Source organism: Telluria sp. GW821-FHT07G12, assembly GCF_059418525.1.
This window is the reverse complement of record NZ_JBWKQA010000006.1, coordinates 1-53,779: the sequence shown is the minus strand read 5'-3', so window position 1 is coordinate 53,779 and position 53,779 is coordinate 1. Positions and strand designations below refer to the sequence as shown.

Annotated in this window: 55 protein-coding genes; 32 read left to right on the top strand and 23 right to left on the bottom strand. The window is 65.2% G+C overall.

Features of this window, described 5'->3' with window-relative positions:
• Positions 1–33: 33 nt before the first annotated feature.
• The 10 genes from AC07PE_RS21065 (at position 34) to AC07PE_RS21020 (ending at position 10,779) form a co-directional block, all read left to right on the top strand.
• The gene (locus AC07PE_RS21065; protein WP_498768103.1) at positions 34–5,007 is read left to right on the top strand and encodes a DUF4214 domain-containing protein; all 4,974 of its coding nucleotides are present in this window, start codon (positions 34–36) and stop codon (positions 5,005–5,007) included.
• A 98-nt stretch (positions 5,008–5,105) separates the two neighbouring features.
• On the top strand, positions 5,106–6,551 hold the full coding sequence (locus AC07PE_RS21060; protein ID WP_498768101.1) for a phage head spike fiber domain-containing protein: 1,446 nt from the start codon (positions 5,106–5,108) through the stop codon (positions 6,549–6,551).
• Positions 6,548–7,594 carry a hypothetical protein gene (locus AC07PE_RS21055; protein ID WP_498768099.1) on the top strand — a complete coding sequence of 349 codons (1,047 nt, stop codon included), beginning with the start codon at positions 6,548–6,550 and terminating at the stop codon, positions 7,592–7,594. Before AC07PE_RS21060 ends, AC07PE_RS21055 begins: the two co-directional genes overlap by 4 nt.
• Before the next feature lie 9 nt (positions 7,595–7,603).
• Complete coding sequence (locus AC07PE_RS21050) at positions 7,604–8,044, top strand: hypothetical protein (protein ID WP_498768097.1); 441 nt, start codon at positions 7,604–7,606, stop codon at positions 8,042–8,044.
• On the top strand, positions 8,044–8,214 hold the full coding sequence (locus AC07PE_RS21045; RefSeq protein WP_498768095.1) for a hypothetical protein: 171 nt from the start codon (positions 8,044–8,046) through the stop codon (positions 8,212–8,214). The genes AC07PE_RS21050 and AC07PE_RS21045 overlap by 1 nt, the downstream gene beginning before the upstream one ends.
• The gene (locus AC07PE_RS21040) at positions 8,211–8,768 is read left to right on the top strand and encodes a hypothetical protein (protein WP_498768093.1); all 558 of its coding nucleotides are present in this window, start codon (positions 8,211–8,213) and stop codon (positions 8,766–8,768) included. The genes AC07PE_RS21045 and AC07PE_RS21040 overlap by 4 nt, the downstream gene beginning before the upstream one ends.
• Positions 8,765–9,115: a phage holin family protein gene (locus AC07PE_RS21035; RefSeq protein ID WP_498768091.1), complete on the top strand. Its 351-nt coding sequence runs from the start codon at positions 8,765–8,767 to the stop codon at positions 9,113–9,115. The genes AC07PE_RS21040 and AC07PE_RS21035 overlap by 4 nt, the downstream gene beginning before the upstream one ends.
• Positions 9,112–9,579: a hypothetical protein gene (locus AC07PE_RS21030; protein ID WP_498768089.1), complete on the top strand. Its 468-nt coding sequence runs from the start codon at positions 9,112–9,114 to the stop codon at positions 9,577–9,579. Before AC07PE_RS21035 ends, AC07PE_RS21030 begins: the two co-directional genes overlap by 4 nt.
• On the top strand, positions 9,579–10,040 hold the full coding sequence (locus tag AC07PE_RS21025) for a lysozyme (RefSeq protein ID WP_498768087.1): 462 nt from the start codon (positions 9,579–9,581) through the stop codon (positions 10,038–10,040). Before AC07PE_RS21030 ends, AC07PE_RS21025 begins: the two co-directional genes overlap by 1 nt.
• Positions 10,041–10,482: 442 nt before the next feature.
• Positions 10,483–10,779, top strand: a complete 297-nt coding sequence (locus AC07PE_RS21020; protein WP_498768085.1) for a hypothetical protein — start codon at positions 10,483–10,485, stop codon at positions 10,777–10,779.
• A 25-nt stretch (positions 10,780–10,804) separates the two neighbouring features.
• Here AC07PE_RS21020 and AC07PE_RS21015 read toward each other — a convergent pair whose 3' ends face one another.
• Positions 10,805–11,164 carry a hypothetical protein gene (locus AC07PE_RS21015; RefSeq protein WP_498768083.1) on the bottom strand — a complete coding sequence of 120 codons (360 nt, stop codon included), beginning with the start codon at positions 11,162–11,164 and terminating at the stop codon, positions 10,805–10,807.
• 186 nt (positions 11,165–11,350) lie between these two features.
• Here AC07PE_RS21015 and AC07PE_RS21010 point away from each other — a divergent pair, with 186 nt between their 5' ends.
• Positions 11,351–11,725 carry a hypothetical protein gene (locus AC07PE_RS21010; protein ID WP_498768081.1) on the top strand — a complete coding sequence of 125 codons (375 nt, stop codon included), beginning with the start codon at positions 11,351–11,353 and terminating at the stop codon, positions 11,723–11,725.
• Here AC07PE_RS21010 and AC07PE_RS21005 read toward each other — a convergent pair.
• A complete protein-coding gene (locus AC07PE_RS21005; RefSeq protein ID WP_498768079.1) occupies positions 11,722–12,960 on the bottom strand; it encodes a tyrosine-type recombinase/integrase in 1,239 nt (412 codons plus the stop codon). The two genes, AC07PE_RS21010 and AC07PE_RS21005, sit on opposite strands and share 4 nt — an antisense overlap.
• A 387-nt stretch (positions 12,961–13,347) precedes the next feature.
• Between AC07PE_RS21005 and AC07PE_RS21000 the strand changes: the two genes are divergently transcribed.
• Complete coding sequence (locus tag AC07PE_RS21000; RefSeq protein WP_498768581.1) at positions 13,348–13,689, top strand: DUF6979 family protein; 342 nt, start codon at positions 13,348–13,350, stop codon at positions 13,687–13,689.
• 155 nt (positions 13,690–13,844) lie between these two features.
• On the opposite strand, the gene AC07PE_RS20995 is transcribed toward AC07PE_RS21000, so the two are convergent.
• Positions 13,845–14,696, bottom strand: a complete 852-nt coding sequence (locus AC07PE_RS20995; RefSeq protein WP_498768077.1) for a LysR substrate-binding domain-containing protein — start codon at positions 14,694–14,696, stop codon at positions 13,845–13,847.
• An 88-nt stretch (positions 14,697–14,784) separates the two neighbouring features.
• On the opposite strand from AC07PE_RS20995, the gene AC07PE_RS20990 reads away from it, so the two are divergent.
• From AC07PE_RS20990 to AC07PE_RS20975, 4 genes are all read left to right on the top strand, one after another.
• Positions 14,785–15,636 carry an alpha/beta fold hydrolase gene (locus AC07PE_RS20990; protein ID WP_498768075.1) on the top strand — a complete coding sequence of 284 codons (852 nt, stop codon included), beginning with the start codon at positions 14,785–14,787 and terminating at the stop codon, positions 15,634–15,636.
• A gap of 57 nt (positions 15,637–15,693) precedes the next feature.
• Positions 15,694–16,593, top strand: a complete 900-nt coding sequence (locus AC07PE_RS20985; protein ID WP_498768073.1) for a LysR family transcriptional regulator — start codon at positions 15,694–15,696, stop codon at positions 16,591–16,593.
• Between the two features lie 104 nt (positions 16,594–16,697).
• On the top strand, positions 16,698–17,483 hold the full coding sequence (locus tag AC07PE_RS20980) for a dioxygenase family protein (RefSeq protein ID WP_498768071.1): 786 nt from the start codon (positions 16,698–16,700) through the stop codon (positions 17,481–17,483).
• Positions 17,484–17,494: 11 nt separating this feature from the next.
• Positions 17,495–17,929 carry a DoxX family protein gene (locus tag AC07PE_RS20975; protein WP_498768068.1) on the top strand — a complete coding sequence of 145 codons (435 nt, stop codon included), beginning with the start codon at positions 17,495–17,497 and terminating at the stop codon, positions 17,927–17,929.
• Here AC07PE_RS20975 and AC07PE_RS20970 read toward each other — a convergent pair.
• Positions 17,926–18,750: a sterol desaturase family protein gene (locus AC07PE_RS20970; protein WP_498768066.1), complete on the bottom strand. Its 825-nt coding sequence runs from the start codon at positions 18,748–18,750 to the stop codon at positions 17,926–17,928. The two genes, AC07PE_RS20975 and AC07PE_RS20970, sit on opposite strands and share 4 nt — an antisense overlap.
• A gap of 27 nt (positions 18,751–18,777) precedes the next feature.
• Positions 18,778–19,500 (bottom strand): PEP-CTERM sorting domain-containing protein, encoded by a 723-nt coding sequence (locus AC07PE_RS20965; protein ID WP_498768064.1) that lies wholly within the window; start codon positions 19,498–19,500, stop codon positions 18,778–18,780.
• 355 nt (positions 19,501–19,855) lie between these two features.
• On the opposite strand from AC07PE_RS20965, the gene AC07PE_RS20960 reads away from it, so the two are divergent.
• Entirely contained in the window at positions 19,856–20,257 is a 402-nt protein-coding gene (locus AC07PE_RS20960; protein ID WP_498768062.1) for a response regulator, read from the top strand.
• A gap of 18 nt (positions 20,258–20,275) precedes the next feature.
• Here the strand turns inward: AC07PE_RS20960 and AC07PE_RS20955 are convergent, their stop codons facing one another.
• From AC07PE_RS20955 to AC07PE_RS20925, 7 genes are all read right to left on the bottom strand, one after another.
• Positions 20,276–20,944 (bottom strand): hypothetical protein, encoded by a 669-nt coding sequence (locus AC07PE_RS20955; protein WP_498768060.1) that lies wholly within the window; start codon positions 20,942–20,944, stop codon positions 20,276–20,278.
• A complete protein-coding gene (locus AC07PE_RS20950; RefSeq protein ID WP_498768058.1) occupies positions 20,944–22,056 on the bottom strand; it encodes a hypothetical protein in 1,113 nt (370 codons plus the stop codon). Before AC07PE_RS20950 ends, AC07PE_RS20955 begins: the two co-directional genes overlap by 1 nt.
• A 22-nt stretch (positions 22,057–22,078) precedes the next feature.
• Positions 22,079–22,768 (bottom strand): toll/interleukin-1 receptor domain-containing protein, encoded by a 690-nt coding sequence (locus AC07PE_RS20945; RefSeq protein WP_498768056.1) that lies wholly within the window; start codon positions 22,766–22,768, stop codon positions 22,079–22,081.
• Positions 22,769–22,787: 19 nt separating this feature from the next.
• The gene (locus AC07PE_RS20940; RefSeq protein WP_498768054.1) at positions 22,788–23,657 is read right to left on the bottom strand and encodes a Tll0287-like domain-containing protein; all 870 of its coding nucleotides are present in this window, start codon (positions 23,655–23,657) and stop codon (positions 22,788–22,790) included.
• 158 nt (positions 23,658–23,815) lie between these two features.
• On the bottom strand, positions 23,816–24,346 hold the full coding sequence (locus AC07PE_RS20935) for a GNAT family N-acetyltransferase (protein ID WP_498768052.1): 531 nt from the start codon (positions 24,344–24,346) through the stop codon (positions 23,816–23,818).
• Positions 24,347–24,480: 134 nt separating this feature from the next.
• On the bottom strand, positions 24,481–25,275 hold the full coding sequence (locus AC07PE_RS20930; RefSeq protein WP_498768050.1) for a LytR/AlgR family response regulator transcription factor: 795 nt from the start codon (positions 25,273–25,275) through the stop codon (positions 24,481–24,483).
• On the bottom strand, positions 25,272–26,375 hold the full coding sequence (locus tag AC07PE_RS20925; RefSeq protein ID WP_498768048.1) for a sensor histidine kinase: 1,104 nt from the start codon (positions 26,373–26,375) through the stop codon (positions 25,272–25,274). Before AC07PE_RS20925 ends, AC07PE_RS20930 begins: the two co-directional genes overlap by 4 nt.
• 117 nt (positions 26,376–26,492) lie before the next feature.
• Here AC07PE_RS20925 and AC07PE_RS20920 point away from each other — a divergent pair, with 117 nt between their 5' ends.
• Positions 26,493–27,518, top strand: a complete 1,026-nt coding sequence (locus AC07PE_RS20920; protein ID WP_498768046.1) for a ribonuclease Z — start codon at positions 26,493–26,495, stop codon at positions 27,516–27,518.
• A gap of 31 nt (positions 27,519–27,549) precedes the next feature.
• On the opposite strand, the gene ligK is transcribed toward AC07PE_RS20920, so the two are convergent.
• From ligK to AC07PE_RS20905, 3 genes are read right to left on the bottom strand one after another with little or no spacing between them, the layout of a single operon-like run.
• Entirely contained in the window at positions 27,550–28,233 is a 684-nt protein-coding gene (gene ligK / locus AC07PE_RS20915; RefSeq protein WP_498768579.1) for a 4-carboxy-4-hydroxy-2-oxoadipate aldolase/oxaloacetate decarboxylase, read from the bottom strand.
• 16 nt (positions 28,234–28,249) lie between these two features.
• Positions 28,250–29,275 carry an amidohydrolase family protein gene (locus tag AC07PE_RS20910; RefSeq protein ID WP_498768577.1) on the bottom strand — a complete coding sequence of 342 codons (1,026 nt, stop codon included), beginning with the start codon at positions 29,273–29,275 and terminating at the stop codon, positions 28,250–28,252.
• Between the two features lie 13 nt (positions 29,276–29,288).
• On the bottom strand, positions 29,289–30,416 hold the full coding sequence (locus tag AC07PE_RS20905; RefSeq protein WP_498768044.1) for a 4-oxalomesaconate tautomerase: 1,128 nt from the start codon (positions 30,414–30,416) through the stop codon (positions 29,289–29,291).
• Between the two features lie 129 nt (positions 30,417–30,545).
• Between AC07PE_RS20905 and AC07PE_RS20900 the strand changes: the two genes are divergently transcribed.
• From AC07PE_RS20900 to AC07PE_RS20885, 4 genes are all read left to right on the top strand, one after another.
• Positions 30,546–31,739, top strand: coding sequence for a LysR family transcriptional regulator (locus AC07PE_RS20900; RefSeq protein WP_498768042.1), 1,194 nt, complete (start codon positions 30,546–30,548; stop codon positions 31,737–31,739).
• A gap of 221 nt (positions 31,740–31,960) precedes the next feature.
• Positions 31,961–33,295, top strand: coding sequence for an MFS transporter (locus AC07PE_RS20895; RefSeq protein WP_498768041.1), 1,335 nt, complete (start codon positions 31,961–31,963; stop codon positions 33,293–33,295).
• Between the two features lie 30 nt (positions 33,296–33,325).
• On the top strand, positions 33,326–34,642 hold the full coding sequence (locus tag AC07PE_RS20890; protein WP_498768039.1) for a gallate dioxygenase: 1,317 nt from the start codon (positions 33,326–33,328) through the stop codon (positions 34,640–34,642).
• Positions 34,643–34,768: 126 nt separating this feature from the next.
• The gene (locus AC07PE_RS20885; protein WP_498768037.1) at positions 34,769–35,869 is read left to right on the top strand and encodes a porin; all 1,101 of its coding nucleotides are present in this window, start codon (positions 34,769–34,771) and stop codon (positions 35,867–35,869) included.
• A gap of 537 nt (positions 35,870–36,406) precedes the next feature.
• Here AC07PE_RS20885 and AC07PE_RS20880 read toward each other — a convergent pair.
• A complete protein-coding gene (locus AC07PE_RS20880; protein ID WP_498768035.1) occupies positions 36,407–37,153 on the bottom strand; it encodes a siderophore-interacting protein in 747 nt (248 codons plus the stop codon).
• A gap of 115 nt (positions 37,154–37,268) precedes the next feature.
• Here AC07PE_RS20880 and AC07PE_RS20875 point away from each other — a divergent pair, with 115 nt between their 5' ends.
• Positions 37,269–37,664 (top strand): MarR family winged helix-turn-helix transcriptional regulator, encoded by a 396-nt coding sequence (locus tag AC07PE_RS20875; RefSeq protein WP_498768033.1) that lies wholly within the window; start codon positions 37,269–37,271, stop codon positions 37,662–37,664.
• A 26-nt stretch (positions 37,665–37,690) separates the two neighbouring features.
• Here AC07PE_RS20875 and AC07PE_RS20870 read toward each other — a convergent pair whose 3' ends face one another.
• Positions 37,691–37,834 carry a hypothetical protein gene (locus tag AC07PE_RS20870; RefSeq protein WP_498768031.1) on the bottom strand — a complete coding sequence of 48 codons (144 nt, stop codon included), beginning with the start codon at positions 37,832–37,834 and terminating at the stop codon, positions 37,691–37,693.
• A 37-nt stretch (positions 37,835–37,871) separates the two neighbouring features.
• On the opposite strand from AC07PE_RS20870, the gene AC07PE_RS20865 reads away from it, so the two are divergent.
• Complete coding sequence (locus tag AC07PE_RS20865) at positions 37,872–38,447, top strand: M23 family metallopeptidase (protein ID WP_498768029.1); 576 nt, start codon at positions 37,872–37,874, stop codon at positions 38,445–38,447.
• Here the strand turns inward: AC07PE_RS20865 and AC07PE_RS20860 are convergent.
• The 3 genes from AC07PE_RS20860 to AC07PE_RS20850 are packed head-to-tail and all read right to left on the bottom strand — an operon-like array spanning position 38,401 to position 42,120.
• Entirely contained in the window at positions 38,401–39,771 is a 1,371-nt protein-coding gene (locus tag AC07PE_RS20860) for an MFS transporter (protein ID WP_498768027.1), read from the bottom strand. The genes AC07PE_RS20865 and AC07PE_RS20860 overlap by 47 nt on opposite strands.
• Positions 39,758–40,780 carry a glucokinase gene (locus AC07PE_RS20855; RefSeq protein ID WP_498768575.1) on the bottom strand — a complete coding sequence of 341 codons (1,023 nt, stop codon included), beginning with the start codon at positions 40,778–40,780 and terminating at the stop codon, positions 39,758–39,760. Before AC07PE_RS20855 ends, AC07PE_RS20860 begins: the two co-directional genes overlap by 14 nt.
• 5 nt (positions 40,781–40,785) lie before the next feature.
• A complete protein-coding gene (locus AC07PE_RS20850; RefSeq protein ID WP_498768025.1) occupies positions 40,786–42,120 on the bottom strand; it encodes a GH1 family beta-glucosidase in 1,335 nt (444 codons plus the stop codon).
• Positions 42,121–42,304: 184 nt separating this feature from the next.
• On the opposite strand from AC07PE_RS20850, the gene AC07PE_RS20845 reads away from it, so the two are divergent.
• From AC07PE_RS20845 to AC07PE_RS20835, 3 genes are all read left to right on the top strand, one after another.
• Positions 42,305–43,327, top strand: coding sequence for a LacI family DNA-binding transcriptional regulator (locus AC07PE_RS20845; RefSeq protein ID WP_498768023.1), 1,023 nt, complete (start codon positions 42,305–42,307; stop codon positions 43,325–43,327).
• Between the two features lie 70 nt (positions 43,328–43,397).
• Complete coding sequence (locus AC07PE_RS20840) at positions 43,398–45,068, top strand: alkaline phosphatase family protein (RefSeq protein WP_498768021.1); 1,671 nt, start codon at positions 43,398–43,400, stop codon at positions 45,066–45,068.
• A 91-nt stretch (positions 45,069–45,159) separates the two neighbouring features.
• Positions 45,160–46,626 carry a Ppx/GppA phosphatase family protein gene (locus AC07PE_RS20835; RefSeq protein ID WP_498768019.1) on the top strand — a complete coding sequence of 489 codons (1,467 nt, stop codon included), beginning with the start codon at positions 45,160–45,162 and terminating at the stop codon, positions 46,624–46,626.
• Between the two features lies 1 nt (position 46,627).
• Here AC07PE_RS20835 and AC07PE_RS20830 read toward each other — a convergent pair whose 3' ends face one another.
• Positions 46,628–46,906, bottom strand: a complete 279-nt coding sequence (locus tag AC07PE_RS20830) for a hypothetical protein (RefSeq protein WP_498768017.1) — start codon at positions 46,904–46,906, stop codon at positions 46,628–46,630.
• Positions 46,907–47,049: 143 nt separating this feature from the next.
• Between AC07PE_RS20830 and AC07PE_RS20825 the strand changes: the two genes are divergently transcribed.
• The 5 genes from AC07PE_RS20825 (at position 47,050) to AC07PE_RS20805 (ending at position 50,448) form a co-directional block, all read left to right on the top strand.
• Positions 47,050–47,589, top strand: coding sequence for a GbsR/MarR family transcriptional regulator (locus AC07PE_RS20825; protein ID WP_498768015.1), 540 nt, complete (start codon positions 47,050–47,052; stop codon positions 47,587–47,589).
• Entirely contained in the window at positions 47,586–47,999 is a 414-nt protein-coding gene (locus AC07PE_RS20820) for a thiol-disulfide oxidoreductase DCC family protein (protein WP_498768013.1), read from the top strand. The genes AC07PE_RS20825 and AC07PE_RS20820 overlap by 4 nt, the downstream gene beginning before the upstream one ends.
• A 41-nt stretch (positions 48,000–48,040) precedes the next feature.
• Positions 48,041–48,457, top strand: a complete 417-nt coding sequence (locus tag AC07PE_RS20815) for a cell division protein (protein ID WP_498768011.1) — start codon at positions 48,041–48,043, stop codon at positions 48,455–48,457.
• Complete coding sequence (locus tag AC07PE_RS20810) at positions 48,454–49,929, top strand: TIGR01777 family oxidoreductase (protein WP_498768009.1); 1,476 nt, start codon at positions 48,454–48,456, stop codon at positions 49,927–49,929. The genes AC07PE_RS20815 and AC07PE_RS20810 overlap by 4 nt, the downstream gene beginning before the upstream one ends.
• 189 nt (positions 49,930–50,118) lie before the next feature.
• A complete protein-coding gene (locus tag AC07PE_RS20805; protein WP_498768007.1) occupies positions 50,119–50,448 on the top strand; it encodes a hypothetical protein in 330 nt (109 codons plus the stop codon).
• Between the two features lie 13 nt (positions 50,449–50,461).
• On the opposite strand, the gene AC07PE_RS20800 is transcribed toward AC07PE_RS20805, so the two are convergent.
• Positions 50,462–50,935, bottom strand: coding sequence for a SixA phosphatase family protein (locus AC07PE_RS20800; protein ID WP_498768005.1), 474 nt, complete (start codon positions 50,933–50,935; stop codon positions 50,462–50,464).
• Positions 50,901–53,063, bottom strand: coding sequence for a polyphosphate kinase 1 (gene ppk1 / locus AC07PE_RS20795; protein WP_498768003.1), 2,163 nt, complete (start codon positions 53,061–53,063; stop codon positions 50,901–50,903). Before ppk1 ends, AC07PE_RS20800 begins: the two co-directional genes overlap by 35 nt.
• Positions 53,064–53,779 lie beyond the last annotated feature (716 nt).

Genomic DNA, 53,779 nt, shown 5'->3' with positions numbered 1-53,779 from the left:
GCAAAGTGCCGGCTTTTCTTTTTGGAGAATGGCATGCCCAAGGCCGTGCAGGTAGGTGAACTGGTCATCAACATGGCCGCCGATATCGCTACGCTGAAGACCACCCTGGCCGAGGGCGTCCGCGAATCGAAGGCTGGGGCCGACAAGATGGCGGCCGAGCTGGCCGGCATCAAGAAGGGCTTCCAGGAAGCTATGGGCCCGCTGCAGGACCTGACGATCAAGGTTGGCTCGCTCGAGTCGAACCTGAACCGTGCCCAGAGCGCGGCATTCTCGCTGGGCAAGGGCCTGATCCTGGGCGCGGCCGCGGGCATGAGCATTGACGCGATCGCCAAGAAGATCAACGGCGTGATCGACTCGATGGCGAACCTGAAGACTGTGTCGGAGAAGACTGGCTCCAGCGTCGAGAACCTGTCCAAGCTGAGCTTCGCCGCCAAGCAGTCGGGCTCCGACCTGGACAGCGTCGCAGGCGCACTTGCCAAAATGTCTAAGGGCATGGCGGGCGCCGATGACGAGACGAAGGGCGCCGGCCGCGCGCTCGCGTTCCTGGGCGTCAGCGCGAAGGACAGCGCTGGCAACCTGAAGGATCCGGCGGAGATGTTCGTTGAGATCGCCAAGAAGCTGGACGGCTACAAGGACGGCGCCGGCAAGGCCGCGATCGCGCAAGCGCTGTTCGGCAAGGCTGGCGCCGACATGCTCCCGACGCTTAAGCTGATCGGTGAGCAGGGTGACATCGTCGCAAAGGTCACGGATGCGCAGGCTACTGCCGCGCGGCAGTACCAGCGCGACCTCGCCAAGTTGGAGGCGCAAAAGAACGCAGTCTTCAAGACGATCGCAACGGCCCTCCTGCCCACGATGACCGACTTCGCCGGCGCCATGCTCGACGCGTCGAAGAAGACAAATCTGACGAACGTCGCCGTCAAGGGCTTGACGAAAGACGATGGCCTGACCAGCTGGGCGGACGGCGCCGCGATGGGGCTGGCGCGGCTGATGGACGTCATCGTCATGATTCCGAAAGCGCTGACTGCGGTCTCGGGCAGTTTCAAGGTGGTGGGCGCGGACATTATGGTGCTGTCGAAAGCCGCGCCGCTGGCGAACCCGATCACCATCGTCAAGGCCCTGGCGAAGGGAGAGAACCCATTCGCCGAACTGCAGGCAGCGAAGGCCGAGCGAAACAAGATCTTGGCTGACGCCAATCAGACCTATTCCGACCTGTGGAACTACGACGGCGCCGCCATGGAAAAGGCGATGGCCGCACGTATAGCGGCCCGAAAAGCGACTGCCGGCGCCGCAGCGGCTGGCGGAACCGACAAGCAGGCCCTCAATTTCAGCACCACGAGCGACGACAGCAAGGGTGGCGGCAGGCTGGCCAGGTTGATCGCCGGCGCCCAGGCCGAGCTCGACAGCGAAAAGTCGATCTACGACGCCCGCATGAAGATGCTCGACCTGTACCACTCGAAGTTCGGGCAGTCGGACGCCGACTTCTACGCCGGCCGCGCCACCGCGCGCGCCGACTATATCGCCGCCGAAGCTATCGCCTACGCGAAGGAGTCGTCGATGGCGCTGGCCGCCCAGGCGAAAGCCCACAGCCCGGAGGAGGTGACTGCGGCGAAAGACAAGTACTCGCAGCTGGAGAAAGCCCACCGGCAGTTCCTCGAGTCGATGCGGGACGCCGGCGGCGCGGACGCCGCCAACGAGCTGGCGGACTCGCAAAAGCAGTACGACGAAATGATCAAGGCGATGCACGACGCCGGGGTAGCCACTCTCGGCGCCCTGGACCAGCAAATCGCCAAGCAGCGCGAGCACAACGCTGAAATCGGCAAGACGAAGGAGCAGATCGAGCTGGCCAAACAGGCTCAGATCGACCTCGACACCAAGCAGCTGCAGAGCGACGCCGACTTTCTCCGCGATGGCCTGGCCAAATGGAAGCTGGACGATAGTGCCCAAGCCGCATACAAGATCCGCCTCAGCGACCTCGATGCCGAGATCGCCAAGCGTCGGGAGCTGTCAGGGCTGTTCGCCGCCGGCGCCGATTCGGAAGCGGGCGCCAAGGCTGCAGCCGACCTCGACAAGTTCCTCGATCCGGACAAGGCCCGGGAGTTCGGGAACGCTCTGAAGGGATCGCTGGGCGCCGCGGCCTCGTCGATGATTGCGCTGACGAATGCCATGCAGAAGTATGGCAAGGAGCAGGACGCCAACGATAAGGCTCGAGCTCAGGCGCAAATATTGCTGAAGGGGGACGAGAAGGACCGCGCGAAGGGAATTGAAGATCTCGCGCGACTGAACGCCAAGAGCGCCAAGGAGCAGCTGAGCAGCTACGGCAACATGGCTAGCGCCGCCGCCGGCTTCTTTGACGAGCACAGCCGCGGCTACCAGGCGCTGACCACCATCTCGCAGGCTTTCCACGCTGCGGAGCTGGCGATGACGATGGCCGAGCTGGTGCCGAAGGCGATCAGCGCCGTCCTGACGCAGGGCCAGGGCGATCCCTACACCGCGTTCGGCCGCATGGCTGCGATGGGGGCGCTGGTGGCCGGGCTGGGCGTGGCGATCGGCGGCGCCGGCGGCGGCAACGTCGCCAAGGACCGCCAGGCCGCGCAGGGCGCCGGGTCGGTGCTGGGGGATCCTGACGCAAAGTCCGAGTCGCTCAAGCGCTCGCTGGAGCTGATCGAGCGGAATACGTATCAGGACCTGGCGATCAGCAGCAGCATGCTGGCCACCCTGCAGAGCATCGACAGCAACATCAGCAGCTTCGCCAGCCAGCTGGTGCGCACCACGGACATCAGCAATCCGGACGTCGGCAACCTCAAGGCCGGGTACGGATCGACGACGCTTGCGAAGGCCGACATGGTGGCCACCGGCGCCGAGCTTGGCATGCTGGTTGGCGCGCCGTTCATCGGGGCGCTGGTGGGCGCCATCGCCAGCAAGATACCGGCGGTGCAGAAGCTGTACACGTCGATATTCGGCGGGAAGCAGAGCGTCAACGATTCGGGTTTCGGGATGGACGCCGCCAGCCTGGCCAGCATCCTGAGCGGTGGAGCGCGCGCGTACCAGTATGCCGACATCACCACGTCCGGCGGCTGGTTCCGCAGCGACAAGCACAGCCAGCAGAGCAACCCGCTGAGCGACGCCGCCAACCAGCAGTTCACCACCATCATCAGTTCGCTGGCCGACACCATCAAAACAGCCGGCGGGATGCTGGGCCTGGCTGGCGACGATTTCACCGCCAAGCTGAACAGCTTCGTGGTCGACATCGGGCACGTCAGCTTGAAGGACCTGAAGGGCGACGAGCTGCAGAAGGCGCTGGAATCGGTATTCAGCAAGCTGGGCGACGACATGGCGCAGTACGTGGTCGGTGGCCTGCAGGACCTGCAGCAGGTCGGTGAGGGCTACCTCGAGACCCTGGCGCGGGTGGCGTCGGAGTACCAGACCATCGACGTGGTGTTCCAGTCGTTCGGGAAGGTCTTCGGCCAGGTGGGGCTGGGCTCGATCGCCGCGCGCGATCACCTGGTGCAGCTGGCCGGCGGGCTGGACAAGTTCACCAGCCAGGCCGAGTACTTCCTGAAGAACTTCTTCAGCGAGAAGGAGCAGGCAGCCGCGCTGCGTGCGCGCATCGATCCGACGCTGGCGCAATACGGCCTGTCGAGCTCGGGCGCGAACGCAACGCAGATGTTCCGCGACTTCATCGTCGGCCTGGACACCACGACCGAGGAGGGCGCCAAGGCCTACAACGTCCTGATGTCGATCGCACCGGCGCTGAAACAGGTGACCGACGTCGAGAAGCAGGCCCAGCAGGATGCGCTCGACCAGCGCCGGGACCTGCAAAGCCAGCTCGACCAGCTGACCATGACATCGGCCCAGCTACACGAGAAGGAGCGCGCGACGATCGACAGCAGCAACCTGGCGCTTTACGACCGGGTGGCGGCGCTGCAGGCCGAGAAGGATGCAGTGCAGTCGGCGAAGGACACGGCGACAACGCTTCTCGCAGGTGCTGATAACGCGTTCTCCGTGCTGCAGCGAGTGACCAAAGCGACGACCGACAGCCTGACCGCACGAATCGCCGCGGAGAAGGCGCTGTCGGACGCCGTCAAGTCGACCCTGGCCAGCATGAAGGCGCAGGGTTCCGAAGTGGCAGACCGTGCGGCCGCTCGGGCGCAGGTCCAGGCGGCGCTGGCCATCGCCAAGGCCAGTGGAGTACTGCCGGACGCGGCGTCGCTACAGAAGGCTTTCGGCGTGCTGTCGCAGGACGCTTCGAGCATGTTTGCGACCCAGCAGGACTACCTGAGGGACTTCTACTCGACGCAGCGCGACATCGCCGACCTGGGCGGCCTGGCGGACAGTTCCTTGTCGGTCGACCAGCTGCAACTCGACTCGCTGAACAACATGCTGGCAACCCAGCAGCAGATGCTGGACCGGCTGAAGGGCATCGATGTCACCGGCCTGACGATCGCGCAAGCGCTCGCCGGGTTCCAGATGGCAGCCGGCGCCGCGCAGGCTAACCCGATCGTCTCCGGTAACTCGGCCATCGTGGGGCTCTATCGCGAGCTGTTGGGCCGCGCGCCAGACCAGGCCGGCCTGCAGTACTGGCAGGACGTGCTCGCACACGGAGCGTCGCTGGACGCCATCCGGGGCGGTTTTCTGGGTAGCGCCGAATACAAGGATCACCAGCGAATGCTGGGCGTCCCTGGCTTTGCCTCTGGCGGTTTCCACGGTGGCGGCTGGCGCATCGTCGGTGAGAAGGGCCCCGAGCTCGAGGCCACAGGCCCGGCGCGCATCTTCAACGCGAGCCAGACCTCGGATCTGTTCGGGCGCCTGGCAAACCCCTCGTCGAATGCTGACGTGCTTGCAGCATCCGTTGATCGCCTCAACGCGACCGTCGAGCGGCAGAACGCCATCATCGACGCGCAGGGCAAGACCATCGAGCAGGTGCGCAGGGAGTCGAAGCGGCAGGCTGACTTCATCGAACGATTGACCAACGGAGGCGAATCTATGCCAGTGAAAGTGGTGGGCTAATGGGATCAGCAGATTTTCGATTGGTCCGGCCGGTAGCGGTCTCCGGCGACGTAGCCTTTTCGCGCGCGTCGCCCGGGACCTATGTTGACAGGAACGGGGTGCTGCAAACAGCGCCGGCGAATACCCTGCGCTGGACGTATGACCAGAGTGATTTGAGTGCGGCGCCGTATGCGGTGTTGGAGTCTGCCGGGACGAACTGGCTCCGACGGACGGACCAACTCACGCACCCGGCATGGGATCTGAGTGCAGGACTCTATGCGGCGAACGCGGGTACTGCCCCGGATGGTAGCAATACCGCCTTGGCCTTTACCCCGAATGCCACAACTAGCAATTTCGCGTGGATGGCTCAGGGATTCAGTAGCGGCGCACCTAATGCATCCCTCGACTGGGTTTATTCGTTTTGGGTCCGAGTCGAAAGTGGGGTCTCGGATATCAGTCTTGCGATTAGCAATCTCGCCATCAGCACCTCGAATGGTGCGTTCCAGGCAGTGGACACGACCTGGCGGCGCCTGTCCTTCGCGCTGAAGCCGGGCGTGCTCGCCAATACCGGGAGTATTGGAGTTGGCCTCGTGGGACGCGCCGGTCAGAAGTATCTGATTTGGGGACCGCAGCTTGAGCGAGGCTCTAAGCCGAGCAGCTATATCGTAAGCAGTGGTGATGGAACCGCGGCACGCGCCGCCGACGTCATTGCTGCTGGCGCCGGCCTGGTAGGTTCGAATGTGCCCATCAACGAGCCGCCCTACAGCAGCGCAGCGACGTTTGCTCAGGGGGTGGTGGTCTACGACCCGGCCACTTTCCTGACCTACCAGTCGGCCATAGCCGGCAACGTCGGGCATGCACTCACCGACACGGCGTCGTGGATCCCGCTGAAGCAAGTGGTGAATCGCCGGCTGATGTTCGACAAGGTGGTGAACAGCCAGACCAAGGCGCCGAACGAAGTCACTGTCCTGGTACAGCCTGGCGAACTGGTGAACACGCTTGGCATCTTGAACGTTGAGGGTGCGAGCGTTACCGTTGCCCAGACCGACAGCGGCTATCTCCAGACGAAGAGCTTGGTAAGCCACGACCCGCTCAGCTGGTACGACTTTTTCTACACTGAGCCGATCCGCGAAGGCGACGTGATCTTTGACGGCATCCCACCGTATGCGGGTTCGGCGCTGTCGATCTCGGTGAGCAACCCGGGTGCAGACGCTGCGATCGGCTGTTACGTCATGGGCCAGGCCCGGACCATTGGCGAGACCGACTGGGGCTTTTCCGGCGGCATCCTGAGCTACTCGACGTCGAATACGGACATCTTCGGAAACGTCACCATGGTGAAGCGGGACAACTCGAAGGTGCTGAACTTCGAAGTCTACATTCGCAAAGGGTTTGAATCGGCTGCCTACCGTCTCCTTGCCAAGGAATACACCGACGTCGAGATCATGGTTATCGGCGCCGAAGACTACTCCATGACCTATGCCTACGGCTTCCTCGGCCAGTGGAACGTCCCCGTCAGCGCTGGGGGCGAAAAGACCGCGCACATTGAATTTAAAGGACTCGCATGATCATTGATGACCTGCCAGACGCACCTGATCCGGTGCTAGACCCGCCCAAGACCTTCAGCTTCAAAGCTGCTGCGATGGTGCTGGCACTGAAGAAGATGGTGACGCAGTTGAAGGTCGCGATCGCCAACATGAACTCCATCGCAGCTGGAGGAGCGTATGCGATTCCGTATGTTTACTCGGCAGTGACCGCCCCCATCGGACTTCCAGCTGGGGGGCGCGCCGCATTCAGCACCGGCGCAAATGCGCAGACCGTCACCCAAATATTCTTTGACACGAAGGACAGTACGGGCACATTGGTTGCCGCTGCGCTGGGGGATTTCAATTCTTCATCGAGCACCGTACGGGGCACTCTCCGTCTTCAAAAAGTTGGAGATCCGTCCAAGTGGGCGCGCTTTAACGTCACCGGATACGTTCCGCAAGCCGGTGGTCTGTACGGGTGGGCAAACGTCGCGCCCCTCGACCAGTCCAGTGCTACCCCTTTCGCGGATGGCGACGCCGTTATGCTGTTCTTCCAGCGCACCGGCGACAAGGGCGACACCGGACCGGCAGCCAACAACGGGCTAGTCCTACTGAGCTCTGCAAACATCACAAGCACGGTATCGCAGATTGATTTCTTGAACGTCATGACGTCGGCTTACGACAAATACGTTGTCGAGGTGGAAGGGCTCACATCGTCTTCCAACGGCATCGTGTCCATGCAGCTCGCGAAGGGTGGCGTCGTTGATAGCGGAGCGTCTTACAACTTCGGGGCGTCTGGCTCGGGATCGTCTTCGACCAACACGATACAGCACCTCGTATCAAACAACGGTACGAAGCACACCGGCACCACAGAAATATTGAACGCGTTGGATGGTACTTCGTACTCGAGGTTGATCCACTCGGAGACCATGACCTACAACAGTTCAATTACCCCGGTAACAGCCTCGGTCAACTACACAACCTGCTACACCCCGACGGGCGTGCTAAGCGGGTTCCGACTGACAACCGGCGGCGGGTCATTCACCACCGGCATTGTCCGTGTCTACGGCATCAAGAATAGCTAAAGGAGCGATATGAACGACCAAGCCACGGCTGACGATGTCGGCCAAGATCCGGCGCTGCCGGCTGTAATCCAGGTGATGGACGATGGCGTGATCCGCGACGCCACGCCCGACGAGATCGCCGAAATTGAAGGGCGCAGCAATGTCGTCCTTCCCCAGGCGCGCCGCATCACCTGCCTGGCCTTCCGCAACCGCTTCACCGACGACGAGAAGGTGATGATCGAGCTGGCCGCCGCCGACAACCCCAACGCGGCGCTCGACGCGCGCAAGCAATCGGCGCGGCTGCGCGCCAACATGGCCGACGTGGCGGCCGCCAGCTTCATCGACCTGGATCGCCCTGACACGCGCGCGGGCGTCCAGCTGCTGGAGACTGCCGGCGTCATCGAGACCGGCCGGGCCCTGGAGATCCTCGATGCCGAGGTCCAGGCCAACGAACGGCCGGAGGGGCTGTGATGGTCGACTACCGCGAACTGCTCAAGAAATACATGGCCGTGGTGGTTGAAGAGGAGGGCGTCACGTTCATCCCACCCACTACGCCGGCATATCCGCTCGACGACGCGGCATCGAAACTGACGCAGCAAGACATCGCCGAGCTGCAGAAGATTGCTCTGGAGCTGTCATGAGCGGCGGCTTCGTTATCGTCCGCCTTACCAGCCGCTGGCCGTATAACCCTGGCAGTCTCGTGATCGGGATCGCCGCGGGTTCGCGCCAGTTTAGCCACGCCATCACCATCATCGGCGAGCGCGCTTACGAGGCGTCGATGACGCACGGCTGCCGCGCGGGAACCGTCGAGCAGCTGATGGAGGGCGTGGCAGTCTACCGCGACATGTGCGTCTGGGTTCCCGACGTCGACGCCGCGCAGGTGTTCGCCGAAGCCCAGGTGGGGAAGCGCTACGACTGGCTCGGCGCCGTCGGCATCCCGTTCACGTATTCCGAGGACTGGAGCGACGATAGCTGCTGGTGGTGCTCCGACCTTTCCTTCGCCATCGTCCTGGCTGGCGGGATCCGGCTCTTTGACCCTGCAGAGATGAAGCGGGCTCGGCCGATCGATCTGCACATGGCGGACTACGCCAAGGGGCCCATCATCCGAACGCGGCGCCCGCCGCAATACCCACCCAACCAACCGGCTCAGGCCGGTTTTTTTACGACCGCAGCCTCCTCTGAAAGGGCCAAATGAACCAATCCCCAACTCCCGGCAGCTTCGACATCGACGCTGTACTCAGCTGGATCCTACTGATTGGCCTGTCCCTCTGGGGCGGCGTTGCCTCCTTCGTTCGCAAGATGAAGGACGGCCACGCGCGGGCCTGGAACTTCACCGAGCTGGTCGGCGAGCTGGTCATCGCCGGCTTCACCGGCGTGCTGGTGGCGAACCTGTGCGACGCCATGGGCCTGCCGGTGCCGATGAAGTACGCGCTGGTCGGCATCATGGCCCACATGGGCAGCCGCGCGCTGTTCAAGCTGGAATCGCTGGCAAACGCAAAGTTCAGCCTGCCGGCCGATGTGCCGGGAAAGGACCAGCCATGATCTCGGCCCTCATTTCCTTCTTCGGTGGCTCGGTCTTCCGGATGATGTGGGGCGAGATCTCGTCCTGGATGACCGCGCGCCAAGACCATTCGTTCGAGATCGAGCGGATGCGCCTGCAGGGCGAACTGGACAGCGCCGCGCATGGCCGCAACATGGAGGCCATCAAGGTGCAGGCCGACCTGGGCGTGCAGACGATTCGCGTGCAGGGTGAAGCCGACCTGGCGCGCATCGATGCCGGCGTGTTCGGCCAGGCCGTCGAGCTGACCGGCAAGCTCACCGGCTTCGCCGTGGTCGATATCTGGAACGGCATCATCCGCCCGATGCTGGCCACCGAATGCATGCTGCTGTGGATGCTGCACCTCTACCGCCACAACTGGACACTGGACGAACAGGGCTGGGCGCTGGTGGGAGCGGCGCTGGGCATCTTCGTCGCTGACCGCGCTCTGCTGAAGCGGGGCAAGTGATGACCCGGGCCGAGTTCGAGGCGCTGGCCGTCCAGGTGGCGGCCGCGCTGGCCCGGCGCTTCGAGGGCCTGTTCCTGCTGCCGTACCTGTGCCCGGCCGGCATTCCGTCGATCGGGTACGGCGCCACATACTACGAGGACGGCACGCGTGTGACGTTGAAGGATCCGACGATCTCGCGCGAGCGCGCGGAACAGCTGCTGCTGTGGATGGTGAAGACGGTCTATCTGCCCGCGGTGCTGAGGCTGTGCCCGCGGGTCGACACGCCGGAGCGCTTGGCCGCGCTGATCGACTTCGCCTTCAACCTGGGCGCCGGCAACCTGGCGGCGAGCACGCTGCGCCGGCGCGTGAACGCCGACCGCTGGGATGAGGTGCCAGCGGAGATTCGGAAGTGGAACCGTGGGGGAGGGCGGGTGCTGCGCGGCCTTGTGCTGCGCCGGGAGGCAGAGGCGGCGCTGATCTGATCTGATAACCGCCGACCGCTTCACTCAGTATCGCGAAACGGCCGCTTGAGCTTGCGCAGAAGTCAAGTCATTAAATAAACGTTTCAATAACGCGACAGATCAAATACAAATTCCATTTGTATTTGGAATGCTGTGAACAAAGAAATCCTTATACGTTGTAAAGAAAACTTGCATAACGTGGATTTCTCGGTATATATCCGTTTATAGGATTGCAACAAAAGCTGCGAAATGTAGTATTTCGCGACCGCGAAATGTCGGCGGAATTTTAATTCGCGAAAACGCTGTAACCAATCCCTATCCTTGCGAGAGTGACGCCAACATTGCTATTCTGTTTGTAGCTGGAGACAGCAACGAAAAAGCCCCGGGACACTTCTCACGGCATCCGGGGCTTTGAATCGTCAACCTACTTACGATGACTCAGTCATCAGAAAGACAATCCGATATGGACGATACCTCTGTCACAACGCAAGGTCAACATCAGGTCAACATTACGGCATCACAATTGGGGCAATTGGCGGATCTTTGCAACTTCATGCAGTTGCTGCGCGCTTGGTGGGAGCATTTCGAAGCAGTGATCCGGCAGCTGGATAAAACCGCCGCGGCAAAAGCCTACGACATCATGATCGAAGGCGTCATTGCCGCACGCCAGCTGGCCAGGGATCTGGGTTTCGACCTGGCGGACCCTGCGTCTTTCAACTGGTCTGCTTCAATCCGGGTTGAGCAGCCGGCATTCGAGTAAGGCAGCGCCCTTGAGCGCCGGCGGGCTACTTGGCTTCGGCCGGCGCCGTGATAGTCTGGCCGGCCGCTTGCCGCGAGCACGCAGTTTTCAAAGCATCCTTCGTGATTCCCTTGGTGGCCAGCACCCGCTCGATTCGCGCGATCTGACCAGTGCACTGGTCGAAGTTGTCGCTGGCCGTCGGAAATGGCTTACCACCGCCGGAACCCAGATTGCTCACAACTTCGTCCATATTTGCTCGCCGCGCCTCGCCGGCTGCACAAAACGCCCTCGTGAGTTCGTCAGCCGACATGTCCTTCATTTCCTGGTACTCGAGCGCGACGCATGGGCCAGCGAAAGCCGGCGCAGTAGCGCATAGAGCGACGAAGAGGAGGGCGAGCTTTTTCATGATCCATCCAGGGCAGGGCGGCATCTAGGCGTGCCGGGTCGCACGCCGAAGTATAGCTCACCGTGAAATTGTGATTCTCACAAATTTTCACCTTACTGGCCTGCAGTATGGTCGGGGATTGACGAGAACTCTCCACTGAAACATTATTGAGGTTTTGATAATTTAAACTGGATGTGTATGAGATCGATGCTTTACGCATTGCTCATCGGCGCATGTATCGCGGCGTGCGGTAAAGCGCAGCAGTCGCCCGAGCAGAAGAAACAAGCGGACGAGATGCAAGCTGGCATGTCCGCGTCCATAACTGCAACGTTTTTTGTGGACGCCATGCGCGCTTGCCATATTGTTGGGTATCGAGAGCTCCACGCCTGCGCCACAAACAATGGAAATCTTCTCCCCGAGATCCAGGCCAAGACTATCGCAGGCTTAGCCGAGAAGCAGGTTGACACGTTCTTTTTCGAGTGTAAGCAGAACTTTGCGCCTGAGTATTGTGCGCAGCTTGTAGAGCGCGCGACGCAAATTGAATGGCGCCGCCCGCCTACCGTCACTGCTGAAGGCACCTAACCTCCAGTTTCAAGCCGGAGAGTCACAACGCTGGCGCTGACCGGCGGCTTACTGCAGTAGTCGGCCCACATCTGCATCAGAACCTTCCGCTTCTCGATGAGGTCGCCGCGACGATAGGCGGCTTCTACCTTGTCGGGGAGCTGGTGGGCAAGCGCGTGCTCGCAAACCTCGCGCGGGAATGAGTTGCCGACCGACTCGGCGCACCAGTCGCGGAAGGTCGACCGGAAGCCGTGAACGGTAATGTCTGCTCGATCCATCCGCCGCAGTACGGCCGTCAAGCTCATATCCGATAGCGGCGCGTCGCCGCGCTGCCCCGGGAATATGTGGTCGCCCAGGCGCGGCATCTTCTTGAGCAACTCCAGCGCAGCGCTCGATAGCGGGACACGGTGCTCACGCCCGGCCTTCATTCGTTCCGCCGGCACCGTCCACACTGCGGTGTCGAGGTCGATCTCGTTCCACTTGGCCCCGCGGATTTCGCCGGACCTGGCGGCAGTGAGAATCCCGAACTCGACGGCGCGCGCCGCGATCCCATCACGCTGGCGCAGGTCGACCATGAAGTCACCGATTTCATGCCAGGGTAGTGCGGCATGGTGCTCAACGCGCGCCACCTTACTTGGATCGGCAAGTAGGTTCTCCAAGTGACCCTTCCAACGTGCCGGATTTTCTCCCACGCGGAATTTGCTGACAGTCGCCCAGTCGAGGATATTTTCTATGCGGCTGCGTACCCGGGTGGCCGTCTCGGTCTTGGTCGTCCAGATCGGTTCCAGGACCCTCACCATCAGCGAGGTGTCGATCGAGGCCACAGGCAGCGCGCCGATGATCGGACTGGCATATGTCGCCATCGTGCTCTTCCACTGCGCCGCGTGCTTCGCGTTCTTCCAGCTGTCCCGGTGGGCGGCGATATATGACGACGCGCAGTCGTCGAACGTGATCGCCTTGGCCCGCTCCAGCGTCTCGGCGAGTTGCTGGGCCTTCCGCCGCTCCAACGGGTCGCCGCCGGCCTGCAGGACCGAGCGACATCCTCGCGCGGCCTCCCGCGCTTCTGCTAAGCTCACGGTGTGAAGGGCGCCGAGCCCCATCTGCTTTTCTTTCCCGCCTCGTGAGTACCGAAAGATCCAGCTTTTCGTAAGCGAGCTCGACACCTGCAGATACAGGCCGGCGCCGTCCGGGTAATACCCCGGCGTCTTGACCCTGCTGACTGCTGCCGCTGTGAGTCTCTCAACTGTTCTCGCCATTCTCTACCCCCGAATCTACCCCCGTTAATGACGTAGATTGTAATAGATTACAGTAGACTTCGGTAGACTAAATGATGAGCATTTCTCCTATGAGAAAGCGCTTAAAGTAGACGATGGTAGACGCCAAAAGATATGGCGGAGGCGGACACCGTCTCCGCCAGAGATTCAAACGAAAAAGCGACCTGCGGGTCGCTTTTTTGTTTTCCGCGGCATGTCGACGAAGCCGGCTTCTCCGCCATGGCACGGATCCATGAGTGTTCACGGGAGAAAAAATTCGCTGTGCTCACAGAGCCGGCGGTTTTTTTTTGAATAGGCGCAGCATACTGGTTTCAGGTTGGACAGTTGTGTCTCGACCTTGCACATTTCGTCGAACGTAACGAGGTAATTATGTATGAGCAAAGATCCCTGACAGGGTACGCTCGCGTTGCTGTCGAGGCGGCTCAACTTGCGGCAGAGGGTGCGCATCCCACTAAAGCTTGGGCGACCAGGGCAGCTGAAGTATTCGAGGGAAAGCCAGCAGCGGAAGTCAAAGGGTGTCCGAAATCCGCGTTTCTTGGGTTGGCAGAGGCCGGTCTCATAAGAGGTGTGGCGCCGGGTGACTATAGCAAGTCAGTCGATAATCGGCGCTACGCTGAAGATGCGAGTGGTAAGCGCCATAACAGCCAGATGGATGTGGTGCTCGCTCTCTGGCATGCTCAGCTCCTGCAACTGCCGCTACACGCAGCGTAAGTGTCTTCAAAAGAGATGATCGACCTTCGGGAGAAACTCCGGTTCGAACCGGGTTGCCGAGGTTAATGGCGGCGCGCAGCTTGCCGGCCGGCGTGAAGCCGCCGAGGACGGAGGAGGTGGGTGTCACTGTCGGGTCATCCGGCATCGGTTCCGAATCAGCGCCGCAACTCCGTCATGATCTTCTCGGCGAGGAAGTCGCAAGGCGGCCGTTTCGACTTGCTGCTCCTCGCCAGGATCACTTCGAGCGCATCGATTTCCGGCAGCCCCTGCGCCTGGCCGAGCAGGCTCATATGGGCAGGGGCGGCGCAGCGCGCCAGCGGCGCCACCGCCAGTCCGGCTTCGACCATGCTCAATAGCCCCATCAGGCTCGGGCTCTCGTAGGAAGTGCGGTAAGGGATCCTGGCGCGCTCGAGGCTGCGGATGGCGTTCTCGCGCGCCACGCTGCCGGGCAGGAAAACGGCAATCGGCAGCGGCCGCTCGCGCCAGATGTCGGGCGCGGCGGGATTCGCCACCCAGACCATCGGCTCGAAGCGCACGAACTGCCCGGACAAGCCCTTTACGCGCGTCGCGCAGACCAGGTCCACCGATCCGTCCTTGACCATGGGCGCCAGCGCCACGCTGGGCAGTCCGACCACCTGGATCTCGACCTTGGGGTAGGTCGCGGAGAATTTCTTGAGGATGGAGGGCAGCAGGGAGGAGGCATAGTCGTCGGGCACGCCGATGACCACGCGGCCCGTCACGTCGGGCCGCACCACCGCGGCCCAGGCTTCGTCGCGCAAGGCCAGCATGCGGCGGGCGTAGGTCAGCATGATCTCGCCGTCCTGCGTCGGCACGACGCTGCGCGGGCCGCGCACGAACAGCGGCTTGCCGAGCGCAGTCTCGAGCGTCTTGATCTGCATGCTCACCGCCGACTGCGAACGGTGGACGACTTCCGCCGCGCGGCTGATGTTGCCGGTGTCGGCGACAGCCACGATCATCGTCAGGACGTCCAGGTCGAGTGCTTTCATCAGTATCAGAAAATCTGATGGTTATGATCAGTATTATGCGGTTTTCTTAGGTTAGCACGTGGTGCATAGTATTGGAAAGGAGGCCAACATGAACGCACGCATCGACCCGTCACTTCTCGCATCGCCCCAGCTGGACTTCGCCACGCTGTGCACCGGCGTGCGCCTGCCCTACATGGCCAGCGGCGCCGGCGAGCCGGTATTGTTCGTCCACGGCTCGCTGTGCGACTACCGCTACTGGGACGGCCAGGCCCGCGTGCTTGCGCAAGGCTTCCACTGCGTGTCGGTCAGCCTGAGCCACTACTGGCCGGCCGCCGATGCCGGCGTGCAGGCTGCGTTCAGCTGGAAGACCCATGTCGAGGAACTGGCCGAATTCATCGCCATGATGGGCCTCGGGCCGGTGCACCTGGTGGGCCACTCGCGCGGCGGCTGCGTCGCCTTCCAGCTGGCGCGCGCGTATCCGGCGCTGGTGAAGACGCTGACGCTGGCCGACCCGGGCGGGGCGCTGCAGATCGACGGCACGCCGGAAGCCTCGCTGCCGCCGGCGACGCTGGCGCTGCGTGCAAACGTCGCCGATCTGATCGAAACCGGGACGGTCGAGGCGGGGCTGGAGATGTTCGTCGACTCGGTCAGCATGCCGGGCATCTGGCGCAAAAGCCCGGCGTCGTTCCGCACGATGGCGATCGATAACGCGGCCACGCTGCCGAAGCAGTTCCGCGATCCTTTGCCGGCCTACACGCGCGCCGCAGCCGCCGAGGTGCAATGCAGGACCCTGCTGATCGCCGGCGAGAAAAGCCCGCGCATGTACCGCACCAACGTGGACAAGCTGGCCGAGTGGATGGCCCAGGCGGAAAAAGCATCGCTCGCGGGCGCCTCGCATGGGATGAACGTCACGCACCCGGCGGCATTCAACCGGCTGATCCAGGCGTTCATCGGGCGTTGATCCCCGGTCCGGGACGATCGTCGTAGAATTGGTTTTATTGTTCCAATTCCCGCGACGATGGACAAATTCCAGGAAATGAAGGTCTTCGCCGCCGTGGTCGACGCCGGCAGCTTCACCGGCGCCGCCCGCGCGCTGGACATGTCGAAGGCGGCGGTCTCGCGCTATGTGGCCGAGCTGGAGGAAAGGCTGGGCCTGCGCCTGCTGCACCGGACCACGCGCAAGCTGTCGCCGACCACGGAAGGCGAGATTTTTCATGCACGCTGCCGCGAGCTGCTGGACAACCTCGACGAAGCCGAGGCCGAAGTCACCTCGCGCAGCGGCGAGGCCAGCGGGCTGTTGAAGGCCAACGTCCCGGTTACCTTCGGCCTGATGCACCTGGCGCCGCTGTGGCCGGCGCTGATGGCGCGCCACCCCAAGCTGGCGCTCGACGTCACCCTGTCCGACCGCGTGGCCGACCTGGTCGAGGAAGGCTACGACCTGGCAGTGCGCATCGGCCAGTTGCCGGCGTCCTCCCTCATCAGCCGCAAGCTGGCTTCCACGCGCCTGGTGCTGTGCGCTTCGCCCGCCTACCTGCAAGCGCGCGGCGAGCCGGCGCACCCGGACGAACTTCCGGCCCACGACGTGATCTCCTACAGCCTGTTCGCCAGCGGCGAAAACTGGACCTTCTCCGGCCCGGAAGGCGAGGTCACGGTGAAGGTGGCGCCGCGGATGCGCACCAACAGCGGCGACACCTGCCGCGCCGCCGCGCTGCAGGACCAGGGCATCATCCTGCAGCCCAGCTTCATGGTCGGCGCCGACCTGGCGCAGGGGACGCTGAGGGAGATCATGCCCGGCTACCGCTCGATCGCGCTCGGCATCTATGCGGTCTATCCATCGCGGAAGTTCTTGTCGCCCAAGGTGCGGGTGCTGGTCGATTTCCTGGTCGAGGCGTTTGCGGCGCCGCCCTGGGTCGACTAAGCTGATTGTTCCTCTTTTCGGAACAGTTTGACCAGTTGCGCCTTGTTTATCTCGGGAGGCGCAGAGCCTAAGATGGGAGCATGTCCACTCAAGGAGGCAGCACCATGGCTCGGCTTCCCACTCTATTCGTTTCGCACGGCTCGCCCATGCTGGCGCTGCAGGACAGTCCCGCGCGCCGCTTTCTGCAGGAACTCGGCAACACCCTGCCGCGGCCCAAGGCGATCGTCGTCGTCTCCGCGCACTGGGAAACCGCCGGCGGCCCGGCCGTGAGCCTGGCGCAGCAGCCCGACACCATCCACGACTTCGGCGGTTTTCCGCGCGCGCTGTTCGAGATGCGCTATCCGGCGCCGGGCGCCCCGCAAGCCGCCGAACGCGCCGCCGCACTGCTCGAAGCCGCGGGGATTCCCGCCGGCCGCAGCACGCAGCGCGGACTCGACCACGGCGCCTGGGTTCCGCTGCGCCTGATGTATCCTGATGCCGATATCCCGGTCGCGCAGCTGTCGGTGGTGCGCGGCGCCGGCGCGGCTGCACACGAAAGCATGGGGAGGGCGCTCGCCGCCTTGCGCGAAGAAGGCGTGCTGGTGCTCGCATCGGGCTCGCTGACGCATAATCTGTACGAGTTCCGCGGCCAGGGCGTCGATGCGCCGGTGCCGGCGTGGGTGAGCGGCTTCGAAGCATGGATGAAGGCGCGCCTGGAAAGCGGCGACCGCGCCGCGCTGCTGGATTACCGCCAGGCCGCACCCTTCGCCGTGCAGAACCACCCGAGCGACGAGCACCTGCTGCCGCTGTTCGTGGCGCTGGGTGCGGCCGGCCCGGACGCGACAGCGACGCAACTGCATTCGAGTTTCGAACATGGCGTGCTTGCCATGGATGCCTACGCTTTTCATTGAAAGGGAAGACCATGCAAACCACTCAGACCACGCAAGCGACGCAATACCAGACCGACGACCAGGGCAAACTGCTGCTGCGCGCCGTCCTCGCCATCCTGCTGCTGTTCCACGGCGTGTCGAAACTCATGGGCGGCATCGGCTTCATCACCGGCATGCTGGAAAAGGCCGGCCTGCCGGGTGCGCTGGGCTACCTGGTGTACATCGGCGAAGTGGTTGCGCCGCTGCTGATCCTGGTGGGTCTGTACACGCGCGCCGCCGCGCTGGTGGTGGCGATCAACATGGTCGTGGCGCTGCTGCTGGTGCACACCAAGCAGTTCTTCACCCTGAACGAGCAGGGCGGCTGGGCGCTGGAGCTGCAGGGCATGTACCTGGCCGGGGCGCTGGCGGTGGCCTTGCTGGGCGCGGGCCGCTACAGCATCGGCGGCAAGACCGGGCGCTTCAACTAGGCCCCTGGCCGCGCCTGCCTTCCGGGCGCGATCAGCGGGTCCAGCAACTGGCCCGCAAGCGAGTCCGCATGCGGCGTGTCGGTACCGTAGCGGGCCGGCCAGTGGCGCGGCAGGTAATGCGTGCCGAACAGCCGGTCCAGGAAGGGCAGGGTCGACGCGTAGTTGCGGTCGATGTGCTCATGGCGGCTGTGATGCCAGTGATGGAAGGCCGGCGTGGTCAGCAGCCATTCCAGCGGGCCCAGGCGCCAGCGCAGGTTGGCATGGATGAAGAAGCCCCAGAAGGTGCCCAGCACCAGGAGCAGGGCGGGCGCGCTGCTGCCGGCGGCGGTCGGGCCGGCCAGGCCCAGCACGTAGAGCGGGACCAGACCGAACAGGCGCGTGACGACCATGTCGACCGGATGCGTGCGGGTGTTGGCCAGGAACTGCATGTGCTCGCTGCTATGGTGCAGCGAATGGAAGCGCCACAGCCACGGCAGCTCGTGGCTGAGCCGGTGGCCCCAGTAGAAGCCGGTTTCGGCAAGCACGAAGGCAAGCGCCATGCGCACCGCCATCGGCAGCGACTGGATCGCCGCGAGCGCGGCGTCCGGCATCAGGTGCCGCCCCGCCATCGCCAGCAGGGCCGTCGGCGCAGCCAGCAGAATGCCCGGCGCCAGGCTGCTGAGGAAGTAATACGCGAGGTTGCGGCGCAGTTCGCCCCGCGCGGCTCCTTCGTGGCGCATGCCGAACCAGTGCTCGAGCGGGACGAAGATGGCGCTCAGCAGCGCCAGCCAGGCGCACAGGCGCAGGGCAAGGACGGCGGCCTCGTGCAAGGAAGCGCTCATGGTCGGCTAGCGGCGGCGCGCGGCCGCTCAGGCTTTCGAACGGCGGCGGCGCGCCAGCAGGCCCGCCAGCATGGCGCCGCCCAGCAGCAGGCTGAGGGTCGACGGTTCCGGCACCGCGCTCTCCATCGATACGTTATCCAGCAGCATGAAGGGCGGCGCGCCCGGCGAACTGCCGACGGCAAGGAAGGACAGCACCTGGCTGGCGCCCGTCGCGGTGAACTGCATGGTGGCCGTCTGCCAGCCGGTGAAGCCGCCATTTTCGAGCGTCAGCTTGCCCGACTTCAGGGTGGCGCCGCCGAAACCGACCTGCCAGTAATTGTCGAGGTTCTTGCCGTTGAAGCCGGCCTGCTGGCCCATCGCGTAATCGAAGCTGAGCAGGTAGCTCGCGCCCGGCGTCAGGCCGTTGACGGTCTGCGACAGCACGCCCGGGTAGTACAGGGCATCCGAGGCGAATACCTGGCCATGTTCGGCCGACGCCGCATAGGCCTTCAGCCCGATCGCGGATGCGCTGGTCGTGATGATGCCGGTATCCAGCACGAAGTTGTAGCCGCCGTCGTTGCCGTTGCTGCTGGTCCAGCCGCTCAAGGTGCTGCGGTTGTCGGCCCCGATCGGGCTGGAGGACAGCTGCTTGTTGCTGCCGTTGGTGGTGAGTTCGAAACTGCCGTTGGCGATCAGCGGCACCGCATTGGCAAAGCTGGCGCCAAGGGCCGCGATGGCGGAAAAGGACAGCAGAATAGGCTTGATGCGCATGCGCACGCTCCGGTAAGTGACAAAAGATGGGTGGGCTGCCGGCAGGTTTTGGGCCGACGACAGCTCGACGGGCATCCGGTCGAACTGGGAGACGTGCAAATCGATGATTTCGATAAATTTATTGCACTTTTGAGATTCTAGCAGAAGATCCATGTGAAAAAGCAATAACAATTGCCGAATTTAAAAGGCCGCAACACCACAGGTACGCCCGCGCCTTTTTTTATTTCCCATGATCAAGTCTTTTCTGTGCTAGTCTGGATCCTTGCTTGAAACAAAGCCCGTTCCACCCTTCGCCTGCCCAGACTTCGCAGGATTAAGCTGTCTCCTCATGACACCCACGGTGTCGCTTGATCCTATGAACTCCTACACGATCGACTCCCCCAAGCGCGTACTGCTCATCGACGACAATGTCGATGCCGCATTCATGATGCAGGCCTTGCTGACGGCACTGGGCTTTACCGTTGAAGTTGCCAACAGCGGCAGCAAGGGCCTCGCCTTGGCGAAGACCTTCCTCCCGGAGGTCATCTTCCTCGACCTGGGCATGCCCGTGATGGACGGCTATGAAGTCGCAAAGGTGCTCAGGCAGACGCCCTTGCTCGAAGATGTCTTCTTGCTGGCCTTGACCGGCTGGAATGATATGGCCACGCGCGCCGCCGTGATAGCGGCCGGCTTCGACCGGCATCTGGTCAAGCCGCCGAACTTCGAACAGATTCATACGATGCTCGAGGCGCATTTCGAATCGCGCGCCATCGGCTGACAGCCGGCCTGGCTGCAGCTAGGCGGGACGCCGCTGCAGGTAGTCGCGCAGGGCGCAGGGCGCCGGATCGCGCTGCAAGCCGCCCGCGCCATCCATCGTCAGCAAGGCGGGCAGCGTATTCTCCATCGCGCCGGTGCCGCCGGCACGCCGCGCCGGCAGGTGCAGTACGGCCCGTCCCGGGCTGGCCAAGGTGCGCATCACCACGTCGAAGGTGCCGCCGGGCTGGCGCTCGGCGCCGGTGTCGCCATCCCATAGCGCCACCAGCAGCTTGGCATGGGCCGCCAGATAGTCGCCCAGCCGCACGTAGGGCGCGGCGCCCTCCAGCGCACCGCCATCCGCAGGCACCTCGAACACGTCCTCCGCGCGGGCCCGCAAGGCCAGATAGCTGTCGCGGAAAGCCGTGGACCCCGGCTCCTCCTGGCTCGCGAGATAGGCCGCCTCCGGCATCGGCAGCGGCACCAGCAAGCGCACGCGATGCGCGCCCAGCCGCGCCTGCAGGTCCAGCGCCTGTTCCGCAAACAGCTGGTCGGCGCCGGCCGCCAGCGCGGACAGGCAGTCCAGCGGCGCCATCTGCGCGATCTCCTCCAGCGCCGCAGACAGCTGCACGCGCAGCCGCGCGACATCGTCCGCATGCAGCGCGCGATGCCCGCTGACCGCGAGCACGAGGGGAGAAGTGGCCGCCATCATCAGCCCAGGTGGTACATGCCTTTTTCGCCGAACAGGCGGTGCCAGTCATGGACTTCGGACATCAGCAGTTCGACCAGGTTGGCCAGGTGTTCCTGCACCTCGGCGATGCCGGCATCGGGCGCCATCGGCAGGTTCAGCCAGGCGTCCAGGCGGTGCGCCATCGAGCCGTAGGACGCGGTCAGGCGCTCCGATTCTTCCTGCGCCGTGAAGCCCTGCAGCGAGGCGGCAAAGGCCGGCACGCCGGTCGAGATCATGGTCAGCGCCGGCGCGTGCCAGATCAGGTGGGCCATCACCGCCGCGATCGTGACCGCGAAGCCGCCCTGCGACACCGCGTGGACGCGGTGGACGATCGCCTGTTCCTCCTGCGCGCGGCGGCAGTGGTAGCGCAGCTGCTGGCGCGCGAGCTGGCGCGCATACTCCAGCGCGGTCGTGGTGTAGGTCCATTCGTCGTCGCGGCAGACGCGTTCCAGCTGCGCCAGCAGGGCCGCGCGGACCTGGTGCCGTTCGTGCTCGTGCGCGGCGGCGCGCGCATCCACGCTTGCGTGATGGTGGCTGGAGAGGGCGGCCAGGTGCGGCGGCAGGGCCGCGTCCTCGGCGTCGAGCTCCTGGTCCGCGCGGCCGTGCAGCCACACCGGCGCGCGTTCCTGGTCCAGCGCCACCAGTACCGGCAGGCAGCGCAGGAACTCCGCGTGGAAGCGCAGGCCCAGCCAGTGCTCGTGCCAGTTGATGCGGTGCGCGTTGCGGAAGGTGATGAACAGCACGATCAGCGTCAGCAGCTCGCCCACCGACACCAGCAGGCGCACCGTCTCCGAGGTGGAAGCCACGCCCCATGCCGCCAGCAGCACCGCCAGCGCCGCGCAGCCGTACAGCACCGTGTAGGCATCGCGCGCGCAGCCGCCGATGCGCTGCGCCAGCGTATCGGAGTCAATCAAAGCGGAGGTCACGCGCTGCAGCAGGGCCGGCCCGATCAGGCGGCCGAGCAGGGCCTGGCTGCTGTCCTGGGACGGCGCCGCCGGCAGGTCGTGCGCCTCCCAGCCGGCCAGCAGCACGCGTTTACGGAAGAAATTGCGGATGCGGCCGGCGCTGCGGCAGCGGATCTCGGACTGGGACATGAATGGATCGTGCTCGAGGTGCTTAATTGGCCTGGGCGCCGCAGCGGCTCAGGAAGTGTTTGCGCTCCACCGCGTCGTCGATCTCCAGCGCCACCGCGGCGATCACGTCCTGGCGGCTGCGGCCGGGCACGGCCGCGCGCTTGACCAGCTGGCGCGCGATCGGGCCGAGGATGCGGGCCAGTTCGAGGGCCACCGGTTCCTGCTCGGCCGGCTGCAGTGAAGGCGCGGCTATGTGGGTGGCGGCTGGCGCGGCCGGCACCACGATGGGCGCGGACGGCGCCGGCGCCGGCGCCAGGTCCTGCGCGGCGCGCGCGCCCAGCACGGCGGTGACGGACTGCTGGAGCTCGGCCAGGCTGGCGTCGAGGTCGCGGCCGAAGGCATCCAGCCAGTGCTGGGTGCTGATGAAATACTCCAGGCTCTTGGACGGCGCCACCGCTTCGATGCGGAAGGGCAGGATGGTCAGGCCCTTGTTCACCGCGCGCTCGACTTCGCGCCGCACCTGCGGCGAGTTGTTCGAGCTGGACGAGAAGATCAGCAGCAGGATGCGGCACTGGTCCATGCCGTTGATGATGGCTTCAGCCCAGTCTTCGCTGGGCCGGATGTCGCGCGGCGCCACCCAGCAGCGCACGCCGGCGCGTTCCAGACAGTGGCAGATCGCGTCGGCGTGGCTCTTGTCGACATGGGAGTGGCTGAGGAAGACGTCGTAGGCCATGGTTCAATCCAGCAGAAGTTCAGTCCAGAAGCGCGAGGGCTTTTTCCATACTGCGGCGCATGCGCGTGAAGGCGGTACTGAGCACCGCCAGTTCGTCGCTGCCGCCTTTCGGGAAGGGCTCGACGTCGGCGCGGCCTTCGCTGACGGCATCCGCGATGCGGGCGATGCGGTGCATGGGCCGCAGCACCAGCCAGTACATCACCGCGTTCACGAACAGCAGCAGGGCGGCGAAGGACAGGGCGAAGCCGGTCATGATCATGTTGACCGTGCGGTCGGCCTTGCGCATCGCCACGTCCAGCGGCACCGAGACGATCTGGCTGCCGATCACTTCGCCCAGCTTCCAGCCAAAGCCGTTGTTCGCGCCGTACAGGGCGACCATGCTGGCGGGCGCCGCGGCCGGGGTGCTGTGGCAGCTCAGGCACTGGGCGTCGTTGATGCGGATCGGGTGCGCCAGGTAGAGCGAGGGGCCGGATTCGCTGTTGCGCTGGCCGATGAATTCCTTGGTATCCGGATGGTCGCGCAGGCGCTGCACCACGTCCGCTTCCCAGTCGACCACGCGGTCGCGCGGATTGGTCGGGTTCAGCGTCGCTTCCTTGTACGAGTAGTCGGGATTCGACTTGTGCAGGGCCGCGAAGCTCTGGGTCGCCGCGTAGGACGGCACGGTCTGCGGCAGGAAGGTCTTCAGCAGCTGCGGCGTCAGCAGGGGCTTGATCTCGCCGGTGGTGTAGCTGCGCGCGGCCATCGCCGATTCCATCATCAGGCGCGCGCTGCCGATGACTTCTTCTTCGGCGTTCTTTTGCAGGACCTGGCGGGTAAAGAAACCGGTGGCGACAAAGCCGACGCCGAACACGGCAACCAGGCCCAGATTGATTTTGACGAGCAGCTTCATGGCGCGACCGGAAGTATGACGGGTTAAGCGCGCGATGATAGCAAAAATAATACTCTTTGTAGAAAGTATTTATGCCTTGTTGTCTAGATTCCGACACACCCGCCCGTCCGCTAGAGGCGTAGCCCGTCAGGAACCGCTTCCCGCGCAGTCCTGCAAGCCTAAGCGACCGAGCCTGCCCGCTGCCGCGTATACATGCCGACCGCTTTGCCGTATATCTCGGTGTCCGTTTCATACCTCAGGCCAAGGCGCGCGGCAACGCGCAGCGACGATTCATTGGCTGAAGTGATGAGCGCTCGAACTTTTGGTTCGCCTCGGATGGCGAACGCATGGTGCAAGACTGCCGCCGCCGCTTCGTTCGCGAATCCTTGGCCCCAAAAGGTGCGATAAGTGTTCCAGCCAAGCTCCATCACGGTAGATTCCTCGCGAAAGAACGCGCCCACGGTCCCGACGAGGCGACCGGTCTCGTTTTCCTCGACAGCCCACCAGCCGGCGCCATGTATGAGCCAGAGTCCCGCTTGCGAACAGAAGATTCGCCATGCAGCATGGCGGTCGGCCTGGACCAGGTGGGCCGCGCTGACTGGGTCGGCCAGATGCGTTGCGAATGCGTCGAAGTCTTCCCGTCGATATTCACGAAGCGTGAGGCGCTCAGTTTGAAGGTGGGGAACAGATGTGATGAATTCACTATTCATGGGCTGGAGTCCGTGTTGTTTTTGCAAGGGGCTGCTTGTGGTCATACCCAGCCGTTTAGCAAAGCATAGCAGGCTGACGTCGACAGGCAGCATAAACCGCACTGCTGTAAATCGGATTCCAGCATCGCGCGGCCTCACATCTGCTTGAACAAATGCGCGAACAGCGGACTGACCTTCAGCCGGTCCGATCGCCCGTGCAGCGCCAGGCTCAGCTTGCCGGTCTCATCGCGGCTGGCGCTGGCCACCTGCTTCATGTTGACGATGCTGCTGCGGCTGACCTGGCAGAACTGGCCCGGGTCCAGCTGCGCCATCAGCTCCTTGAGCGGCAGCCGGATCAGCGCCTCGCTGTCGGCGGTGGCGACGTTGACGTACTTGTCCAGCGCCTGGAAGTAGACCACGTCCTGCACAGGGATCAGGCGCACCACGTTGCCGACCGCCGCGCGGATCGTGCTCAGGCGTTCCGGCGCTTGCGCCTGCGGCAGCAGGACGCGCATCTGCTCGACCAGCTGGGCCAGTCCGCCGCCATCCTGGCGCGCATCGAGGCGGGCGCGCAGACGCTCCACGGTGCGGCGCAGCCGTTCGTCGCTCACCGGCTTCAGCACGTAGTCGGCGGCGGCCTGCTCGAAGGCCTTCAGCGCGTAGTCGTCGTAGGCGGTGACGAACACCACTTCCGGGAAGGGCCGGGCGCCGTCCCAGCGCTCGGCCAGTTCCTCGGCCGCTTCCAGCCCGGTCTGGCCGGGCATCTTGATGTCGAGGAAGAGGACGTCGGGATGCAGCGCCAGCGCCTGCTCGACGGCGGCCAGGCCGTTCGGCGCGGTGGCGACGATCTCGAGTCCGGGCCACAGCCGCTGCAGCGACTGGGCGAGGATGGCGGCGAGGATGGGCTCGTCCTCGGCGATCAGGGCGCGGACGGGGCAGGCAGTGTTCATGCGAACTCCAGGGGTAGGGAAAGCCGGGCCAGGGTGCCTTGCGGCGGGGAGGGCAGCAGTTCGACGCCGGCGCGATCGCCGTACAGCACCTGCAAGCGCTCGCGGGTGGTGGCCAGGCCGATGCCGCCGCCCTCGTGCGGCGCGGCCCGGTCCAGGCCCAGCCCGGTGTCGCATACGGTGATTTCCAGCTGGCCGGCGCGCTGCACGGCCTCGATCGTCACGCTGCCGCCGTCGATCTTCGGCTCGAGCCCGTGGACGACGGCGTTCTCGACGAGCGGCTGCAGCAGCATGGTTGGCAGGCGCGCGGAGCGCAAGGCGTCCGGCAGGTGGCAGCGGTAGGCCAGGCGTGAGCCCATGCGCACCATCATCAGGCCGAGGTAGGCCTCGAGCGCGGCGAATTCCTGGTCCAGCGTGGTGGTTTCCATGCGCGAGACGCTCAGGGTGGCGCGCAGGTACTGGATCAGCTGGTCGAGCATGCGGCTGGCCTGCTGCGGGTCGATGGCGATCAGGCCCTGCAGGTTGGCCAGGGTGTTGAACAGCATGTGCGGCTCGATCTGGGCCTGCAGCAGGCGCAGCTGGGCCTGCAGGGCCTGGCGCTCGACGGCCGCGGCGCGGACGATGGCGTCGCTGCGCTCCAGTTTGATGCGCTCGAGGCGCTCGCGGCTGACGATCACCAGCGAGAACGCGGCAATGCACAGCATCGAGAACAGGATCATGCTGACCTGGCGCGGGTTCGGGTAGCTGGCCAGGCTGGGCCATGTCTCGCCCTGCAGCATGGCGCCGAGCACGATGCCGCAGTAGTGCGCCACCGGCGCGGTCGCCACGATCAGGGCGATGAAGGGCGGCCAGCTGTGGGGCCGGCGCGAAGGGTCGTTCCAGAAGGCCAGGCGGGCGCCGTCGACGACGATCGTGGCGATGGTGCCGATGCAGGTCGAGTAGATCATCTGGCTGGCCAGGATCTGCGGCCGGCCTTCCACCAGCGTGATCAGGACCCCGGTCAGCGCGCTGTAGAAGGCGGCCAGGCGCAGGTCCCGGAGGAAGCGCTGCAGGCGCTGCGGCATGGCCGGGCGCGGCGGCATGGTATCGATGAGGCTTGTCATTCGGGCATTGTGCCCAGCCGCGGCGCCGGCGGCAAGACGGGATGCGACGAAGCCGTACCTGGATGCCGCGAAACCGGATTGGGGCGGCATGAAACGAAACCGGGGAGATCCCCGCGCATGCGGGATAATGCCGACAAGACCTACGCGCAGGAGAAAAACAACATGGAGTTCCAGTTCCTCGGCACCTCATCTGGCACCCCAAGCAAGTCCCGCAACGTGACCGCGCTGGCGCTGCGCTCGCTGGGCGCCTCGCGCGCGGCGCGCCACTGGTCGCTGGTCGACTGCGGCGAGGGCACCCAGCACCGCATCCTGCGCACGCCCTGGTCGCTGCACGAGCTGGCGGCCATCTTCATCACCCACATGCACGGCGACCACTGCTACGGCTTGCCCGGCCTGCTGGCCAGCGCCGGCATGCTGAACCGCACGGCGCCGTTGATCCTGGTGGGCCCGGCGCCGCTGCGGCCTTTTCTCGAGGGCGTGATGGCGACCACCGAACTGGGTTTGCCGTTCCCCATCGAGTTCGTCGACGTGAGGGAGCTGGAGGGCGCCGCACCGCTGCCGGACCTGATCGTGCGGGCGACCGCGCTGTCGCACCGCATGCCCTCCTGGGCCTACAGCTTCACGGAGCGGCAGGTGGAACGCAAGCTCGATACGGCCAAGCTGGAGGCGGGCGGCGTGGCGCGCGGCGAAGCCTGGGGCACGCTGCAGCACGGCCACGAGGTGGTGCTGGACGACGGCCGCGTGCTGCAGCCGCAGGACTGGCTGCTGCCGGGCCGCAAGCCTAGGAAGGTGATCGTCGGCGGCGACAACGACACGCCATGCCTGCTGATCGAGGAGGCGCGCGACGCCGAGGTGCTGATCCACGAGGCCACCTACACGGAAGAGGTATTGAAGAAGGTCGGACCAGGTCCCCAGCACAGCTCCGCGCGCATGACGGCGTCAAGCGCGGCGGCGGCCGGGGTGCCCAACCTGGTGCTGACACATTTCAGCCCGCGCTACCAGGAAGGGGAGGGCTCGCCGTCGATCAGGGACATCGAGAACGAGGCGCGCGAGGTGTATGGCGGACAGCTATTCCTGGCACGGGATTTCGACCGTTACCAGCTGGACCGTGAGGGGCGGCTCAGCATGAGCTTCAGTCGCTGAGCTTCAGTCGCTGAGTTTCAGTCGCTGAGTTTCAGTCGATGTATTTGAGCCCGGCCTTTGCCAGCGGCTCACGCATGTCGTACATGTCCAGCCCCAGCACGCCCGAGGCCAGCCTGGCGCGCTTCTCGCCTTCCATGTCTTCGCGCTTCTGCGCGGCGTCGGCCACGCGCGCCGCATCTCCGGCCGGTACCACCACTACGCCATCGTCATCCGCCACCACCGCATCGCCCGGATTGACGAAGGCGCCGGCGCAGATCACTGGAACGTTGACCGAGCCGAGGGTCGCCTTGATCGTGCCCTTCGAGCTGATCGCCTTCGACCATACCGGGAAGCCCATCTCCTTCAGCACGCGCACGTCGCGCACGCCGGCGTCGATAATCAAGGCCCTGGCGCCGCGCGCCATGAAGCTGGTCGCCAGCAGGTCGCCGAAGAAGCCGTCGGTGCAATCGGCGGTGAGGGCGGCGACGACGATATCGCCTGGCTGGATCTGCTCGGCCGCAACGTGCAGCATCCAGTTGTCGCCCGGGTGCAGCAGCACGGTGACGGCGCTGCCGCCGACCTGGACGCCCGGCCAGATCGGGCGCATGTAAGGTTTCATCAGGCCGACGCGACCCATGGCTTCGTGCACGGTGGCGCTGCCGAAGCCGGCCAGTCGCTCTACGGCGCCGCGGTTGGCGCGTTCGATGTTGCGCTTGACGATGCCGAGCTGGTTCATGAGAGGTGTAGTCATCCTAGAATCCTTTTTGTTTGAGGACGGCGTCCAGGCGGGGATAGACCTTGCGCGCATTGCCCTCGAAAATCTGGAAGCGGTCTTCATCGCTCAGCGCGGCGGCCTGGATGTAGCGTTTGGTGTCGTCGTAGTAGTGGCCGGTTTCCGGATCGATGCCGCGAACGGCGCCGATCATCTCGGACGCGAACAGCACGTTCTTCACCGGGATTACCTTGGTAAGCAGGTCGATGCCCGGCTGGTGATAGACGCAGGTGTCGAAGAAAATATTATTCAGCAGGTGCTCCTGCAGCAGCGGCTTCTTCATCTCCTGGGCCAGACCGCGGAAGCGTCCCCAGTGGTAGGGCACCGCGCCGCCGCCGTGCGGGATCAGGAACTTCAGGGTCGGGAAGTCCTTGAAAAGATCGCTGGTCAGGCACTGCATGAAGGCGGTGGTGTCCGCGTTCAGGTAGTGCGAGCCGGTCGTGTGGAAGCAGGGATTGCAGCTGGTCGAGACGTGAATCATGGCCGGGATGTCGTACTCGACCATCTTTTCGTAGATCGGGTACCAGGAACGATCGAACAGCGGCAGCGAGTTCCAGTGGCCGCCGGACGGGTCCGGGTTCAGGTTGATGCCGACCATGCCGTATTCCCTGATGCAGCGCTCCAGCTCTGGAATGCAGGTCTTGGGGGCGACGCCGGGCGATTGCGGCAGCATGGCCGCGCCGATGAAGTTATCCGGGAACAGCTGGGACACGCGGTAGCACAGCTCATTGCAGATCGCGGCCCAGGTGGCGCTGGTCTCGTAGTTGCCAATGTGGTGGGCCATGAAGCTGGCACGCGGCGAGAAGACGGTCAGGTCCGAGCCGCGTTCCTTCATCAGGCGCAGCTGGTTGTTCTCTATCGATTCGCGTAATTCATCGTCGCTGATGCGCAGGTCGGACACGCGCGGGCCGAGTGAAGGCAACTTCAGGTTGGCGACCTGCTGATTGCGCCATTCCTCCAGCGCTTTCGGCGCGGTCGTGTAATGGCCGTGGCAGTCGATGACCAGGGGCTCTCTCATATTAATTTCCTCTCCAGATGTCTTCTGAAATCAGTACTTCGCCGCGCATGATCGGGCGTGCGGTGCGCAGCAGTGCGGTGCGTACGACCTTTTGGGGGTTGTTCGCGTCGAGTCCGAGCTCGACGCTGAATTCGCCGGTCGGGTGTTCGACCGAGACGGTTTTGGTGAGGCCTTCCGGCACCTGGGCGATACCCTGAGTGACCGAGCCTTCGAGCACGGAGGCGGTGGCGACGGTGACGGCGGCCAGCACCCCGATCGCTTCATGGCAGACGTGCGGAATGAAGCAGCGGGTGGCGACATTGCCGCCGTCGCGTGGCGGGGCGACCAGGCACATCTTCGGATAGCTTTTGGTTTTGACGTCGCCCAGGCCCATCAGCGGACCGACGCTCAGGCGCAGGGCTTCCAGCTTCGCCTTCAGGGCTTCGTTGGCGTTCAACTCGGCCACGCCTTCGTAACCCGTGACGCCCAAGTCGGTGGCACGCACCAGAACCATGGGCATGCCGTTGTCGATCAGGGTGGCTTCGATCTCGAAGGCTTCCTCGCCCTCGACGCGCACGCGGTCCAGCACCCGACCACTGGGCAGCAGGGAAGGGCAGACCGAACCAGCCGTATCCAGAAAATTGATGCTGATCGGCGCCGCCGTGCCGGGCACGCCGTCGATGCGCGCATCCCCCGTGTATTGCAAGCGCCCGTTCGGGGTCGGCACGGTGATCTCGCATTGCATGCCGGTGTTCAGGGTCAGCACCCGCGCCGTGGTACTGCCGTCGCCAACCGGCAGCAGGCCGCGTTCGAGCGCGAAGGGCAGCACGGCGGCCAGCATGTTGCCGCAGTTGGGCGAGGTGTCGACCCTGTCCCTGTCCGGCTGCAGCTGGGCGAACAGAAAGTCGAGGTCGACGCCGGGCGTGGTGCTGGGGCGGACGATGCCGACCTTGCTGGTCAGCGGATGCGCGCCGCCCAGGCCGTCGATCTGGCGCTTGTCGGGCGAGCCCATGGCGGCCAGCAGCACGCGGTCGCGCAGTTGCGGGTCCGCGGGCAGTTCGGATTCGAGGAAGAAGGGACCGCGCGAGGTACCGCCGCGCATCAGCATGCAGGGCACCGGGGTGAGGTCGGAATGGGCTTGTTGGTTCATGGTCTGCTGGCTGTGACGATCGTCCGTCGGATGCTGACAGTATCGGCTGCGGCCTTGCCGCCTTGGTTGCTTTATGGGCACTGATTTGTTCTAATCTGCTTATCGACCTGTCTCGCCGAAGCATCTCTCATGTCTCTCGTCAGCCTTCGCCATCTCCACGCCTTCAGTGCCGTCGCGGCAGCCGGCGGCATCCGCCGCTCCTCCGAAAGCCTGTTCCGCGCTTCCTCGGCGGTGGCGCGCTCGGTGGCCGCGCTGGAGTCGGCGCTCGAGGTCCAGCTATTCGAACGCAAGGGCCGCGGCATGCTGCTGACGGCGGCCGGGGAGCTGGTGCGGCTGCGCGCCGACCGTATCGAGGCCGAGCTGCGCGACGTGCGTGACGACGCCCTGCGCCAGCGCGCCAAGGTCGGCGGCATCGAGGCCCTGCTGAACGAAAGGCGCCTGCAGGCTGCGGCCCTGCTGGCGGAGATGCACTACATGCCGGGCGTGGCGCAGGCGATGGGGACCTCGCAGTCGGCGGTCAGCCAGGCCATTGCGCGTTTGGAGGACATGCTCGGCATGCCGCTGTTTCTGCGCACCGCGCACGGCATGCTGCCCACCGATGCGGGGCGGCGCTGGATCGGGCACTTCGAGCGCGTGCTGGCCGAACTGCGCCATATTCCCGATGACATCGCCGCGCTGGCCGGGGTGGTACAGGGCACGGTGACCATTGGCGCGCTGCCGCTGGCGCGCTCGCAGCTGCTGCCGGCGGCCATTGCGGCGGTACTGCGGCAGCATCCGCGACTGCAGATCCGTTCGCTCGAAAGTCCTTATGACGAACTCAGCGCCGGGGTGCTGAGCGGCCGCATCGATTTCATCATCGGCGCCCTCCGCCCGGCGGTCGGCGATGCCTTCGTGTCGAGCGCGCTGTTCCAGGACAAGGCGGTATTGGTGGCGCGCACCGGCCATCCGCTGGCAGCCGGCACCCACCTGGGGCTGGCGGACCTGGCCGGCTATCCCTGGGTGCTGGGACGCGCCGGCACCCCCTTGCGCGAATCGATCGAGAGCTTCTTCCGCAGCCAGGGTGCGGAGCCGCCGGTGCCGGCCGTCGAAACCGGCGACCTGGCACTGTTGCGCGGCCTGCTGCTCGAGAGCGACATGCTGACCGTGCTGTCTGCGCGCCAGCTGCATCACGAGGTGCGTACCGCCCAGCTGGTGGTGCTGCCGCTCGAAATGCCGGGGCTGGAAAGGCGCATCGGCGTGACCACGCGCCGTGGCGCCCACCTGTCTCCCGGCGCGCGTGCGCTGCTCACGGAAATCGAACACGCCAGCGGCGCCTGGGCCTGAGTCGCCGTCCCTGCATCCATGCTTTCCGGCTTTACATTGCTTAACGCTGATAAGCAGATTGCAACACTGCGCCAGCCGAAAGCAATACATCGGCACAAGTAAAAACCTACACTGTTTGGCAAGTCGCACCCCCATTCCGGGTGCCACGAAGGCGCACGGCCGCTATCACGACAAGACGGCAGGCGTCTTTCCATTACTTGCGTATTCGACCTGGAGACATAATGAATACAGTACAGACGCTCGATGTGCGCCAGCACATCAACAACCGCAAGATGTCCGGCTATCAGTGGCTCTTGCTCTTCCTTTGCTTCCTGATCGTCACCACCGACGGCATGGACGTCGCGATCATAGGTTTCCTGGCGCCGTCGATCACGAAGGAGTGGGGCATTTCCAAGGCCGCTTTCGGTGTCGTCATGAGCGCCGCGCCCATCGGCCTGGCCATCGGCGCACTGCTGATCGGGCCTCTGTCCGACCGTTACGGCCGCAAGCGCCTGCTGATGCTCGCCGTCGCCTGGTTCGGCAGCTTCAGCATCCTGTCCTCGCTTGCCCAGGACGTGGTCATGCTCTCGGTCCTGCGCTTCCTGACCGGCCTCGGGCTGGGCGCGGCGATGCCGAACACCACCACGCTGCTGTCCGAGTATGTGCCCGAGAAGTCACGCGGCAAGCTCATCACCGTCATGTTCACCGGCTTTAACCTGGGCTCCGCGCTGGTCGGCTTCGGCGCGGCGCTGATCCTCGGTCCTTACGGCTGGCGCACGGTGCTGGTCGCCGGCGGCGTCATCCCGCTGCTCTGCATTCCGCTCTACCTGTTCCTGATTCCGGAATCGGTGCGCTTCATGGTCGTCAACAAATACCCGGCCGAACGCATTGCCGCCACCCTGCGCCGCGTGGTGGGCGGCGACACCTTCTCCAGCGCCACCAGCTTCACCATCAGCGAACAGAAGATCGAGAGCAAGGCCAAGGCCAAGACCCTGCTGAATCACGATTTCCGCAGCATCACCGTGTCGCTGTGGGTCACTTATTTCATGGGCCTGATGGTGATCTACCTGCTGTCCGGCTGGCTGCCGACCCTGATCAAGGATGCGGGCCTGCCGATCGAACGTGCCGCCAACATCACCGCCATGTTCCAGCTGGGCGGCACCGTGGGCGCCCTGGTGGTCGGCTACCTGATGGACAAATGGACCGCGAACAAGGTCATCGCCTCGGCCTATGTTGGCGGCGCCGCCTTCGTCCTGATCCTGGCATCCAGCAGCGTGCATTCCGCCCTGTTCTCGGTGTACGTGCTGCTGGCCGGCTTCTGCATGAGCGGCGCCCAGACCGGCCTGAACGCCTTCGCACCGTCCTGCTACCCGACCCTGGTGCGCGCCACCGGCGTCAGTTGGATGCAGGGCATCGGCCGCTTCGGCAGCATCTTCGGTTCCTTCGCCGGCGGCGTGCTGCTGAGCCTGGGCTGGGGCTTCAGCGCGGTGATCGCGATCCTCGCCATCCCGGCCACCATCGCGGCGCTGTCGATCGTGTTCACGCGCTTCGCGGCGCGCAGCCCAGTCACCGCATAAGCGCACATCAAGTTTTACAGGAAGACCATCATGGCCAACATCATCGGCGCAATCGCCTCGTCCCATACCCCGACCATCGGCTTTGCCCTGGACGCCAACAAGCAGCACGACGCCGTCTGGGCGCCGATCTTCAAGGCCTACGAGCCGGTGCGGCAGTGGCTGCATCAAAAGAAGCCCGACGTCCTGCTGGTGATCTACAACGACCACGTGACCTCCTTCTTCTTCGACCACTACTCGGCCTTCGCGCTGGGCATCGGCAGGGAGTGGAAGGTGGCCGACGAGGGCGGCGGCGCGCGCGAACTGCCGCCGGTCCTGGGCCATGCAGGCCTGGCGCGTCACATCGGCGAGTCGCTGATGGCGGACGAATTCGACATGTCTTTCTTCCAGGACAAGCCGCTCGATCACGGCTGCTTCTCGCCGCTGTCCATCATGTGGCCGCACGCCGAAGGGCAGTGGCCGGGCGCCATCGTGCCGCTGCAGTGCGGCGTGTTGCAGTTTCCGGTGCCTTCCGCGCGGCGCTGCTTCAAGCTGGGCCAGGGCCTGCGCCGCGCCATCGAGAGCTTTCCGGAAGACCTGAACGTGGCCATCGTCGCCACCGGCGGCCTGTCGCACCAGGTGCACGGCGAGCGCTGCGGCTTCAATAACACCGAATGGGACCAGCAGTTCCTGGATCTGTTCGAAAAGGATCCGGAAGTCCTGCTGAACATGACCCAGGCCGACTTTGCCCGCCTGGGCGGCTGGGAAAGCGCGGAAATCGTGATGTGGATGGTGATGCGCGGCGCCATGCCGTCCGAGCTGAACTGCCTGCACCGCGAATACTACCTGCCGTCGATGACCGGCATTGCCGTTGCCTTGTACGAGCCTGAAGTGGTCGCCGATCCGGCCCTGAACGCTCGGGCGCACGAACGGCACCGCCAGCACATGGCGCACCAGACCAAAGGCGCCGAAGCGCTCGAAGGCACGTATCCGTTCACGCTGGAACGCAGCGTGGACCACTACCGCATCAACCGCTACCTGCACCAGCTGATCGACCCCGCCTTCCGCCAGCGCTTCCTGGGCAATCCGGATTCGACCTACGAGGAAGCGGGCCTGAGCCAGGAAGAGCGCGACATGATCGATCGCCGCGACTGGCAGGCGATGATCCGCTACGGCGTGATCTTCTTCCTGCTGGAGAAGCTGGGCGCCGTGGTCGGCGTCTCCAACCTGCACATCTACGCGGCGATGCGCGGCCAGTCGCTGGAAGAGTTCCAGAAGACCCGCAACACCAAAGCCCTGTATTCGGTGGCGGGGAAGGGCGCCGCCGGCAGCGCCGCCTGGAACCAGGGCAGCACAGCAGAAACCAAGTAGCCGAAGCGCGAGCCCCGCCCGCACAAGCGCAGTTCCGGCACGCAGCCTGCCTCGCGTGGCGGGTCCGTGCGCGCGTGCGGCATCGAAACGGTATCACCAACAACAAACCGACCCTGGATAGGAAGCATGAAAAAGATCATCGCCACCGCCGCACTCGCGGCCTTCAGCAGCATCGCCCTGTCGGGCGCCGCCCATGCGCAAAGCAGCGTGCAGGTCTACGGCCTGCTCGACGCCGCCGTGGACTACAACACCAACGTCGACGCCACCGGCCGCAGCCGCGTGTGGATGCCCAGCCTGGGCGGCGGCATGTTCCCGTCGCGGCTAGGCTTCAGGGGTTCGGAAGACCTGGGCAACGGCCTGAAGGCGATTTTCACGCTGGAAGGCGGCATCTACGTCGACAGCGGCACCAGCGGCCAGGGCAACCGCCTGTTCGGCCGCCAGGCCTGGGTCGGCCTCGCCGGCAACTGGGGCCAGCTGACCCTGGGTCGCAACTACAACATGCTGTACAACTCGATGCCCGAAGTCGAGATCATCGGCCCGACCCAGTACGGCCTCGGCTCGATCGAACCGGCGATCCCGAACGGCCGCACCGACAACTCGGTGGCGTACAAGGGCACGTTCGACCGCGTGACTGTCGGCGCCAGCTACAGCCTGGGCCGCGACACCTCGAGCGCCGGCGGCCCCGGCGGCACCAACTGCGCAGGCGAGAACGGCGCCGACGCGCAGGCCTGCCGCGAGTGGTCCATCATGGCGCGCTACGACACCCCGACCTGGGGCCTGACCAGCGCCTACGACCGCAAGAACGGCGGTACCGGCGCCGCGGCCGGCCTGACCCGCAGCGACATTCAGGACAGCCGCGTGCACGTGGCCGGCTACACCAAGTTCGGCGGCTGGCGCCTGGCCTTGGGCGGCCTGCGCCGTAACAACGAAGGCGCGCCGGCGGCCCCGCGCAGCAAGCTGTTCTACTTCGACGGCGCCTACAAACTGAACGGCGCGATGACGGTCGACGGCCTGGCAGCGCGCCTGGACTACCGCGACAGCGCCAACGATACCAACCTGTATATGCTGCGCCTGATCTACGACCTGTCGAAGCGCACCTCGACATATGCGGCGATCGGGCACGTGGCCAACAAGGGCACGGCAGCGGTGGCGCTGAGCGCGGGCGGCAGTGTGGGGGCGGGCATGGCGCAGAATGGTTTCATTACCGGGATCAAGCACTCGTTCTGAGTTTGCCCAAGCAAGAGAGCCGGCGTGGGCGAATCCTCGCGCCAGCCGTTAATCGCTCCGCTGAAAGTTTCGGATAGCCTGCCTGCCGGTCAGGAGGCAGGTATCCAGTCCATATCGGAGTGCTGTCATTGGAAGCGGCTTGCATTGAAGGCAGTATGCGAGGTAGTCCTGATAGCCCCGCCTACCCAACAGGGCGTAGGAATTCAGCCCGTAGTGCAAGGCGGCCCAGGCAAGGAGCTGTATGCGATCGAGTCCATCGAGAAAAGATTCGAGGTTGTACAAAACCCAGTCGATGGAATGGGTCAGATACCGTTGCCCGGCTTGATCGATGAAATAAATCCAAGGCTCACCGCCATTCCCAAGTCCGCGATCGCCACCTGTACAGCGAAGCGGAGGTTCGGGAAATTGCTTCTACTGGAAAGGTTCGCTAGTGACGGCATCAAGAAGTTCCATTCCCGTGCTCCGGTTGCGAATTGATCAGGAATCGTCTGCAACTTTGACAGCAGCTTGCTTTCCCGGTTCCGGAACTTAGGGCGCTCAGCCCAGATCCTCGTGGTGATCCGCCACACCCTGCTTCCAGTAGGCGGACACCCGCATGTGCTGCTTGGGGACGCCTTTCTCGAGCAGCACCTGGCGCACCTGCGCCATCAAGGCCGCCTCGCCGCCGCCCCAGGCGAATCCGGTCTCCGTCGCCGGCAGATCCAGTGCCCGCAGCGCTGCCAGCAGCGCCTCGTTCGAGCTAAGCCACTGCACCTCGGCCTGCGCAGCCCCGCCAAACGCCCGCCGGTCGGCCTCGTCCGCCAGCACCAGCACGAAGGCCCGGCTCCTGGCCGGCAGCTCTTCCAGCCTGCGCGAGATCGCCGGCAGCGCCGTCGCATCGCCCACCAGCAGGTGCCAGCCGAGGGTCAAAGGCACGATCATCGAGCCGCGCGGGCCGCCCACCAGCAGGCGCTCGCCCACCTTGGCCGTGCGCGCCCAGTCGGACGCCGCGCCGCTGCCGTGCAGTGCAAACTCGATCGTCAGCTCGCGCGCTTCCCGGCTGAAGCGCCGTGGGGTATAGTCGCGCCGCAGCTGTCCTTCGCCGGCGTCGCCGAACATCAGTTTGACGTGGTCGTCGAAGCCCAGGGAAGTGAAGTCGGCCAGCGCCTCGCCCTTGAAGGTGACGGCGACGAAGCCGGGCGACAGGCTGTCGATGGCGGCCACTTCCAGGTCGCGCAGCTTGAGTTCGTGGCGCACGCGCTGCACCAGCGGCGCGGTGTCGGAGGTAGTTGTTGCGTCGTGCATCGTCGATGCTCCGTATTAGTTGATAATGTCATCCATTATGTCGAAACTAGTTGATCAAGTCAACCAAAATCCCGGCCGTCCGGTCGACGATGTATTAGAGACCATGCATGCGATCATGCATCTCTACCGTTCGGCCCAGCACCGCAGCCTGCGCGACGGCCCCAACGACCTGGCCTACATGGAGGTCAAGGCGCTGGGCTTCTTCGCCCGCCATCCGGGCGCCACGCAGAGCGAGCTGGTGGCGCATTCCGGCCGCGACAAGGCGCAGGTGGCGCGCCAGATCCGCGCTCTGCGCGAGCGCGGCCTGCTGGAAGCCCAGGCGGACGAGGCCGACCGCCGCAGCTCGCGCCTGAACCTGTCGGAAGAGGGGCGGGCCGTGCACAAGGCCCTGCACAGCAATGACGGCCGCCTGAAGGACGCTGCGCTGCAGGGCTTCAGCGAAGAAGAACAGGCCGCGCTGCGGGACCTGCTGGCGCGGGTGCGCGCCAACCTGCAGGCCATGCCCGATTAAAAGGGCAGGCTGCCCTGCGCTTCGTTCTACAGCTGGGTGTCGGAAGGGTAGGTGATGCGGGTGCCCTCAACCTGGGCGAAGGCCGTGAGCTTGTGCGGCTTCGGCGTCTGCGGGCCGATGATGTCCTCGATGCTGCGGTTCGAATGGCCGATGGTGGCGACGGTTTCCATGCTTTGATTCTTGCACAGCTGTCCCCATATGCGGCGCATGCGAACACTGCTCCGGAGCCTGGCGCTTGCCATCGTCCTGATCGCCCTCGAGGGCCTGCTGCGGCCGTGGCTGAACAATCTCGCCTACGCCATCCGCCTCGGTGCGATGCCGACGCCGCAATCGCTGCCGGTACCTGTTGCCGGTGTAAAACCATCGCAGCTGGCCGATACCTGGGGCGGCGCCCGCAGCGAGGGCCGCAAGCACGAAGGCATCGACATCTTTGCCAGACGCGGCACGCCGGTGCTGGCGTCCACCGAAGGCATCGTGATGCGGGTCGGCACCAACCGGCTGGGCGGCCAGGTGGTGTGGGTGCTGGGGCCGGGCGGGCAGCGCCACTACTACGCGCATCTGGACAGCTACGGCGACGTGCACGCCGGCATGCGCATCGATGCCGGCAGGATCGTTGGCTATGTCGGCAACACGGGCAACGCCGCGACCACGCCGCCGCACCTGCATTACGGTATCTATACGGCGGGCGGCGCCATCAATCCGTTTCCGTTTTTACGGACGGCCGATCGCTACGGCCTCAGGGCGCCGGGGCGGCGCTCGACACCGGCGGTGGATCCGATCTGACTTCTTCCTCCTCAGGCTCGCTGCCGTCGCTGTGGTGGAAGGGCGCGAACCAGCAAGCCAGGAAGGACGGGATGGTCGCGATCATCACGAACACGAAGTAGGACACATAGCCCATCATTTCCTGCAGGTGGCCGCTGATCACGCCGGTCACCATCATGCACAGTCCCATCAGCCCGGTGCCGAAGGCGTAGTGGGTGGTGGTGTAGGGACCCGGCGCCAGCTGCTGCATCAGGTAGATCATGAAGCCCACCGAGCCGAAGCCGAAGAAGAACTTCTCGACCACGACGCCGGCGGTGATGGCCAGCACGCTGGATGGCAGCGCGATGCTCATGACCAGGAAGGTCGCATTCGGGATGTTGATCGCGCAGCACAGCAGGAACAGGGTGCGCTTCAGGCCGCGGCGGGCGACGAACCAGCCGCCCAGCAGGGAACCCAGCAGCACCGCCGCCAGACCGTAGGTGCCGTAGATGACGCCGAGCTGCTCGTTCGACAGCCCGAGCCCGCCGCGCGAGCCCGCGTCGACCATGAAGAAGGGGCCGATCTTTTCGAGGAAGCCGATACTGAGGCGGAACAGGAAGGCGAAGGCGACCATCTTCCACACGCCCGGCTTCTGGAAGAAGGTGACGAAGGAATCGCGCAGGATGTGCCAGGCGCCGCCCATGCTGGTCGGGGTGTTCTGGGCGCGCGCGCCTTCCGGCATGAAGCGCGCGTGCCACAGCGCCATCGCCAGCGTGATGCCGGCCACGATGAAGAAGACCACGCGCCAGGCTTCCATCCAGTCCGGGCCGAACACGCGCGGGTCGTGGTGGAAGACCTCCGCATGCAGGCGCCCGCTCAGGTAGACCAGGAAGCCGGAAGCGACGATCGGGCCGATGTTCCAGGACAGGCTCTGCACCCCGCAATACAAGGCTTGCGCACGGCCGTCGAGCGAGGTCACGTAGACGCCGTCGCTGGCGATGTCCTGGGTGGCGCCGAGGAAGGACATCAGCCAGAACAGCGGCAGCATCACCGTCATGTAGTCGGGCAGGCCCATGGCCAGGCTGGCGCCGGCGAAGCCGAGGCCGATCAGCACCTGCGCGCACAGCACGAAGAATTTCTTGGTGCGGTACATCTCGACGATGGGCGCGAACAGCGGCTTGATCGTGTAGGCCAGGATCAGCATGCTGGAGTAGGCGGCGGCGCGGCCGTTGTCCATGCCCAGGTTCTTGAACATGATGGCCGTGACGCTGGTTAGCATCATGTAGCCGAGGGCCATCGTGAAATAGCCGGTCGGGACCCACAGCAGGGGCGAACGGCGCACGGCCGTTGGTTCAGGCGTAGGCATGGTGGCCTCCTTCGATGAGGGCGGGGCGCGCCCCGAGGTGTTTGGCCAGCATGGTGGCCGCGCCGGACAGCGCCGGCGTGGGCGCATGGATCACGAAGCAGGGGATCTGCGCCGTGAAGCCGGAGAAGCGTCCCTTGTGCTCGAAGCGGGCGCGGAAGGGCGATTCGGCAAACCAGCTGCCCAGGCGCGGCACCACGCCGCCGCCGATGTAGATGCCGCCGCGCGCACACAAGGTGACCGCCAGGTTGGCCGCCATGGTGCCCAGCATGCCGCAGAAGACTTCCAGGGTTTCGCGGCACAGCGGCTCGCCGGCCAGGCCGCGCTCGACGATCAGTGCGGGCGAGGCCTTCTGCGCCGGCGCGCTGCGCATGCTGCTCAGGGCTTCATGGATCAGGGTCAGGCCCGGTCCGGAGACCAGTCGCTCGGCCGACAGATGCGGATAGCGCTGCCAGCAGAAGGACTGGATGCGCTGCTCGCGCTCGTCGGCCGGAGAAAAGGCCACGTGGCCGCCTTCGCTCTGCAGCACGGTCCAGCCGACCGGGTCGTGGCAGGCCGGCACCAGGCCGGCCACGCCCAGGCCCGTACCGGCGCCGAGCACGCCGATCACGGCATCCGGGCGCGCCGCGCCGCCGCCCACCTTGACCAGGTCGGCGGCCGCCAGATCCGGCACCGACATCGCCAGCGCCGCGAAATCGTTCACCACCAGCAGCGTGTCGAGGCCGAGATCTTCGCGCGCCTCTTCGATCGAGAACTGCCAGTGGTGGTTGGTCATCCGGATGAAGTCGCCCTCGACCGGATTGGCGATCGCCACCACGGCATGTTTCACGCTCGTGCGGCGGTGGCGGCGCAAGTAGGCGCGCACGGCGTCGACGAAGCGCGGGTGGCCGTCGCAGGCCAGGGTCGCGCCGTCGGTGATGTGGCCGGGCGCCCGTTCCAGTGCAAAGCGGGCATTGGTGCCGCCGATGTCGGCCACCAGGCGCGGGCCGTCAGGGTAGTCGTCGCGCTCCATGGGGCTCAAGCGGCTTGTCGGGACTGGCGCTGGCCGGCGATGAAGTCGCGGTACCACAGCGCGCTGGCCTTCGGGATGCGCGCCTGGGTCGCGTAATCGACGTAGACGATGCCGAAGCGCTTGGTGTAGCCCGAGTTCCACTCGAAGTTGTCCAGCAGGCTCCAGAGGAAGTAGCCGCGCACGTCCACGCCCTGGTCCATCGCCGCCTTCAGCGCTTCCAGGTGGGTGCGCACGTAGTCGAGGCGCACGGTGTCCTGCACCTCGCCGTGTTCGACGCGGTCGACGGCCGCCATGCCGTTCTCGGTAATGTAGATGGGCGGCAGTTCGTATTCGGCCTTCAGCTGCAGCAGCAAGTCGGTCAGGCCCTGCGGGTAGATTTCCCAGCCCATGTCGGTGAAGCCCATGCCGCCTTGTGGTTTACGCGGCGGGACCTCGGTGCTCATCACCTCGCGGCGGTAGTAGTTCACGCCCAGGAAATCGATGGGCTGGGCGATGATGTCGAAGTCGCCCTCCTGCACGTCCGGGGCGTTGGCGCCGTGGTGGGCGAGGGCCAGCTCCGGGTAGCGGCGCTTGAAGATCGGGTCCATGAACCACTGCACCGAGCGCGCCCATTCCAGCTTCGCCAGCGCGCGGTCGGCTTCGGAATCGGTGGCCGGTTCGGCGGTCCACTGGTTCAGCACGATGCCGAGCTCGGATTTCGGATTCGCGGCGCGCATCGACTGCATTGCCAGGCCGTGCGACAGAAGCAGGTGGTGCGAGACCTGGACCGCCTGCTTCTGGTCCGCCACGCCCGGCGCGAACTGCGCGTTGCCGTAGCCGAGGTTGGCCGTGCACCAGGGTTCGTTGTGGGTGGCGATGGTCACCAGGCGGTCGCCGAAGCGGCGCGCCACTTCATGGGCATAATCGGCGAAGCGGTGGGCGGTGTCGCGCGACATCCAGCCGCCCTCAATCTGCAGGCCCTGCGGCAGGTCCCAGTGATACAGGGTCAGGTGGGGCGCGATGCCCTTGTCCTGCAGCGCATCCATCAGGCGCTTGTAGAAGTCGAAACCCTTTTCGTTCCATGCACCTTTGCCCGCCGGCTGCACGCGCGCCCACGCCATCGAGAAGCGGTAGGCGTCCACGCCCAGCGAGGCCATGAGCGCGACGTCTTCGCGATACAGGTTGTAGTGGTCGCAGGCGACGTCACCGTTGCTGCGGTCGTCGATCTTGGCCGGAATGCGGCAGAAGCTGTCCCAGATCGAGGGACCTTTGCCGTCCGCTTCGGAAGCGCCTTCGATCTGGAAGGCGCTGGTGGCGACGCCCCATGTGAAATTGGCAGGAAAATGCATGGAATGGGTCATGGTTGTGTGAAGGTCGTTCGGCTTGCGTGAAATCGATTTCATACTACAGCCACCGATATTTGCATGTCAAATTGTTTATCGGAAAAAGGATTGATCGGTTTTGCGCGGCAGCGGGGCATTCACGGCCTCGCGGCGAAGATCTGAAACCGGTTTCAACGATGTTGTCCAATGTTATACTGAACGGATGAGAAAAGAGCCCAGCCCAAGCACCCCGATCGTCACGGTCCACGAAGTCGCCCGCGTCGCCGGGGTGTCTGCGGCCACCGTCTCGCGCTTCCTGAATGGCACCGCCAAGGTGTCGGACGAAAAGCGCAAGGCGATCGAAAGCGTGATCGACAAGCTGAACTACAAGCCGAACGTGCTGGCGCGGAACCTCAAGACCGGCAGCTCGCGCACCATCGGCGTGCTGACCCAGTCGCTGGTCTCGGGCTATTTTGCGGACGGCATGGCCGGCATCGACGACGCCCTGCAGGGCACCGGCTACGCGCCGCTGATCGTCTCCGGCCACTGGCATGCGGACGAGGAGGCAGAGCGCATCGAGCTGCTGATCGCGCGCCGCGTCGACGGCCTGGTCATCCTGAGCGGTAACCTGAAGGACGCGCAGATCCTGAAGCTTTCGCAGCGGGTGCCGATCGTCGCCTTCGGCCGCAAGCTGCAGGGCGAGCGGGCCTACGGCTTCAACCTGGACAACTACCGCGGCGCCTGCGAGGCGGTCGAGCACCTGGTGCTGCAGGGCCACCGCCAGATCGCCTTCATCGCCGGCCCGCCGGACCACCGCGATGCGCAGGCCCGCCTGGCCGGTTACCGCGACACGCTGAAGAAGCACAAGATCCAGGAAAGCGCGCCGCTGATCGTGGACGGCGACTTTTCGGAATCCGGCGGCCTGCTGGCGGTCGAGCGCCTGCTGGAGTCCGGCCAGCGCTTCTCCGCCATCTTCGCGGCGAACGACCTGACCGCCTACGGCGCGCGTCTGGCATTGTACCGGCGCGGCATCCGCGTGCCCGAGGACATCTCCCTGATCGGCTTCGACGACCTGCACAGCTCGATGTACACGACGCCGCCGCTGACCACGGTGCGCCAGCCGGTGTTCGACGTCGGCCGCCTGCTCGGCAAGGCGATCGTCCGGATGATAGGCCAGGAACCGCTGGAGCTGGACGTGCCCCAGCTCAGCCTCGTGGTGCGGGAATCGGTGCGGCGCATCTCCTGATCCGCTACCGGCCGCGCCTTGTAGCGGAAATGTCATCAAACTGACATGCGCGCTTCATACAATGCTGCGCATGACCTATTCACTGCGCCTCAAGAATCTCCTGGCTTTCGCGGCCTGCACCGCCGCGCTGGCCGCCGTCTCCATCGACGCCGCCGCGGCATCCCCGAAGGACACCAAGCCGCCCAAGCTGGTGCTGGTGATGGTGATCGACGGCCTGCCATTCGAACAGCTGCAGCGCTACCGTGGCCAGTTCGCGCCCGACGGCGGCCTGCGCCGCCTGCTGGAGCAGGGCACTTACTTCACCAATGCGCATCAGGCCCATGGCGTGACCGTGACGGCGGTCGGTCACTCGGCGGTGCTGAGCGGCGCCTATCCCTACCGCCACGGCATCATCGGCAATAACTGGATGGACGCCGGCGGCCGCCTGGTCTACTGCACCGAGGACGCGAACCACAAATACATCGGCGAAGAGACGGGCGAGCATGACGGCACCTCGCCGGCCAGGCTGCGCGTCGACACCCTCGGCGACCAGTTGCGCTACGCCTCCGGCAACCGCAGCAGGGTGGTGGCGGTGTCCGGCAAGGACCGCGGCGCCATCCTCCTGGCAGGCAAGACCGGCACCGCGTATATGTTCATGGACAAGACCGGCGACTTCGCGTCCAGCACCTACTACATGCAGCAGCACCCGGCCTGGGCCGAGGCCCACAACAAGGCCAAGCCGCAGGATCGCTACTACGCCAAATCCTGGAAGCCGCTGCTGGCCGCGAGCGCCTATGCGGACGATGCGCCGGACCCGGAACCGAGCCTGAAGAGCCCGAACCGCTTTCCCTTCACCTTCTACAGCGAGAGCGGCGAACCAGGCGCCGACTACTACACGCGCCTGAAGGCCAGCCCGGCCATCGACGAGCTGACCCTGGAATTCGCCCGCGCCGCCGTCGAGGGCGAAAGCCTGGGCACGAACCCGAGCGGCGCCACCGACCTGCTGGGCGTGAGCCTGTCCGGGCACGACTACGTGAACCATGCCTACGGCCCGGAAAGCCGGATGTCGCACGACCACCTGCAGCAGCTCGACCGCATGCTGGGCGGCTTCTTCAAGTACATCGACCGGCGCGTCGGCAAGGACAATGTGCTGGTGGTGCTGACCGCTGACCACGGCTTTGCGAATACCGCCGAGTTCTCGCAGAGCCGCCACCTGGACGCCCGCCGCATCGACCCGAAGTCGCTGCTGGCCGGCCTGGAACAGGCGCTGGGCGCGCGCTTCGGCATCGCCGGGCTGGTGAAGAATTCGTATCCGCCCGAGGTCTATCTCGACTACGCGGCGATCGAGCGCCACAAGCTTTCGCGCAAGGAGGTCGAGGACGCCGCCGCGCAGTGGCTGCTGGGCCAGCCGGGCATCGCCGAAGTGTTTACCCGCAGCCAGCTGGAGCAGGGCGTGGCGGGCAAGTCGCGCCTCGGACTCCTGATGCAGCGCGCATGGAACCGCGAGCTGTCCGGCGACCTGATGCTGGTGACGAGCGCCTACTCGTCCTTCGGCGCCGGCGACAGCGGCGCCACTCACGGCACGCCCTGGGCCTACGACACCCAGGTGCCGCTGGTATTGATGGGCAAACCGTGGATCCGCAGCGGCGCGGCGCCGCAATACGCCGAGGTGGTCGACATCGCGCCGACCCTGGCCCACCTGCTGCGCCTGCGCCTGCCTGCCGGCGCCGAGGGGCGGGTGCTGAGCGAAGCGCTGAAATGAGGCGGACATGAAAACTGCCGGAACGTTGATCCGTGCTCCTCAGCCCCACGTGGCGGCTATACTGCACACAACGCCAACCCGGACAGATTCCATGTACGCAGCAGTCGACTTAGGCTCCAACAGCTTCCGCCTCCACATCGGCGAACCCATCGCTGGGCAGATGCACATCGTGCGCACCGCGCGCGACCCGATCCGTCTGGCCGCCGGCCTGGGGCCGGACGGGGCGCTGACCCCGGAGGCGATGGAAACGGCCGTGCGCAGCCTGCGCGATTTCAGCGCCATCCTGCGCCAGCACCGCCTGGACGCCGTGCGCGTGGTCGCCACCAACACCATGCGCGTGGCCACCAATGCCGAGCAGCTGCTGCCGCGCCTGGAAGCGGCGATCGGCTATCCGGTCGAAGTCATCTCCGGCGAGGAAGAAGGACGCCTGATCTACATGGGCGTGGCCTGCGCGCTGGCGCGGCCCGGGGCCGGTCCAGCCGAGCAGCGCCTGGTGATCGACGTCGGCGGCGGCTCGACCGAGGTGATCGCCGGCCGCGGCGACGAGATCCACCTGGTCGAATCCTTCAGCACCGGCACCCATCCGCAGAGCGCGGCATATTTTCCGGGCGGGACCGTCAGCGCCGAGGCCTTCGATGCCGCCGTCAACGCCGCGCGCGCCCTGTTCGAGGACGCCGCCGACCAGTACCGCGCGCACGGCTGGCAGGCCGCCTACGGCTCGTCTGGCACCATCCGCGCAATCAATGAAGTCATCTCGCGCAACCGCCTCGGCGACGGCACGATGTCCGTCGACAGCCTGCTGGCCCTGCGCGACAAACTCATAGCAGCCGGCCACGTCGACGCCTTCGACCTGCCCGGCATCAAGCGCGAACGCGTGATCGTGATGGCGGGTGGGCTCAGCGTGCTACTCGCCGCCATGCAGGAGTTCGGAGTGCGTGCCATGACTGCGATTAATGCCGGCCTGCGCCTGGGCGTGCTGTCCGACCTCGAGCTGCGCGCCCACCGCAGCGACCGCCGCGACAGCGCGATCCAGGATTGCATGCGCCGCTTCGGCGTCGACGAGGGACGCGCCCTGCGCACCGCGGCCATCGCGCGCCAGCTCTACGACCGCCTGGCGACCAGCGACGAAAGCCTGCGCCGCCACCTGCTGTGGGGCTGCATGCTGCACGAGGTGGGGCAGGCGGTCTCGCACACCGGCGCCCACAAGCACGCCGCCTACATCGTCGAACATGCCGACCTGCCGGGCTTCACCAACCGCGAGCAACGCCTGTTGAGCACCATCGTGCTGGCCCAGAAGGGCAACCTGCGCAAGGTGAGGGATGCGCTGGGCGCGCCCGACCTGGCGAGAAGCGTGCTGGCGATCCGCCTGGCCACCGTGTTCATGCACGCGCGCGTGGACGGCGACCTCGATGGCATCAAGCTGCGCATGAAGAACCGCATCGAGATCGACACCCCGCGCGGCTGGCTGCGGCAGCACCCGACGGTGGCGGCCTGGTTCGACAAGGAGGCTGCGGCCTGGGCCGAGGTCGGGGTCGGGTTCCAGGTGGCGCAGGTTTAATTCAAGGCGAGCTTTCGTCGCGCATGCTCTGCGGCTCGCCCTTCCAGAAGTAGATCCCGAGCAGCAGTGCGCCCATCAGCAGACCCCAGGTGCTCAGTACCAGCGGGCCGTGTTGGGCCAGGACGATCTCGCCGCCGATGAGGACGACGAAAAAGACTGCCAGCACGACCCAGCCCTGCCAGACGACGGGCAAGCCCCAGCCCCAGCCATTGCGCGCCGGGCGCACCGGGAACCAGTAGCGCTTGCTGTTTGTTGTGGAAAGCAGAGTGTGTTGTCGCATGAATTCTCCTATCTGCACATCTTACAAAAGCAGAGGAGTGAAAAGACTCGCGAATTGTCACATCAGAAACTTTTAACGATTTAGTTTGACATTGTATTCAGTATGTTCTTTAATTTCTGCATTAACAGAAATAAGAGAAAATCATGCTGAACAGCCCGACCGCGCAGAAATTCATCCTCCACTGGGGCGAAATGGGCACCCGCTGGGGTGTCAACCGCACCGTCGCCCAGATCCACGCGCTGCTGTTCCTGGCCGATCGGCCGCTCAGCGCCGACGACATCGTCGAGACCCTGGGCGTGGCGCGCTCGAACGTCAGCAACAGCCTGAAGGAGCTGCAGAGCTGGAAGCTGGTGAAGGTGACCCACATGCTCGGCGACCGCCGCGACCACTTCACGGCCTTGCAGGATGTCTGGGAAATCTTCCGCGTCATCGTCGAGGAGCGCAAGCGCCGCGAGATCGATCCGACCCTGACCGTGCTGCGCGAATGCGCGATCGAGGGCACTCAGGATCCGGAACTCGACGCGGCGGCGTTGGCGCGCATGCAGACCACGCTGGACTTCCTCGAGATGCTCAGCACCAGCTTCGAGGACTACAAGCACCTGTCGCCGCAGACCCTGCAGCGCATTTTGAAAATGGGCGGCGCCGTGGCGCGCTTCCTGCCGAACGGGAAGGAGGCGTCATGATGCTCACCCTGTATTACGACGGCCTGTGCCCCTTCTGCGTTCGCTCGATGCGCCAGCTGCGCACCTGGGACGCTGCCGGCAAGCTGGCCTTCGTCGACGTCGCCGCGCCCGGGTTCGATCCTTCGGTGCTGGGCGTGCACATGGCGGCGCTGAACCGCGAAGTGCATGGCCGTACGCGTGAAGGCGAGGTCCTGGTGGGCATCGATACCATGTTGGCGGCCTATACCCTGGCCGGCCGCGGATGGCTGGTGTGGCCGCTGCGGGTGCGCCTGCTGCGGCCCGCGCTGGCGAGCGCTTATCGCTGGTTCGCGCGGCACCGCTATGCGATCTCGACGCGCCTGGGCTACCGCCTGCCGGCCGCCTGCGATGGCGATGCCTGCGCCATCGGCAATCCATTCCTGAAGCGATAAGGGAGGATCGAATGGCGCATTCTGGGATCCGGAAGTTTGCAGTGAATTGGCTGATCGCGGTGTGCGCCGTGCACGTGGCGGTTGGCGCGCTGCTGCCCTGGCTGGGCGGGGCGGCGCTGTTTGACGGCTACCACCGGGGCATCGAAAGCGCCTTCTGGCCGGCCGGCGCACCTGTCGAAGCGCGCGGCTTGCAGACCTGGTGGGTCGGCCTGTTCGGTGCGACTATCCAGGCGATGGCACTGTTCATGCTCGCACTGGTCCGCCTGGCGGACCGCCTGCGCCAGCCGTCGATCTGGCTGTGGCTGATCGCCGGCCTCGTGCTCTGGGCGCCGCAGGACATGCTGGTCTCGCTGCGTGCCGATTGCTGGCCGCACGTGGCGGCCGATGTGTTCGCGCTGGCGGTGATGCTGCCACCGCTCGTGTGGCTGTGGCTGCACGACAGGAGGGTAGCCGCATGAACACGCATACCCTGGCATTGCAGTTGATGGCGGCGCAGGGCTGCCTGGGCGCCTTCGACACGCTCTACCACCACGAGCTGACCGAAAGCCTGGCGCAGAAGACGACGGCGCGCAAGGAACTAGCGATCCACGCGGTGCGCGCGCTGATCTACGCGCTGCTGTTCGTAGGCCTGGCTTATTGGGAGTGGCATGGCGCGCTGGCATATGTGCTGGTGGCCGTGTTCGCGGTCGAAATCGTGCTGACCCTGTGGGACTTCGTGGTCGAAGACCGCAGCCGCCTGCTGCCCGCGACGGAACGGGTGACGCATACGGTCCTGGCCATCAACGGCGGCGCTTTCATTACCTTGCTGGCGCTGAACGTGGGCGACTGGGCCGCGCTGCCGGCAGGATTCAGCTGGAGCCCGCAGGGCTGGCTGAGCGCCTTCCTCGCGCTGTGCGGCATCGGGGTCGGCCTGTCGGGCGTGCGCGATGGCTTGGCGGCGCTGCGGCTCGGGCGGCTGACCGATGGCGAACGCGATTCGCCGCCGGTCGTGTTCGACGCGGTCAAGCGCACGGTGCTGGTGACCGGCGCAACCGGCTTCGTCGGCCAGAACCTGGTGCGGGCGCTGCTGCGCGACGGCCATCAGGTGATCGCACTGACGCGCCAGGCCAGGCAGGCCGCCTGGGCCTTCGAGGGCAGGGTGCGCTGCATCGAAGCGATGGACGAGCTGAGCGCGGCGACGCGGGTCGATGTGGTGGTCAACCTGGCCGGCGCCCGCATCCTCGGGCCGCGCTGGAGCGATGCGCGCAAGGAAGCGCTGCGCCGCAGCCGCGTCCAGCTGACCCGGCGCGTGGTCGCGTGGATTGCGCGCGCGGAGCACAAGCCCTTCGTGTTCCTGTCGGCGTCCGCGATCGGCTTCTACGGTATCCAGCCCATCGGAGACCAGGCAGCCTTGGCCGAAGCCGCGCCGCCGCAGCCGATGTTCATGTCCGACCTGTGCCGCGAGTGGGAAGCGGCGGCAGGGGAGGCTGCGCAGTACGGCGTGCGGGTGGAGTGCATGCGCTTTGGCCTGGTGCTCGGGACGGGCGGGGCACTGCCGGCGATGATGCTGCCCATCCTGCTCGGGCTGGGCGGCAGACTGGGCGGCGGGCGCCAGTGGCTGTCATGGATACATGTGGACGACGTGGTGCGTGGCATGGCGCATCGCTGGCAGCAGGCGCTGAGGGCGGGGCAGCCTGTCAGCGCGGAGGCCGGCGTTACCAACTTCACGGCGCCGGAATGCGTCAGCCAGGCGGATTTCAGCCGCACCGCAGCGCGTATCTGGCATCGTCCCGCGATCTTGCCGACGCCCGGCTGGCCGATGCGGCTGGCGCTGGGCGAACAGGCCGACCTGCTGCTGGAGGGGCAGCGGGTCGTACCGGCGCGCCTGGAACGGGAAGGATTCGTGTTCCGCTATCCAGGGCTGGCGCAGGCGCTGCAAAGCCTGAAATAGGAAGTCGGGGCGCCCGCTCGGGCTGGCGCTCCTCTTAAATTATGCAACTAACCGACGAAAGAGTTCAAATCCACAGGCACCGGGCCTGAACGGCCCGACAGCCATCAGTAATTGACGGGGAAGGAGCCTTCCCGCAAAATCCATTGTCATTTCATACACCGCCGCAGGCCAGGGCGCAAAGGAGCACGCATGCACATTTGTCCGCAATGTCACGTCGCCTTGATCCCGGCTCGCCATGCTTTTGTCGTGATGCCGCTGCTGGAAACGCCAATCGGCTGCAGTCACTGCGGCGCCCAGCTGACACTGCGCCGCGGTATGGGCGACGTCCTCACGCAACTGCCGATGTTCCTTACCGCGATGGTGGGAATCCGGTTCGAGGCGCCGATCGCGTTCTTCATGTGGTCGTTGTTCGTTTCGGCCATTGCCGGTATGGCCATCTGGGCCAACTTCGTGCGCTACAAAGTCGTCGAGGAAGCGCTTCCGTTCAAGCCGCACCCATCCAGCCCACCGCGTTGCTGATGGCGTTGAAGGCTTAACGCAGCTTCCCGACCAGATCCGGCCCCACCGCCAGCCGCACGAAGGGCGCCGGATCGGCCTCGCCTTTGTGCGAGATCCAGAATACGCTGGCCTTGCGGATCTTCCAGTCATGCGGTTCGCCGCTGAAGATCAGCGAGGCCACCTGGCCCAGCAGCGGGTTGTGGCCGACGATGACGACCGCCTGGCGCGCGTTCGGCCAGCCGCTCGCTTCAAGGATGGCCTGCGGGGTCGAGTCGGTGTTGAGGGCGTCGACAGTGTGGAACTTGCGGCCCAGCGCCTCGGCGGTCTGTACGCAGCGGGTGGCGGGGCTGGTCAGGATGCGGCACTGCGAGGGCAGCTGGCGGTCGAGCCAGGCGCCGACGCGGGAGGCGTGACGCGAGCCCTTCGGCGTCAGCACGCGCAGCTGGTCGGCCAGTTCGTCGGGCTTGTGTGGTTCAGCCTCGGCGTGACGCCACAGGATCAGTTCCATGCTCATTATCCTTATTGTGTTGGTCCACCGACGCATCGAGGCCCAGCGACTCCATCAGCTGCAGCTGGGCGCTGTAGGGCGTCTGGCTGCCGCGCGGTTTCCGGCGCCGGTAGTGGCCGTCGCTGCCCAGCTCCCAGGCGTTGACGTTGTCCTTCAGGTAGACCTGCAGTCCCTCGCGGATCACGCGTTTCTTGAGCGCCGGGGAGCGGACCGGGAAGGCGATCTCCACGCGGCGGAACAGGTTGCGGTTCATCCAGTCGGCGCTGCTCAGCCAGATGTCGTGCTTGAGGTTGTTGCGGAAGTAGAAGATACGGCTGTGTTCCAGGAAGCGGCCGACGATCGAGCGCACCCGGATGTTCTCGGACAGCCCCGGCACCCCGGGCCGCAGCGAGCAGGCGCCGCGCACGATCAGGTCGATGCGCACGCCGTCGTTCGAGGCGTCGTACAGCGCGCGGATCACGGATTCGTCGGTCAGCGAATTCATCTTCGCGATGATGCGGCCCGGCTTGCCATCGCGCGCGATCGCGGCTTCCTGGCGGATCGCCTTCACCACTTCCTTCTGCAGCGAGAAGGGCGCCAGCCAGATGCTTGACAACTGAGTCGGGCGCGTCATGCTGGTGAGATGGATGAAGACTTCGTTGACGTCGGCGGTGATGTCCTCGCTGGAGGTCAGCAGGCCGAAGTCGGTGTAGTGCTTGGCCGTGGTCGGGTTGTAGTTGCCGGTGCCGAGGTGGGCGTAGCGGCGCAGGCCATCCTGCTCGCGGCGCAGCACCAGGGCGAGCTTGGCGTGGGTCTTCAGGCCCACGACGCCGTACACGACCTGGGCGCCGGCTTCTTCCAGGCGCTCGGCCCAGTTGATGTTGGCTTCCTCATCAAAGCGCGCCATCAGCTCGACGATGACCGTCACTTCCTTGCCGCGCAGCGCCGCGTTGATCAGCGCTTCCATCAGTTCGGAATTCGCGCCGGCGCGGTAGATGGTCTGCTTGATCGCCACCACGTTCGGATCGGCGGCGGCGCAGCGGATGAAGTCGATGACCGGCTCGAAGGACTGGAAGGGATGGTGCAGCAGCACGTCCTGGCGGCCGAGCACCGCGAAGATATCCTGGTGATTGACCAGCTTGGCCGGGAAGCCCGGCACGAAGGGCGCAAACTTCAGCTCGGGCCGTGCATTGCTGTTGACCAGTTCCAGCAGGCGGCCCATGTTGACTGGGCCGTCGACGGCGAACAGGCGCGAGCGCTCGATCGAGAACTGGTCGAGCAGGAAGTCGGCCAGGTGGCGCGGGCAGCCGCGGCCCACCTCGAGGCGCACCGCGAAGCCGTAGTTGCGGCTATGGAGCTCGCTTTGCAGCGCCTGGCGCAAATTCTTGACCTCTTCCTCGTCGACCCACAGGTCGCTGTTGCGGGTCACGCGGAACTGCGAGTAGGACACCACTTCGCGCCCGGTGAACAGGTCGGACATGTGAGCCTGGATCACCGAGGACAGCAGGCAGTAGGAGGCGCCCGGCTTGTCGGACAATTCGTCCGGCAGGCGGATCACGCGCGGCAGCACGCGCGGCGCCTTCATGATCGCGATGCCGGTGCCGCGCCCGAAGGCGTCCTTGCCGGACAGCTCGACGATGAAGTTCAGGCTCTTGTTGATCACGCGCGGGAAAGGGTGCGCGGGATCGAGGCCCACCGGCGTGAGCAGCGGCCGCACTTCCTTGTCGAAGTACTGCTTGACCCAGGCCTTTTGGGCGGCGTTGCGGTCGGAGCGGCGCAGCAGGTGGATGCCGTTCTCGGACAGGCGCGGCAGGATTTCGTCGTTCAGCTGGGCGTACTGGCGCGCAATGATCTGGCGGCATTCCTCGCTGGCGCCGTCGAGGTTGATGCTGGCGGTGTCGTCGGCGCCGCTCTGGTGGCGGTGCTGGGCTAGCAGGCTGGCGACCCGCACTTCGAAGAATTCGTCAAGGTTGCTGCTGACGATGCACAGGAAGCGCAGCCGCTCGAGCAGGGGCACGGACGGATCCTCGGCCTGCGCCAATACGCGCCGGTTGAATTCCAGCAGCGAGATCTCCCGGTTCAGGAAGGAGATCTGGCCGTCGGCGATGGCCGCGGCCAGTGCCGCGTCCGGTTTTGACTTCATATCCATTGGGCTCGAATATTTCACTCGTGGCAACAGAGTATGGAAGCCGAATGTGACAAGAGCGTTACAAGGGCTGTGCCAGGTGAGCGATGACCGTCCCGGCCCACCGAGGCCAGGTCCTGCTCAGATCATAGCGCGCCTTCGGGAATGGTGGCGCGGGGCCGGCGGGTTACTTGCTTTTAGAGAAATGCTCCTCGTACACTGAGAGCGCCTGATAAAACCCGTGGTGGTTGCAAGAGAAACAGCCGCGTACACTGGGCCTTATCGGTCGTCCGGTACCGGCCAGAAGCGGACGTACAGATACCCTTGAGGGGCTAGCAAAATTACGAACTCGACGTTTCACCAAAAATCGTATGTATGTGTTCACGTCTTCGATCAATCACGACCAGTCCTACTGGTAAACAGAGAAGATGGCGACTGGTGTTTCCTTTGTGGGGACATCCATCCCGATAGCGCTGACCATTACCGGGTCGTCGGCCTAGGGCATGTGATTGAACGAGACCCTTCCCTTAGCTCAATTTTGGATCTACTGCCCAACCAAGAAGCCGAGCGAGTCGCGGTTGGGGGACAGTGGATACGGACAGCTCTACAACCTCAGTGAGCTTCAGTCTTATGGCCACAACGAGTCGAGCGACTGCTTCGGGTCTATTGTGTTGAAAAACTCTTGGGCAAGCAGCAGTCCTTGATGAAGTAACTGTACAGGAAGGACGAGCGGCTGGCCC

What these genes read in the sequence shown, in the direction of transcription:
- AC07PE_RS21065 (WP_498768103.1), top strand. Translation starts at nt 34, where the DNA reads ATGCCCAAGGCCGTGCAGGTAGGTGAACTGGTCATCAACATGGCCGCC.
- AC07PE_RS21055 (WP_498768099.1), top strand. Translation starts at nt 6,548, where the DNA reads ATGATCATTGATGACCTGCCAGACGCACCTGATCCGGTGCTAGACCCG.
- AC07PE_RS21050 (WP_498768097.1), top strand. Translation starts at nt 7,604, where the DNA reads ATGAACGACCAAGCCACGGCTGACGATGTCGGCCAAGATCCGGCGCTG.
- AC07PE_RS21045 (WP_498768095.1), top strand. Translation starts at nt 8,044, where the DNA reads ATGGTCGACTACCGCGAACTGCTCAAGAAATACATGGCCGTGGTGGTT.
- AC07PE_RS21040 (WP_498768093.1), top strand. Translation starts at nt 8,211, where the DNA reads ATGAGCGGCGGCTTCGTTATCGTCCGCCTTACCAGCCGCTGGCCGTAT.
- AC07PE_RS21035 (WP_498768091.1), top strand. Translation starts at nt 8,765, where the DNA reads ATGAACCAATCCCCAACTCCCGGCAGCTTCGACATCGACGCTGTACTC.
- AC07PE_RS21030 (WP_498768089.1), top strand. Translation starts at nt 9,112, where the DNA reads ATGATCTCGGCCCTCATTTCCTTCTTCGGTGGCTCGGTCTTCCGGATG.
- AC07PE_RS21025 (WP_498768087.1), top strand. Translation starts at nt 9,579, where the DNA reads ATGACCCGGGCCGAGTTCGAGGCGCTGGCCGTCCAGGTGGCGGCCGCG.
- AC07PE_RS21020 (WP_498768085.1), top strand. Translation starts at nt 10,483, where the DNA reads ATGGACGATACCTCTGTCACAACGCAAGGTCAACATCAGGTCAACATT.
- AC07PE_RS21015 (WP_498768083.1), bottom strand. Translation starts at nt 11,164, where the DNA reads ATGAAAAAGCTCGCCCTCCTCTTCGTCGCTCTATGCGCTACTGCGCCG.
- AC07PE_RS21010 (WP_498768081.1), top strand. Translation starts at nt 11,351, where the DNA reads ATGCTTTACGCATTGCTCATCGGCGCATGTATCGCGGCGTGCGGTAAA.
- AC07PE_RS21005 (WP_498768079.1), bottom strand. Translation starts at nt 12,960, where the DNA reads ATGGCGAGAACAGTTGAGAGACTCACAGCGGCAGCAGTCAGCAGGGTC.
- AC07PE_RS21000 (WP_498768581.1), top strand. Translation starts at nt 13,348, where the DNA reads ATGTATGAGCAAAGATCCCTGACAGGGTACGCTCGCGTTGCTGTCGAG.
- AC07PE_RS20995 (WP_498768077.1), bottom strand. Translation starts at nt 14,696, where the DNA reads ATGAAAGCACTCGACCTGGACGTCCTGACGATGATCGTGGCTGTCGCC.
- AC07PE_RS20990 (WP_498768075.1), top strand. Translation starts at nt 14,785, where the DNA reads ATGAACGCACGCATCGACCCGTCACTTCTCGCATCGCCCCAGCTGGAC.
- AC07PE_RS20985 (WP_498768073.1), top strand. Translation starts at nt 15,694, where the DNA reads ATGGACAAATTCCAGGAAATGAAGGTCTTCGCCGCCGTGGTCGACGCC.
- AC07PE_RS20980 (WP_498768071.1), top strand. Translation starts at nt 16,698, where the DNA reads ATGGCTCGGCTTCCCACTCTATTCGTTTCGCACGGCTCGCCCATGCTG.
- AC07PE_RS20975 (WP_498768068.1), top strand. Translation starts at nt 17,495, where the DNA reads ATGCAAACCACTCAGACCACGCAAGCGACGCAATACCAGACCGACGAC.
- AC07PE_RS20970 (WP_498768066.1), bottom strand. Translation starts at nt 18,750, where the DNA reads ATGAGCGCTTCCTTGCACGAGGCCGCCGTCCTTGCCCTGCGCCTGTGC.
- AC07PE_RS20965 (WP_498768064.1), bottom strand. Translation starts at nt 19,500, where the DNA reads ATGCGCATCAAGCCTATTCTGCTGTCCTTTTCCGCCATCGCGGCCCTT.
- AC07PE_RS20960 (WP_498768062.1), top strand. Translation starts at nt 19,856, where the DNA reads ATGAACTCCTACACGATCGACTCCCCCAAGCGCGTACTGCTCATCGAC.
- AC07PE_RS20955 (WP_498768060.1), bottom strand. Translation starts at nt 20,944, where the DNA reads ATGATGGCGGCCACTTCTCCCCTCGTGCTCGCGGTCAGCGGGCATCGC.
- AC07PE_RS20950 (WP_498768058.1), bottom strand. Translation starts at nt 22,056, where the DNA reads ATGTCCCAGTCCGAGATCCGCTGCCGCAGCGCCGGCCGCATCCGCAAT.
- AC07PE_RS20945 (WP_498768056.1), bottom strand. Translation starts at nt 22,768, where the DNA reads ATGGCCTACGACGTCTTCCTCAGCCACTCCCATGTCGACAAGAGCCAC.
- AC07PE_RS20940 (WP_498768054.1), bottom strand. Translation starts at nt 23,657, where the DNA reads ATGAAGCTGCTCGTCAAAATCAATCTGGGCCTGGTTGCCGTGTTCGGC.
- AC07PE_RS20935 (WP_498768052.1), bottom strand. Translation starts at nt 24,346, where the DNA reads ATGAATAGTGAATTCATCACATCTGTTCCCCACCTTCAAACTGAGCGC.
- AC07PE_RS20930 (WP_498768050.1), bottom strand. Translation starts at nt 25,275, where the DNA reads ATGAACACTGCCTGCCCCGTCCGCGCCCTGATCGCCGAGGACGAGCCC.
- AC07PE_RS20925 (WP_498768048.1), bottom strand. Translation starts at nt 26,375, where the DNA reads ATGACAAGCCTCATCGATACCATGCCGCCGCGCCCGGCCATGCCGCAG.
- AC07PE_RS20920 (WP_498768046.1), top strand. Translation starts at nt 26,493, where the DNA reads ATGCGGGATAATGCCGACAAGACCTACGCGCAGGAGAAAAACAACATG.
- ligK (WP_498768579.1), bottom strand. Translation starts at nt 28,233, where the DNA reads ATGAACCAGCTCGGCATCGTCAAGCGCAACATCGAACGCGCCAACCGC.
- AC07PE_RS20905 (WP_498768044.1), bottom strand. Translation starts at nt 30,416, where the DNA reads ATGAACCAACAAGCCCATTCCGACCTCACCCCGGTGCCCTGCATGCTG.
- AC07PE_RS20900 (WP_498768042.1), top strand. Translation starts at nt 30,546, where the DNA reads ATGTCTCTCGTCAGCCTTCGCCATCTCCACGCCTTCAGTGCCGTCGCG.
- AC07PE_RS20895 (WP_498768041.1), top strand. Translation starts at nt 31,961, where the DNA reads ATGAATACAGTACAGACGCTCGATGTGCGCCAGCACATCAACAACCGC.
- AC07PE_RS20890 (WP_498768039.1), top strand. Translation starts at nt 33,326, where the DNA reads ATGGCCAACATCATCGGCGCAATCGCCTCGTCCCATACCCCGACCATC.
- AC07PE_RS20885 (WP_498768037.1), top strand. Translation starts at nt 34,769, where the DNA reads ATGAAAAAGATCATCGCCACCGCCGCACTCGCGGCCTTCAGCAGCATC.
- AC07PE_RS20880 (WP_498768035.1), bottom strand. Translation starts at nt 37,153, where the DNA reads ATGCACGACGCAACAACTACCTCCGACACCGCGCCGCTGGTGCAGCGC.
- AC07PE_RS20875 (WP_498768033.1), top strand. Translation starts at nt 37,269, where the DNA reads ATGCATCTCTACCGTTCGGCCCAGCACCGCAGCCTGCGCGACGGCCCC.
- AC07PE_RS20870 (WP_498768031.1), bottom strand. Translation starts at nt 37,834, where the DNA reads ATGGAAACCGTCGCCACCATCGGCCATTCGAACCGCAGCATCGAGGAC.
- AC07PE_RS20865 (WP_498768029.1), top strand. Translation starts at nt 37,872, where the DNA reads ATGCGAACACTGCTCCGGAGCCTGGCGCTTGCCATCGTCCTGATCGCC.
- AC07PE_RS20860 (WP_498768027.1), bottom strand. Translation starts at nt 39,771, where the DNA reads ATGCCTACGCCTGAACCAACGGCCGTGCGCCGTTCGCCCCTGCTGTGG.
- AC07PE_RS20855 (WP_498768575.1), bottom strand. Translation starts at nt 40,780, where the DNA reads ATGGAGCGCGACGACTACCCTGACGGCCCGCGCCTGGTGGCCGACATC.
- AC07PE_RS20850 (WP_498768025.1), bottom strand. Translation starts at nt 42,120, where the DNA reads ATGACCCATTCCATGCATTTTCCTGCCAATTTCACATGGGGCGTCGCC.
- AC07PE_RS20845 (WP_498768023.1), top strand. Translation starts at nt 42,305, where the DNA reads ATGAGAAAAGAGCCCAGCCCAAGCACCCCGATCGTCACGGTCCACGAA.
- AC07PE_RS20840 (WP_498768021.1), top strand. Translation starts at nt 43,398, where the DNA reads ATGACCTATTCACTGCGCCTCAAGAATCTCCTGGCTTTCGCGGCCTGC.
- AC07PE_RS20835 (WP_498768019.1), top strand. Translation starts at nt 45,160, where the DNA reads ATGTACGCAGCAGTCGACTTAGGCTCCAACAGCTTCCGCCTCCACATC.
- AC07PE_RS20830 (WP_498768017.1), bottom strand. Translation starts at nt 46,906, where the DNA reads ATGCGACAACACACTCTGCTTTCCACAACAAACAGCAAGCGCTACTGG.
- AC07PE_RS20825 (WP_498768015.1), top strand. Translation starts at nt 47,050, where the DNA reads ATGCTGAACAGCCCGACCGCGCAGAAATTCATCCTCCACTGGGGCGAA.
- AC07PE_RS20820 (WP_498768013.1), top strand. Translation starts at nt 47,586, where the DNA reads ATGATGCTCACCCTGTATTACGACGGCCTGTGCCCCTTCTGCGTTCGC.
- AC07PE_RS20810 (WP_498768009.1), top strand. Translation starts at nt 48,454, where the DNA reads ATGAACACGCATACCCTGGCATTGCAGTTGATGGCGGCGCAGGGCTGC.
- AC07PE_RS20805 (WP_498768007.1), top strand. Translation starts at nt 50,119, where the DNA reads ATGCACATTTGTCCGCAATGTCACGTCGCCTTGATCCCGGCTCGCCAT.
- AC07PE_RS20800 (WP_498768005.1), bottom strand. Translation starts at nt 50,935, where the DNA reads ATGGAACTGATCCTGTGGCGTCACGCCGAGGCTGAACCACACAAGCCC.
- ppk1 (WP_498768003.1), bottom strand. Translation starts at nt 53,063, where the DNA reads ATGGATATGAAGTCAAAACCGGACGCGGCACTGGCCGCGGCCATCGCC.